Consider the following 56237-nt stretch of genomic DNA (forward strand, 5'->3'; position numbering starts at 1 on the left):
ACCGGGTGATCTTCAGCTCCGACTCGCCGTACTCCTCGATCGTGATCGAGCTCCGCCGGATCCTCGAGTGGGACCTTGCCGAAGATCGCCGAGCCCGGGTGCTCGGCGGCAACCTGGCCAAGCTGCTCGGATCGTCCGTGCCGGCTTGATCATCGCCCCCGTTCCCGTACCGAAAGGTCAACCATGCCCCGTGTGCACGGAGTCCGCGCCAGCCAGGCCGGCGGCAACACCGTCGGCGTCCGCTTCCTCGAGCCGACGCCGCGAGGGGACGGCCACCTGCACCTCGACGTGCCGCTGACCGTCGAGCGGCTGGCCGCCCTCGGCCTGAACACCTATATCTACAACGCCGGTCGCGGCGGCCCGGAGATGGAGGACCTGGAGGAGTTCGCCCCCGCGGCGGCCGACGCCGGCCTGAACATCTGGCTCTACTTCATCCCGCCGACGGAGATCAGCACCGAGAACCTGTCCGGCAAGCCGATCCTCACCGACTATGCCCACTGGGCCCGGACGGCCGCCGAGCTGTCCCTTCGGCACCCCAACATCACCGGCTGGGCGATCGACGACTTCGAGTTCAACACCGATCTGTTCACGCCGGCGTACGTGGCCGAGATCAGGGCGGCGGCCGACGCGGTCAACCCCGACCTCAACTTCTATCTGTGCACCTACTGGGGATCGTCGAACAGCACCGAATTCCTCGCCACCTACGGCCAGTACCTCGACGGGCTGATCTATCCCTATCTCGACGGTCCGCACCAGAACACGCAGAACGCGAGCACCGTCGGCCGCGACCTGGACCAGATCTTGGCCAACACCGACCCGCTCGGCCTGGACCTGATCCTGCTCCTCTACACCGGCCGCTTCCTCGACGGCGGCCGAGAACCGACCGAGCACTACGTCGACGAGGCGCTGCGGACCGGCCTGGACTATCTCGCCGACGGCCGGATCGCCGGGATCAGCGTCTACGGCGCGCAGCTCGACCACGCCCCGACCATCGCCTCCAGCAACCAGGCCATGTACGGCACCGGCCGGCTCAGCTTCGTCACCTCCACCGGCCGCACCGAGACCGGCTCGTGGGCCGAGGCCGCGCAGCTGATCGAGCCCGATCCCGGCACGTCCCGGTACGAGTTGTCGTTCTGGCACCGGACGACGTTCGCGGGCAAGGTCGGCGACCTCGGCCGGCGGTTCAAGCAGATCCTGATCGACGACGACATCGTCTGGTCCCAGGACCTGCGCGAGTTCGGCTGGCAGTGGTGGGCGCAGGCGACCCTCTCCGGCGGCCCGACCATCGACCTCACCCCGTACCTCGCCGGCAAGGCGACGGCGAAGCTGGCGATCCGGGTGTACGAGGCCGTCGGCGGCCGCGCCTACCAGACCGACGTCTCCTTCGATCACCTCGAGCCGGTCGGCTTCAGCTTGCAGAATCCCGGCTTCGAGGACGACTCGGGCTGGCAGCTGACCCAGTCCGGCGGGCAGCCGCTGGTCGCGATCGATCACTGGGTGCCGGACCGCCCGCGCCGGATCTTCGAGACCATCGCTGCCCACTTCGGCCAGGCGAACGACGACCGGCGCTGATCCTTCATCGACTGCGACGCCTTCCGGCTCGATCGCCCCCGTCGCCGAGCCGGTTTTCGTCACACTCGATGAGCAGCCTCCGCTCCCGATCCGGCTCGGTGAGCGTGCGTTTCTCGACCGGGGGCGACTTCCGTACCCAATACGGTCCAGAACCGTGCCTTGAGCCTTCAATTCCCGCCGCCGTCACTCTCCGACTGCCGCCTGCTCTACCCACGACCGGCTCCCGACGGTCGCGCCCTTCGGACGCCGAGTCGCTCCCGGCCCTGGCCGGACGCCGCCAGATGGCAGCGTCCCGGACGGTGGGCCAACTCCGCCCGGTGACGGGTCGGATGGCAGCATGTGGCCATGACTGATCCCGCGCCAGGAGTCGTGGCTGGCAGGCCGGTACGGGTGGACGCGGCCGGTGAACCGCTGCGGCTGCTCCACGTCCATGCCCACCCCGACGACGAATCCAGCAAGGGGGCTGCTTCCACGGCCCGCTATGTCGCCGAGGGTGTCGAGGTGATCGTCGCGACCTGCACCGGCGGCGAGCGGGGATCGATCCTCAATCCGGCGATGGACCGGCCCGATGTGCTGGCCAATCTGGCGGAGATCCGGCGTCAGGAGATGGACCAGGCCCGGGACATCCTCGGCATCCGCCAGGTCTGGCTCGGTTTCGTCGACTCCGGGCTGCCGGAGGGTGATCCGCTGCCGCCGCTGCCGGAAGGCTGCTTCGCACTGGTCGACCTGGCCGACGCGGCCGAGCCGCTGGTCCGGCTGATCCGGGAGTTCCGGCCGCACGTGATCACCACGTACGACGAGAACGGCGGCTATCCGCATCCGGACCACATCAAGTGCCACGAGATCAGCGTCGCCGCGTACGAGGCGGCCGGCGATCCGGACGCGTACCCTGGGGCAGGCGAGCCGTGGGCGCCGCTCAAGCTGTACTACCAGTTCACGTTCCACCGGGAGCGGATCGTCGCCCTGGACCGGGTGATGCGGGAGCGCGGCCTGGAGTCGCCGTACGCGGAGCGGCTGGCGGAGTGGAAGCCGGACCCGGAGCACCAGCGCCGCGTGACCACCCGGGTGCCGTGCGCCGACTACTTCGCGGTCCGGGACAAGGCGCTGCTCGCCCACGCGACGCAGATCGACCCGCAGGGCCACTGGTTCAGCGTGCCGTTGGACCTGCACCAGGCGGCCTGGCCGACCGAGGACTTCGAGCTGGCCCGCAGCCGGATCGCGACCTCGATCCCGGAGGACGATCTGTTTGCCGGAGTCGCGGTCGAATCCGCGGCCGGCAACGGCACCACCGAGCCGAGCAGTAGAGTTCCGGCATGATCACCCTCGAGCTGGATCCGAACCTGGTCAAGCCGGGCTGGACGGCTCTGATCATCGTGATCGTGCTGGCCCTGATCTTGGTCGGCCTGTTTCTCAGCATGATGCGGCAGATGCGCAAGATCAAGGTGCCGCGGGCCGGCGCGGAAGCGGGCGACGAGGGCGCCGGCACGCCGGCGGATGCCCAGCAGGACGAGGCGACCGAAGATCCGGAAGAACCGGGGTCGGAGCAGGATCGGTCGCGGCGGCAGGACAGCACCACTTGACGGGTGGGGACACGCAGTTACTTCGCCGGGCCACCGTCGCCGAACGGTAACTGACCATGGGGAGAGATTGATCATGAGCGCGACAGATTCGCCTAGCTCCGACCCACGAGCACGCGGCATCTCCAATCCTCCGCACCAGCAGGCGCTGACCTGATGTCGTCGACTGTGGACGCCGACGAGGCGCTGTATCTGTTGCGGCAAGAGGTTTCCGAGCTGCACGCCGAGCTGCCGAAGAACGAGTTGGTGGTCTGGACCGCCGGCAACATCTCCGCCCGCGTGCCGGGCCGGGACCTGTTGGTGATCAAGCCCTCCGGCGTCCGGTACGAGGAGCTCAGCGCCTCGGCCATGGTGGTCTGTGATCTTGACGGCAACCTGGTCGAAGGTGATCACGCGCCGTCGTCGGACACCGCCGCGCATGCGTACGTCTATCGGCACCTGCCGGAGGTCAACGGCGTGGTGCACACCCACTCGACCTACGCCACCGCCTGGGCGGCGCGCGGCGAGGCGATCCCGTGTGTGCTGACCATGATGGGCGACGAGTTCGGCGGCGAGGTGCCGATCGGGCCGTTCGCGCTGATCGGCGACGACTCGATCGGGCAGGGGATCGTCGAGACGCTGCGTGATCACCGGTCCAAGGCCGTGCTGATGCAGAACCACGGGGTGTTCACCATCGGCGGGTCGGCCAAGTCCGCGGTCAAGGCGGCGGTGCTGTGCGAGGAGGTGGCCCGGACGGTGCACATCGCCCGGCAACTCGGCGAGCCGATCCCCATCCCGCAGGACGACATCGATCGGCTGTATGAGCGCTATCAGAACGTTTACGGGCAACGGTGAGGAAGATCATGACGGAACGGGACGGTCAGGGTTCGGCGCGGCGGCAGGTGTGGTTCCTCACCGGGAGCCAAGGCCTCTACGGCCCGGAGACTCTTGATCAGGTGGCTGACCAGTCGCGGGCGATCGTTGATCAACTGAACGACTCGGGCCAGCTGCCGCTGCCGGTCGTCTGGCAGCCGGTGCTGACCGATTCGGTCTCGATCCACCGGCAGATCCTGGCCGCCAACTCCGATCCCGACTGCCTCGGCGTGATCACCTGGATGCACACGTTCTCACCGGCGAAGATGTGGATCACCGGGCTGGACGCGCTGCAGGTTCCGCTGCTGCACCTGCACACCCAGGCCAATGTCGACCTGCCGTGGGCGGAGATCGACATGGACTTCATGAACCTCAATCAGGCCGCGCACGGTGATCGCGAGTTCGGCTACATCCAGACCCGGCTCGACGTACCGCGGAAGACGGTCGCCGGGCACGTCAGCGATCCGCGGGTGCAGTCCCGGATCGGCGCCTGGCAGCGTGCCGCCCGCGGTGCCGCGGCCCTGCGCGAGCTCAAGCTGGCCCGGTTCGGCGACAACATGCGCGACGTCGCGGTGACCGAGGGCGACAAGGTGGAGGCGCAGCTCCGGTTCGGTGTCTCGGTCAACACGTACGGCGTCAATGATCTTGTGGCGGTCGTCGATCAGGTCGACGACACCGAGATCGATTTTTTGATCACCGAGTACGTCGACCTGTACGACCTCGCGCCGGAGCTGACCCCGGGCGGCGACCGGCACGACGCGCTACGCTACGGCGCCCGGGTCGAGGCCGGCCTGCGGACGTTCCTGACCGAGGGCGGGTTCGGCGCGTTCACGACCAACTTCGAGGATCTCGGTGGCCTGCAGCAGTTGCCCGGCCTGGCCGTGCAGCGGCTGATGGCCGACGGGTACGGGTTCGGCGGCGAGGGCGACTGGAAGACCTCGATGCTGCTGCACACGGTCAAGGCGATCGGCGCGGGGCAACCCGGCGGCACCTCGTTCATGGAGGACTACACGTATCACCTGGCGCCTGGGGCGGAAAAGATCCTCGGTGCGCACATGCTCGAGGTCTGCCCGACCATCGCCGCCAGCCGGCCGCGGATCGAGATCCATCCGCTGGGCATCGGCGGCCGCTCCGACCCGGTCCGGCTCGTCTTCGACGCCGCCCCGGGCCCGGCCACGGTGGTCGGCATCTGCGATCTCGGCGACCGCTTCCGGCTGGTCGCCAACGAGGTCGACGTGGTGTCGCCGGACCAGCCGCTGCCGAAGCTGCCGGTGGCCCGCGCCGTCTGGCAGCCGAAGCCCGACTTCGCCACCTCCACCGAGTGCTGGCTGACCGCCGGCGGCCCGCACCACACGGTCCTGTCCACCGCGGCCGGCACCGAGGAGCTGGAGGACTTCGCCCGGATCGCCGGCGTCGAGCTCGCCCTGATCGACGCCGACACCACCCGCCGCGGCTTCACCAAGGAGCTCCGCTGGAACCAGGTCTCCCACCGCCTCGGCTTCACCCTCTGATCCCCGAGTTGTCAGAACTGAGTTGTGTCATAGGGCTTCTCAGTTCTGACAAGTCGGCGGAAATGGGGTGATTGCTGTGGATAAGCGGGCGGCCGGGCTGTTGCGGAGTCGTGGTTGGGAGCCCGGCGCAGTGCTCGGTGCGGGGATGGAGGGCACGGTCGTCGACGTCTCGACCGACGAGGTCGCGAAGATCTGGCACGGTCGCTCCCGCGAGGATGTCGAGGCCCTCGTGGAATTCGGTACGGCGCTGTGGGCGGCGTCACTTCCGTTCGCGACGCCGCGGGTCCTCGAGCTGTTGATCGACGATGAGTTGATCATCACCATCGAGCGCAAGGTGCACGGCCGTCCGCTGCGGCCCGACCGGCTGGCCGAACCGCCGGTGGTGGATGAGGACGCGGTCCGGCTGATGGGCGATGTGCTCGAAGGTCTGGCGCGCGCCGTCCTGTCGCCGGGGCTCGCCGCGTTGCCGATCCTGCCGGGGGACCGACCACTAGACCCGCGGGTCCTGTTTCCCACGGCTCTGGCCGCGCTGGTCGAACGGCGCTTCCGGGATCGCCCCGAGCTCCTGCGGCGCGAGGTCCCGGACGTCGACGACCTGGTGCCGGCCGTGATCACCGGCCTGCAGACGTTGCCGGAATCCGATCCGGCGGGCTTCCTCCACGGCGATCTGATCCCGGGGAACGTGCTCGTCCGGGACGGCCGGGTGAGCGGTGTGCTGGACTTCGGATTCCTCACCACGGTTGGCGATCCGCAGTTCGACGCCGCGATCACCGCCAGCATCTTCGACATGTACGGACCGAACGCGCGGGTCTCGGAGGAGCGCCTGGATCAGGCCTTCCTGGCCCGCTTCGGCCACGACCCCCAGCGGTACGGCCTATATCGAGCCGCCTACGCGGTGATCACCCACGCCCACTTCTCCCCGGACGGCTCCGACGGCCACTTCGCCTGGTGCGCCCGGATGCTCCGCCGCCCGGACGCCCGAGCCGCCCTTCTCCCAAGTTGTCAGAACTGAGTTGTGCCCTGGGGCTCCTCAGTTCTGACAAGTCGGCGGTTTAGGGTCGGCGAATGGTGGTTATCGGGCAGGCGATCATGTTGGAGTCGGTCGCTCCGGGGCGGGCGGTCGAGTTGGCGCGGACGGCGCAGCAGTACGGGTTCGGCTCGGTCATGTTCTCGGATCGGTTCGCGCCCTGGACGAGCTCGCAGGGGCAGGCGTCGTTCGTTTGGAACGTGGCCTCGGCCGCGTCGGCCCGGACGACCATCCCGATCAATCCCGGGGTGATCAGCCCGTCCTACCGGATGCATCCGGCCGTGGTCGCGCAGGCGTCGGCGACGCTGGCGTCGATCTTCCCGGACCGGCACTGGCTCGGCATCGGCGCCGGGGAGTTGATCAACGAACACGTCACCGGGCAGTACTGGCCGGAGCCACCGAGGAGGATCAACCGGATGTTCTCCGCGATCGAGATCATCCGCAAGCTGTTCACCGGAAGGGAGGCGCGGCACTCCGACCCGGAGTTGATCATGGAGCAGGCCCGGCTGTGGACGCTGCCGGACCGGCCGCCGCGGATCCTGGTCGCCACCGCGGGGCCGGTCACCGCACGGCGGGCCGGGGCGGTCGCCGACGGGATGATCACCGAGGGCGGTCGGCTGGAGCAGCTGGCCACCTTGTTCGAGCAGTTGCGGACCGGGGCGGCGCGGGCGGGCCGCGATCCGGAGCGGCTCTACCGGGTGGTCCGACTGCATCACGCCTGGGCCGAGACCGAGCCGGAGGCGGAGCAGGCGGCGATCGAGCACTGGCCCGGGCCGGGGGTGCGCTATCCCGTCTCCGAGGTGCGCAACACCCGCGACTTCGAGCAGTTGGCCCGGCGGCTGCGGCGGGAGGACTTCACCGATCGCATGATCATCTCCAGCGATCTCGACGCGCACCGCCGGCGGATCCAGCAGTTCCTCGACCTCGGTGTCGACGAGGTGCAGCTGCACCTCGCCGGGCCCGATCCGGAGCGGGCTCAGGCGGTCTTCGGCACCGAGGTGCTGCCCGGGCTCAGCCCGTCCTGAGCCCGGTCGAAGACCAGCACCGGGTGGCCGTCCTCCGGATGCCGCAGCACCCGGGCGGTGACTCCGTACGTGCGGGCGATCAGTTCCGGCGTCAGTACGGTCTCCGGGGTGCCGCTGGCTACCACCCGGCCGTGATCGAGCAGCACCAGCCAATCGCAGAACGTCGCGGCGAGGTTGAGATCGTGCACCGCGGCGATGCCGGTCCGGCCGAGCCCGGCGACCCGTGCCATGATCATCAGCTGGGCCGCGACGTCGAGATGGTTGGTCGGCTCGTCCAAGATCAACACCTCGGGCTGCTGGGCCAGCGCCCGGGCCAGCTGGACCCGCTGCTGTTCGCCCCCGGACAGGGTGTCCCAGCGCCGGTCCGCGTAGTCGCTCATGCCGACCGAGTCCAGCGCCTCCGCGACGGCCGCGCGGTCCCCGGGGCCGTAGGACTGCCACCGGCCGAGGTGCGGGATCCGGCCCAGCTCGACCACTTGGCGGACCAGCAGCGGTTGTTCGGTCGCCGACTGCTGCTCGAGGAACGCGACCCGCCGCGCCCGGGCCCGCCGGGGCAGCCGATGCAACGCGTCGCCGCCGACCAGCACCCGCCCCGCCGCCGGCCGGGTCAGGCCGGCCACGATCCGGAGCAGGGTCGACTTGCCGGCACCGTTCGGGCCGAGGATCCCGGTCAGCCGGCCGGCCGGTGCGGTCAGCGAGATCCCCTGCAGCAAAGGGGTTCCGTCGATCGCGTACCGGACGTCTTCGACCCGGACCGCCGACTCGTCGACCGGCTCGGGGAACGGGATCGTGGTCATGCAGCCCTCCGCTGCCGCCAGAGCAGGAAGCAGAACACCGGCGCCCCGATCAGCGCGGTCAGAATGCCGACCGGCACCTCCTCCGGCGCCAGCACGGTGCGCGCCGCGGTGTCGGTCCAGATCAGGAAGATCGCGCCGGCCGGGGCGAGCACCGGCAGCAGTCGCGCGTGCCCGGGCCCGGTCAGGAACCGTACTGCGTGCGGCAGGGTCAGGCCGAGAAACCCGATCGCGCCGCTGACCGCGACGGCGGAGCCGGTCAGCAGCGCGACCAGGCCGAGCAGGATCAGCCGGGTCGGGCCGGTCGCAACGCCGAGCGAGGCGGCGAGTCCGTCGCCGAACGCGAACGCGTCCAGGGTGCGGGCGTACCCGATCAAGATCAGCCCGGCGGCGACGATGATCGGTCCGGCGACGGCCAGCGAGGCCCAGTCGGCGCCGCCGAGCGAGCCCATCAGCCAGGCCAGCACCTCCCGGTACGAGTCGCCCTGAGCCGCCGAGAAGATCACGAACGAGGTGGCCGCCGAACAGATCTGCGCGACGGCGATGCCGGCCAGCACGATCCGGGTCGAGCCGCGGGCGGCCGCTCGCCCGGTCAGCGCCAGCGCGCCGGCCAACGCCAGCATCGCCCCCAGGAACGCGGCCACCGGCAGCACCAGGCCGACACCGAGCAGCAGCACCGAGACCGCCCCGAGCGCCGCGCCGGACGACGATCCGAGCAGGTAGGGGTCGGCGAGCGGATTTCCGGTCAACGTCTGCATCACCGCGCCGGACAGGGCGAGCGCCGCGCCGACCAGGGCGGCGGTGATCACCCGGGGCAGCCGGATGTCCCAGATGATCGCGTCGTCCAGCCGGGGCAGACCGACCGGATCGATCCCGAGATGGTGGCTGATCGACTGCAGCACGTGGGCCGGCCCGAGCCCGCTGGCGCCGACCGCCGACGCGGCCAGGATCGACCCGGCGAGCAAGATCAACAACGCGGCCCCGGCGAGCCACACCAGCAGGCTCCTCGGCTGCCGGACCCGCGGCTCCGGCGAGGGTGGCGCCGACACCGGCCGCGGCATCACGGCGGTCACGCCGTCACCCCGATCACGATCGGGCTTTCAGCTGGTCGGCCAGGCCGGTGATCGCCTCGGCCGTGGCCACGCCGCCCTCGCCGGCCGGAAACCGTACCGTCAGAAAGCGTTGCTCGCGGACTGCGTCCAGGGCCGAGGCGGGCGAGGAGGCCAGCACCTTCTTCTTCGACTCGGCACTGTTCCAGGAGGCGTCGACCAGCACGATCAGGTCCGGATCGGCCTTGATCACGCTCTCCCAGGAGACGGCGCTCCAGGTGTCCGGGATGTCGGCGAAGATGTTCTTCAGCCCGACCGAGTCCATGATCAGCTGCGGGGTGCCGATGCCGGCGCCGACGTACGGGCTGTCGGAGCCGGAGCTGTACCAGAGCACGGTGCGCTGCTCGGGATCCTTCGCCACGCCGGCCAGCGCGGCCCGCTGATCGTTGATCAACTTCTCCGCCCGGTCCGGCACGCCGAAGATCGCGCCGACCTCCCGCATCTCCCGCTCCAGCACGTCCCTGGTCAGCGGCTTCGGCTGGTAGGCGGGCTCCTTGCATGCGGCCGGCGCCACATAGGTCGGGATGCCCAGCTCGGCCAGCCCGGCCCGGTCGCCGGCACCCTGGGCGGTCAGATTGCTCTCCCAGCCGGCGTAGACGAAGTCCGGCCGGGCGCCGAGCAACGCCTCCCGGCCCGGCACCTTCTCAGCCAGCACCGGGGGAGCGGCGTCCGCGTAGGCCGGCGGCAACGGTCCGTCGCTGAACGCCGTGCCGACGATCCGGTCACCCAGCCCGAGCGCCAGCAGCAGCTCGATCGCGGTCGACTTGATCGCCACCACCCGCTCCGGCGGGTGGTCGACGGTGACCTTGGTGCCGCAGTTGTCCAGGGACACCGCGGTGAAGCCGGCCGGTTTCGGCTCGGCGGCCGGCGCCGGGGCGGAGCAGGCGGCCAGCGGGACGGCGAGCAGGGACACGACGGCGAGCAGGGACAGCACAGCGGAACGGGCGCGCACGGGCGGAGTCCTTCGACGGAGACGGGCAGGCGGGACCGCAGAAGTTTGCGGCAAGACCATCACCCACCGGCCACAGCCCGACCGGCCTGACGCGCACCGAATCCTGGCGCGCGGGCGAGACCACCATGCTATGCGACGCCGCCGACGTCGCGGTGAGACGTCTCTCGATCCGGCCGCCTCGACCGATCCGGCCGTGCCACGATGGCCGACGACCAGATCACCGACGCAGCGCGAGGGCGGATTCATGGAACGTGTGATGCTCGATGTCGATCTGGCCATGGGCGCTCCGGGCAGCGATGTCGACGACGGTTTCGCGCTGGCCCTGGCACTGGCCGATCCGGAGATCTCGGTGGAGCTGGTGACCACGGTCAACGGCAACACCGACGTCGCCTCGGCCACCACGCTCACCCTGGAGCTGCTGCACCGGCTCGGCCGGCCGGAGGTCCCGGTGCACCGCGGCGCCGAGGTGCCGCTGCTGCGGCCGCGGAAGCGGGTCGGCACGGTGCCAGACGAGGTCGTTGTCCGGGAACCGCGGCCGACGCCGGCGGCGGTCGCGATGGTGGAGTTGGTCCGAGCCCACCCCGGCGAGCTCACCCTGGTCGCGGTCGGTCCGCTGACCAACGTCGCCCTGGCGATGCGGCTCGCCCCCGACTTCGCCTCGTCGCTGAAGCGGCTGGTGATCATGGGCGGGGTCTTCGACCGGCCGGGCAACGCCGAGCAGCCGGGGGAGTACAACGTCTGGTGCGATCCCGAGGCCGCCGCGATCGTGCTCGATTCCGGGATCGTGGCCCAGTGGGTCGGGCTGGACGTCACGCTGCAGGTGCGGGTGACCAAAGATCAGGCTCGCGCGATGGAGTCCAGTGCTCGCGAGTTCGCCTCCTTCGCCGGTCGCTACACCGTCGCCTGGATCGATCACCTCGACCGCAACAAGGATCAACCGGGCGAGTCCTGCGCCATGCACGACCCGCTGGCCGTCGCCGCCGTCACCCATCCGGAGTTGATCACCTGGCGCGACGCGCAGGTCCGGGTGGAGACCGGTGACGAGGTCCGCGGCGCCATGATCGTCGATCCCGGCTCTCGTACCGTCAATGCCTCGATCGCGGTCGCCGTCGACGCCGCCGGGTTCACCGAATTCTTCCTGGGCCGGTTGTCGGAGCTCTGACCGGGACGCCCGTACGATCGTCGGGTGTTTGCCAAGACCCCGATCCGGGACTCCGGACTGCTCGACGTCGGCGAAGGTCAACAGGTCTACTGGGAGGAGTCCGGGCGACCGGACGGGATCCCGGCCCTCTATCTGCACGGCGGACCGGGCGGCACCCTCGGCCCGGGCGGCTACGTCACCAAATTCGATCCGGAGCGATTCCGGATCATCGGGATCGATCAGCGCGGCTGTGGCCGGTCCGCTCCGCTCGCGATCGAACCCGATCATGATCTCGAGGCCAACACCACGGCCGCGTTGATCAAGGACTGCGAACAGCTGCGCGATCACCTCGGCATCGACCGGTGGGTGATCAACGGGGTCTCCTGGGGATCGACGCTGGCGCTGGCGTACGCGCAGGCTCACCCGGACCGGATCCTCGGCGTGGTGCTGATGGCCGTTACTTCCACCCGGCGCTGGGAAGTGGACTGGATCACCGAACAGATCGGCGTCGTGTTCCCCGAGGCGTGGGACCGGTTCGCCGCGCATGCCGAGCGGGCCGGGATCGGCTATCGCCGGCACGAGTCCCGGATCGTCGAGGCGTACGCGATCTTGATCCGCGATCCCGATCCGGCGGTTCGCGACTCCGCCGCCCTGGCCTGGGCCGAGTGGGAAGATCACCACGTGTCCCTGGTCGAGGGCCTGCACCGCGACCCACGCTGGGATGATCAACTCTTCCGGCAGGTCTTCGTCACGCTGGCCACGCACTACTGGTCCCACGACGGGTTCTGCGATCCGCCGATCCTGGACCGGATGGAGCGGCTCGCCGGGATCCCCGGCTACCTGATCCACGGCCGGGCCGACGTCAGCGGCCCGTTGATCACCGCTTGGGAGCTGCAGCGTCGCTGGCCGGGATCGGAATTGATCATCGACGAGGGCGAGGGTCACGGCGGCGCCCGGATGGTCGACGCCTGGGCCGATGCCAACACCCGGCTGGCCGACCGGATCGAAACTTTCTGAGACGAAGACTGATTGCAATATGCAAGTAGTGGCGCTAGAGTCGGTGACGCGGGAGCGAGTTGATCAACGGCGATGGAGGCTCAGATGCGTGACACGGATCCACAGGTCGGCGAGGGAAAGGTGCTCTGCCACTTCACGATGTCGCTGGACGGCTTCGTCGCCGGCCCGGACCACGACATGTCCTGGATGACCGGGTTCACCGGTCGGCCCGGCGTGGAGGAGGAATACACCCGGACCACCGGCGCGGTGCTCGGTGGCCGCGACGGCTGGGATCTCGACCCGGACGCTCGACCGTACGGTGGCGACTGGCAGGGCCCGATCTTCGTGCTCACCCATCATCCCGAGGACGCCGTCCAGCGGGACGGGATCACCTTCCTGACCTGTGATGTGGCCGAAGCGGTCCGGATCGCGCTGGCGGCGGCCGGCGGTAAGAATCTCGAGATCCTGTCGCCGTCGATCGGCCGGCAGGCGTTGCAGCGCGGACTGGTGGACGAGGTCGACCTGCACATCGCGCCGTTGCTGCTGGGCGACGGGATCCGGCTGTACGACAGCCCGGGGGCCCACCCGATCCGGCTCAACTTGATCAACTCCGACGACCCGATCGCCGAGGTGAACCTCCGCTATCGCCCCGTCGCGGTGGCCGTTGCCGATGCGCCATGATGCCTCCATGGTGAGACTCCGATGGGAATGACCTGGGACGGGCGAGCCCTGACGGCCGCCGAGACCGAGGCGCTGCGGGCGGACCCGGACAGGATCTGGGGTCTGGTGGACGGCCCGCCGCCCGGCTCGGTCGATCTCGACAAGGCCTGGCACGGCATCCACTGGCTGCTCACCGGCGATCCGTGGGGCGGCCCGGGTCCGTTGGGTCAGGTGATCTTCGGCGGCGAGGGGTTCGGGCCGGACGAGGGCTACGGCCCGCCGCGACTGCTCGACCCGGCCGGGGTCGCCGCGGTGGCCGCAGCGCTGACCGGCATCCGGCGGGAGGACCTCCGCTCCCGATTCGACCCGGCCGCCATGTCCGCGGCCGAGCTCTACCCGGACATCTGGGCCGACCCGGAGGTCTTCGACGAGTATCTCGGGCCCAACTTCGACAAGCTCAAGGCCATGTACCACCATGCCGCGGCCCGTGATCAATGGGTGTTGCAGTGGCTCCACTAGCTCCGTGGCCCCGACCGCGGCACTAGCTGTCCGCCATTCGGCTGATTCCCCAACGTGTTGCATATTTGCAACGCTCCCTTAGACTGGACGTATGGACCTCGCGGAGCGCATCTCGACCCTGCGCCGCGTGAACGGGCTGAGTGCCCGGCAGCTCGCGGCGCTGGTCGACGTCGCTCCGACGACGGTGACGCGGATCGAGGCCGGGGCGGTCAGTCCGTCGTTCGATCTCGCCCAAGAAATCCTGGCGGTCTTGGGGGAGCCCATCGGTTTCACCGGGACAGCGGACCCCACCGTGATCGCCGCCGCGCGATTGGCGCTCGATCCGAAGCTTGGCCTCGCGGTGACCCCGGGCATCGAGGCGTGGCGGCAGCGGTGGGCTCGGATTGGGCTCGTCGACGTCAAGGGCCGCGCGATCAACGGCAAGGAAGCCGACGTGCAACTCCGGGCTGGGAGGGCCGCCCGTCTCACCCGTCGTCCGGGCGCCGTCGACTTCAAGGCAGGTCCGACGGCACGCGACATCGCGGTGGCGCTCGGCGTGGCCAGCATCGAGTACGCCGTGACCGGTGACGCCGGCGCGAACTACTACCACTCCAGTGCAGGGGAGGCGTGGCCGGTCCTTTACGTCGAGGATGTCGAGCTAGCGGCTGAAGCCGCCGGCCTGATCCGCAAGGAGCCTGGCTCGTTCGGGATGCGGGTCACGCTGATCCCGTTCGATCGTGTCACTGAGCTCGGGCGGACCAAGATCGACGGCATCACTGTCGTTGCGCGCGACCAGGTCGTCATCGACGCCTACGGCGGCATCGACCGCATGACGGAGCAGGCCGACATCCTCGTGGGGCGGCGCGTGGCATGACGGAGCTCAAGGCACCTCGCACCGAGATCGAGTGGAGCCGTCGCGCGATCATCAACGTGGTCGACGTTTTGGCTGCGCATGCCGAGTCGCTGACGTTGGTCGGCGCGCACGCCGTCCTGCTTCGGACGATGGATCTCGATGTGCCGAGGATGCCCACCGGCGACGGCGACCTCGGTGTCACGCCCGGCTTGGTCGGTGACCTGCCGAGCATCGAGACGCCTCTCGTCGAGGCGAGTTATGAGCACCGCACCGCGGCACGGCCGGGGTTGTGGGGCCGGGAGGCGTACGAAGAGCCAGATGGCACGCGGTCGTATCGGGAGAAGGTCGACCTGCTCGCTCCACACGGGCTGTCAGGCACGGCGAGCCGGACCAGACGGGGTGTGCCGGCGTTGCAGCCCGCGCACGGCAAGCTTGCGGTTGGAAACGCCCTCGGTCTGGAACTCGCCGCCTTCAACCGCTCGCGGCTGACGATCCTGGACTTCGCCGACTCGCGCCTGTCGGTTGAGATCTTCGTTGCCGGGATCCCTGCGTTGATCTTGGCGAAGGGGTCCAAGGTCGGAGAGCGACTACGTGAGCCTGGCAAAGGGCCGGTCCGCGATAAGGGCCTCGGCGATCTGTGGCGGCTCATGGCTGTTGCCGACCCCGTCGATACGGCCCGCGTCATCGAGAAGTTTACGGAACACCCCGAAGTTGGCCTCGACGTTCGGCAGAGCGTCGAGTGGACGGCCGGCGTCCTGCGGGATCCGATGAACGTCCTCGCACTTCGTCCGCATTGATACACGTGCCACAAGTCAGGAGTCAGCGAATGGTCAACCGCCTCACCAGCGCGACAAGCCCGTACCTGCTCCAGCATGCCGAGAATCCAGTGGACTGGTGGGAGTGGGGACCCGAAGCATTCGCCGAGGCGAGGCGCCGTGATACCCCGATCCTGCTGAGCGTGGGGTACGCCGCCTGCCACTGGTGTCACGTGATGGCGCACGAGTCGTTCGAGGACGACGAGATCGCGGCCATGATCAACTCCGGGTTCGTGGCGATCAAGGTCGACCGGGAGGAGCGGCCCGACGTCGACGCGGTCTACATGCAGGCAACTCAGGCGATGACCGGGCAGGGCGGCTGGCCGATGACGGTCTTCCTGACGCCGGATCGTCGTCCGTTCTATGCCGGCACCTACTTCCCGGCGACTCCGCGCTCAGGGCTGCCGTCGTTTCCGCAGGTGCTGCAGGCGGTCGGTGAGGCCTGGGGGGACCGGCGGGAGCAGATCGTCGAGTCGGCCGGATCGATCACCGATCAACTCGCCGCGGCGCGGCGAGATCTGAGCGGCCGGATCGGGCCGGCCGAGATCGCGGCCGCGATCGGCACCCTGGGCGGCGACTTCGACCAGGCCCATCCCGGCTTCGGCACGGCGCCGAAGTTTCCGCCGTCGCTGGTGCTGGAGGCCCTGCTGCGGACCGACGACCCGACGGCGATGATCATGGCCGAGCAGACGCTGGAGGCGATGGCCCGCGGCGGCATCTACGACCAGCTGGCCGGCGGCTTCGCCCGCTACAGCGTCGATTCCGGCTGGGTCGTGCCGCACTTCGAGAAGATGCTGTACGACAACGCGCTGCTGCTCGGCTGCTACGTCCGCTGGTGGCAGCGGACGGGCTCGCCGATCGCCGAGCGCGTCGCCACCGAGACGGTGGACTGGCTGCTCAGCGAGCTGCGCACCGCGGAGGGCGGTTTCGCCTCCAGCCTCGATGCCGACTCGCCGGATGCCGACGGCGTGTCCCGCGAGGGCGCCTACTACGCCTGGACCGTTGATCAACTTCGGGCAGCGCTCGGCCCGGAGGACGCCGACTGGGCGGCTGAGGCCTTCGGGGTCACCGAGTCCGGCACCTTCGAGCACGGTGCCTCTACCCTGCAGTTGCCGCATGATCAGGATCCGGTCCGGCTGGCCGGAGTCCGTCGGCGACTCGCCGACCACCGGGCCGGGCGTCCGCGGCCGGGTCGGGACGACAAGATCATCACCGCCTGGAACGGCTGGCTGATCGACGCCCTGGTCCAGGCGGCGATGATCATGGATCGGCCGGACTGGCTCGAGCTCGCCGCACACTCCGCCGAGCTGATCTGGCGGGTGCACCGGGTCGACGACGGCCTGCGCCGCGGCTCGCGCGACGGCCGGGCCGGTGACGCGGCAGCGGTGCTCGAGGACTACGCCGCGCTGTGCCAGGCGGCGACCCGGCTGGCCGCCGCCACGGCCGACGCTGAATGGCTGACCCGGGCCGAATGGCTGGCCAACCGGATGATCACCGCCTTCGACGACGGCAACGGCGGCTTCTACGACACCGCCGCCGACTCCGAGCAGCTCTATCTGCGACCGCAGGACCCGACCGACAACGCAACCCCGTCCGGCCTCAGCGCCGCCGTGCACGCCCTGACCCTGCTCGGTGAACTGACCGGCGAGCCGCGCTACGCCGAGCGCGCCGAGCAGGCCGCCGGCGCGGCCGCGGCCCTGGTCGAGGCCGCGCCCCGGTTCGCCGGCTGGCTGCTCGCCGACGCGATCACCCGGACCGAGCGGCCACCGCTCCAGGTCGCGATCGCCGGCCCGCCCGACGACCCCGCCACCGTCGCCCTGCGGCTGGCGGCCTGGAGGCTCGCCCCGGCCGGATCGGTGATCATCGCCGCGGAACCGGACCGTCCCGGCTTCGCGCTGCTGGCCGATCGGACCATGGTCAACGACCGTCCGACCGCGTACGTCTGCCGCCACTTCGTCTGCCGGCTGCCGGTCACCACCGTCGACGACCTCGCTGCCGCCATCGCCAATTCCTGAACTCCGCCCGACTCCGCCCCACTTACTCGGGCTCCGCGCCCTCTCTTGGTGGTGCGAAGGTCGAGGAACTGGGGCGAAGGGAGTCAAGTCGGGACGGCATGGTGTCGGCGGCGAGCCTGTCACGGTCGCACGCCGTCTTCGCTCCCGTTACTCGATCCGCGCGGCGGCTATCGGCGGGGCGAAGCCGGAGGAGAGGGCGCGGAGCGCCTCCGGCCGTCGCCTCCCGGACCTGCCCGACTGTCCGGGCGTCGGCTCACGCGCACATCAGCGGCTTGTTGGTGCGGGGCCAGAGGTCGACCTGGGTCGGGGTTCCGACGTAGGCCCGGCGCCGGTCGGGGGAGAGCCAGAGATGGTCGGCGCCCAGGTTGTAGCCGGTGTCGACGGCGTCCTTAGGGAGCGGAAGGTTCTCGCGGTACGGCTCGTCGAAGTAGTCGTCGAGGTCGGGACGGTCCCCGGCCACCCAGGACGGCTCCTCGGGTCCGCCACCGCCGAGGCTGAGGAAGGTCAAGTGCTGCCAGTCGCAGTGTCGTGGGCCGTGGTACGCGACGATCTCGCTGGTCGAAACCCGGCGACCGGCGGAGTCGGTCCAGATCAGCACCCCGGCGGCCCGGGTGACCGAGTCCGGGAATTCGGCGTCATCGCACCGGGCCCAGGACTCGGCGTACCAGCCTGAGCTTCCGTCGATCGAGGAGCCGAGGTGCGCGACCATGGCGGCCACGGTCACACCCTCCGGCTGGTAGGTGTACAGCATCCGCTCACCGGTTTCGGCCGCCTCCCGGTAGTCCTCGGCGGGCCCGCTGAGCCCGGTGTTGCCCAGGGCATCGTCGGGGGCATCCCGCGGTGTGGCGAAGACCCCTCCCTCGTGTTTGGCCGTGAAGCTGTTATAGCCCATCGGTTCGGTACGACAGCGCACGGCAAGTCCCGCCGCGCCACCCCGATCCGGATCGTTCTCGCTCGGCGGCTCGGTCTGCTCGACCCGGAGCGGACCCGGCGAGACCGGATCGCAATTCTGTGGTGACGGGCTCAGCCGGCGTAGGTGACCAGGGAGATGGCGATGTAGTGGACGATGAAGCCGGCGATGGTGAAGGAGTGGAAGATCTCGTGGAAGCCGAACCAGCGCGGTGACGGGTCGGGGCGCTTGCGCCCGTAGACGACGGCACCGAGGGTGTAGAACAGGCCACCGACGATGATCAGGGTCACCACGGCCGGGCCACCTGCGGCGTAGAACTGGCCGAGCCAGCCGACGGCCGCCCAGCCCATCGCGACGTAGAGCGCGGTGTAGAGCCAGCGCGGCGCGGACAGCCAGAACAGCCGGAAGAGCAGCCCGCCGAGCGCGGCGCACCAGATCAGGACCAGTAGGCCGACCCGCGAGCCACCACTGAGCATGGTCAGCGCCAGCGGCGTGTAGGTCGCGGCGATGAAGACGTAGATGTTGGCGTGGTCCATCCGCCGCAGCACGGCGTCGCCGGCCGGGCCCCAGTGGAAGCGGTGATAGATCCCGCTGGTGCCGAACAGCAGCAGGGAGGCCGCCAGGAAGACCGCGCCGCCGATCTTGCCGGCCGCGGTCGGCGCCAGGCAGATCAGCACGATCCCGGCGGCCAGCGCCAGCGGCGTCATCCCGGCGTGCAGCCAGCCGCGCAACTTGGGTTTGACCTGGCGGATCACCTCGTCGACCGGGTTGTCGGCCCCGGCCTTGCCCGTCCGTTCGGGTCCGAGGTCGTGATCCATCCGGGTCATGCTCATGCGCGTCCTCCGAGTCGCGTCCGGCCGGCAGTCTGCGCAGCCTAAGTTACGGTTCCGTAGGTTACAGCGTAGGCGAGATGGCCCAGAAGCAAAAAACCGTCCCGTTGCCGGGGCCATCGCCGTCGCGACGGGCGCAGCCCGGATACGCTGCCCGATATGGCGCGTTTCGACCGGCTGCGCGAGTTGGTGGACCGGTTGCACCCATCGGGGCTGCTCTATTCCACCTATGAGCATCGGCTGGTGGCCGAGCTCGACCGCAACCGGCTGCCGCGGCACGTCGCCGTGCTGGCCGACGGCAACCGGCGCTGGGCCCGGGCCAACGCCCCGGACGAATCCCTGGTCACCGGCTACCGGGCCGGCGCCGACAAGCTGATGCACTTCGTCGAGTGGTGTGACGAGATCGGCATCCCGGTGGTCACCCTCTGGGTGCTGTCCACCGACAACTTCTCCCGCAACAGCGCCGAGGAGTTGCGCCCGCTGCTCGCGGTGATCGAGAAGATGGTTTCCGACATGGCCGCGACCAGGCGCTGGCGGGTGCACCCGGTCGGCGCCCTGGACCTGCTGCCGGCCGAGTCGGCCCAGCGGATCAAGGCCGCGGCCCGGACCACCGACGACCTGTCCGGCATGATGATCAACGTCGCCGTCTCCTACGGCGGCCGGCACGAGTTGCGCGATGCCGTCCGGTCATTGCTGGCCGAGCACGCCCAGTCCGGTACGTCGATCGAGGAGCTGGCCGAGACGCTGGAGATCGAGCACATCGCCGAGCATCTCTACACTCGCGGCCAGCCCGATCCGGACCTGATCATCCGCACCTCGGGCGAACAGCGGCTGTCCGGCTTCCTGATGTGGCAGTCGGCGCACAGCGAGTTCTACTTCTGCGAGGCGCTGTGGCCCGACTTCCGCAAGGTCGACTTCATCCGCGCCCTGCGCTCGTACGGTCAGCGCGAACGCCGCTTCGGCCGCTGAGCGCGCGAGTTCCCGGCCCACGGCGACGAGTCGGCGTGATCATGTGTCGGCGAGGTAAACGGCGTCTCACCGATCGCACCGGAACCGGCGTGGCAGTAGAGGGAGTGGGGGTCGGGGACGTACATTTCTGAGTACGGGACATGCGCCTGTGGCCCGTACGGGAGGCGAGCGATGCGCCGTTCGGTAGACCGACAACCCGGGTCGTTCATCGCGGCCAGGAGAGCCGCGGGAGCAGATCCGGGAGTTGATCACTTCCGGCCAACCACCTAGCCAGTGGGGCCGGAGCGGTGATCGTGTTCGGCCCCCGAGGAGCGACCGTGTCAGTTAACGACTCACACCAGCAGCTGGCCACCGCATCAGACGGGTCTGAGGGCACCCGCCGTACCTTCGTCATCGACACATCTGTCCTGCTCAGCGATCCCCAGGCCATGCGCCGGTTCGACGAGCACGACGTGGTCTTACCGGTGGTCGTGATCACCGAACTGGAGGCCAAACGACAGCACGCCGAGTTGGGCTATTTCGCTCGGGCGGCCTTGCGATATCTGGATGATCTGCGGATCCGGCACGGTCAGCTCGACCGGCCGGTGCCCGCCAATGATCATGGCGGCACGATCCACGTCGAGCTGAACCATTCCGACCCCAGCGTCCTGCCGGCCGGCTTCCGGCTCGGTGACAACGACACCCGGATCCTCTCGGTCGCGCTGAACCTGGCCGCCGAGGGTCATCGGGTGACGTTGATCTCCAAGGATCTGCCGATGCGGATCAAGGCCTCGGCGGTCGGATTGCCGGCCGAGGAGTACGAGGCCGAGCTGGCGGTCGAGTCCGGCTGGACCGGGATGGCCGAGGTCGAGGTGGGTGCGGCGGTCGTCGACCGGCTCTACACCGAGGGCACGATCGACTGTGATCAGGTCCGCGACCTGCCCTGCCACACCGGGGTGGTCCTGGTCGGCGGATCCGGTACGGCGCTCGGCCGGGTCACCCCGGGCAAGCAGCTGACCTTGATCAAACCCGACCTGGAGGCGTTCGGGATCCGCGGTCGTTCGGCCGAGCAACGGGTCGCGCTGGACCTGCTGCTCGATCCGGAGATCGGCATCGTCTCGCTCGGTGGCCGGGCCGGCACCGGCAAGTCGGCGCTGGCGCTCTGCGCGGGCCTCGAGGCCGCGCTGGAACGCCGGCAGCACTCCAAGGTGGTCGTCTTCCGGCCGCTCTACGCGGTCGGCGGTCAGGACCTCGGCTATCTGCCCGGGACCGAGGGGGAGAAGATGGCTCCCTGGGCCCAGGCCACCTTCGACACGCTGGGCGCGATGACCTCGCGGAACGTGATCGACGAGGTGCTGGCGTCCAACCTGCTCGAGGTGCTGCCGCTGACCCACATCCGTGGCCGCTCGCTGCACGACGCGTTCGTGATCGTCGACGAGGCCCAGTCGCTGGAGCGCAACGTCCTGCTCACGGTGCTCAGCCGGATCGGTCAGAACTCCAAGGTGGTGCTCACCCACGACGTGGCGCAACGGGACAACCTCCGGGTCGGCCGGCACGACGGGGTGGTCGCGGTGGTGGAGAAGCTCAAGGGACACCCGCTCTTCGCGCACGTGACCCTGCACCGGTCGGAACGCTCGCCGATCGCCGCTCTGGTGACCGAGATGCTTGAGGACGTTCAGCTTTGAGGAACGGCCTGATCTGAGACTCGCCCCTCCAGTGAAGCACCGCCGGGATCCGTGTGGTGGTGGAAAAAACTTCACTCGGAGGGGCGAGTTTTTGATCATGGACGCGGGATCGATTGGGCTCGATGATCATGGTTGTGATAAGGCGCAGCACGATTCCTGAGAAATTTTGATAACGAATTGGTAACGGCGGCGAGACGTCCTTGCTGCCCCGGGTGGGTACCGATACGTTCATCCCCGGAGGCTCGCCAGTGGGTTCAAATGCCTGGGGGGGCGGCGGCAAAACTGTGGGCCTTCGAAATCACTGTCTTGGGGGAAATGGCGGAGCCATGTCCCCGACATGCTCCCGTCCTGAGACAGTCCGTTCGGAGTTCCCGTCGTGGGGCACTCCTGGTCAACAGGTAGGGAGAAGTATGTCGCGAAATTGGCGCGTGAAAACGCGTCTCGCAGCCGCGGCTCTGGCAGTCGGGTCCGTTGTGGCCCTCTGGACTGCGGCACCGGCCGCGGCGCTGCCGACGGACACATCAGAGGCCGAAGGCCGTGTCCTGAGCGGTGGCGGTTCCATCAATCTGAACGACATCGCCGAACTGGAGCCCGCGTACTCCGCGGATCCGAGCTCTCCGGACGCCGTCCAGAATCCTCTGGACGCGACGGTGTTGAAGAGCCTGAACCTGGACCTCGGCAAGGGGCTCCAGCTCGGCGGCGAGAGCCCGACCATCGGTGTCGGTGCGGTCGGCCAGTACGCCGCGTCGGACAAGGACGGCGTGCCGTTCGCGTCCGCCGGCTACATCAACGACGACGGTTCGATCGCCGTTGCGCCGAACGACGAGGAGAAGCCGGCCGGCGAGGAGAACGCCTACGTCGACCTCACCTCGGTGCTCGGTGACGCGGGTGTGCAGGACCTGATCTCGGAGCTGCGGGTTGAGCTGGGCGCGCTGTCCGCCTCGGCCACGTACGACGAGAACGGTGAGATCTCCAGCGACTACCAGGTCGCCGACGGCAAGCTCTGGCTGTCCAGCCCGAAGGTCGCCGAGATCTCGAAGAAGCTCTCGGAGGCGGCTGACAAGCTGTCGGTCCAGGTCAACGACCTGACCGATTCGCTGGCCCCGGTGATCGAAGAGGCTCTGGCTGCGGCCAGCGGTCTCGGCGTCGCCGAGGTCGAGGCCACGGTGAACATCGACGTCGACCTCAAGGCTGCTCTGCAGTCCGCTCTTGAGGAAGAGATCACCGACGAGAACAGCGCGGCCCGGATCAACCTGGCCGACGGCTCGGTCACGATCGACCTGGCCAAGCTGGTCAAGGATTCGCAGCCGGACGACAAGTTCTACGGCACCCTGAACGGGCTCGACCCGAACACGGAGATCGTGGACGCTCAGCTGGTGCAGGCCGCGCTCGATGGCGCTGTCGGCACGCTGCTGGATCAGGTCCCGGCCGCGATCTCCGAGGCTGTCGTTGACGCTGTCAACAACGCCGAGATCGAGATCACGATCGAGGGCACCTCTGACCTGCCGCTGGTCGGCGGGGACTTCAAGGCCAGCCTGAAGGGCACGGTCGGCCAGCTGGTCGGCACCGACGAGCCGGCGCTGAAGTTCGAGGTCACGGGTGAGGGCACCGCTGGTGCGCTCATCGAGCTGCTGGAGCCGGTGCTGAACGAGACCGTGCTGCCGCTGGTTCAGAAGACGGTCAAGACGGTCACGGACAAGGTCGCCGATCCGGGCGCCCTGGACACCGTGTTCCGCCCGATCGTCGAGGGCATCAAGGAGCTCGTGAAGCCGATCGTTGACGCGGTCGCGGAGAACCTGCTGTCGATCAAGGTCAACGTGCAGGAGACCCCGGGCGAGTTCACGCACCCGGGCGCCGAGGGCTCGGCCGAGGAGGCCAAGCTGGCTCCTGCTGCCGTGAACCCGGAGGGTTCGTTCACGCAGCGCGCGGTGAAGATCACCGTGCTGCCGGGTGACGAGCCGCTGGCCACGGTGGCCCTGGCTTCGGCCACGGTCCGTCAGGCTGATGGCACCGGTGAGGTTGACGCCGCTGCTGATGACGATGCCGCTGCTGATGATGACGCTGCTGCTGACGACGATGCCGCTGCTGATGATGACGCTGCTGCTGATGACGATGCCGCTGCTGATGATGACGCTGCTGCTGACGACGATGCCGCTGCTGATGATGACGCTGCTGCTGACGACGATGCCGCTGCTGATGATGACGCTGCTGCTGACGACGATGCCGCTGCTGATGATGACGCTGCTGCTGACGACGATGCCGCTGCTGATGATGACGCTGCTGCTGACGACGATGCCGCTGCTGATGATGACGCCGCTGCTGACGACGACGCTGCTGCTGATGATGACGCTGCTGCCGACTACGCGGCCGCTGCTGATGGTGGCGATGGTGAGCTGCCGAACACCGGTTCGAACCTGTCTCTCGGCCTTCTGGTCGGAGCTGGCGCTCTGGTGCTCGCCGGTGGTACGACCGTTGTGGTCGGCCGTCTCCGTCGCAACGCAGGGTCCGCCCTGTGAGGTTTGACCTGGCAATGATCATCTTCGGGTGATCACCGGATTCGGCCCCTCGCACCCCGGTGCGGGGGGCCGAGTCTTTTGTTCAAGATCGCCGGTCTCGACTTGGCGCCGGCACTTCTTGGGGAGTAGAACACAACAATGACCGATCGGCCCCCCGCCACTAAGCGCCCGAAGGTACGGCGCGTGGTGTTGATCCTGCTGGCCGCCTTCACCGCCTGGCACATCTTCGCCACCTTCCTCTGGATCGCGCCGGCCTCCGGCCTGCGGCAACTCCTGCCCGGCGACCTGTTGCGCAGCTACATGGTGCCGATGTTCGGCCAGAGCTGGAGCGTCTTCGCCCCCGAGCCGATCAACGGTGACTACCGGCTCCGCGTCCGCGCCGTGGTGATCCAGGACGGGCAGCAGAAGACCAGCAAGTGGGTGGATGCGACCGCCGCCGAGCTGGCGATGTCGACGCACCACCTGTTCCCGCCGCGGGCCGCGGTGCTCGGCACCGAGCTCGCCTCGCGCTACAAGGGCGCCTACGACGACCTCGGCAACGCCCAGCACCGGATCTCGGCCCTGAGCTACTTCAAGGGCGACTGGTCCGAGCGGCTGCAGGGCGATCTGCGCAAGCAGGGCAGCGATCCCGACCTCGACGACTACCTGGCGGTCGAGCGGCAGATCACCGCGTACGCCACCCAGGTCGCGTACGCGGTCTGGCCCGGTGAACTCACCCGGGTGCAGTTCGAGGTCAGCCGGCAGAACGTGATCCCGTTCTCCCGCCGCAACGAGCCCGACGCGAAACGGCCCCAACCCAAGATCGTCAAGACCGGCTGGCGCGGCGTCGTGGAGGAGCCCGGGCAGTCCCGGGAGGCCTTCGCCGACACGTTCCGCCAGGGCCTGCGGGAGTCCGGCCAATGAGCGACGAAACCACCACCCGCAACGATTCCCGGCCCGACCTCGGCGATCTCGTCAGCCGCGCCGGCCGGTTCATCCGTAACCTGATCATCGGCCTGGTCCGGGTGATCCGCCGGCTGGCGTACCGGGCCGGCGGCTTCGCCGAGCACTGGCTGATGGACGCCAAACGTGCCCGCTACGGCATCGCGGTCACCCGGATGCTGCTCGGCGCCACCGGCATCGGCCTGCTGCTGGCCAACTTCAGCACCCGGCTCTACACCTTCGGCAGCGGCTACGCCTGGTCCGGCGAGACGGCCGAACCGGCGAGTGCCCTGCCCCGGGTGTGGTTGTTCAGTCTGTTCCACCAGATCCAGCTCAACGACGTGATCTTCACCCTCGGCTATCTGATCTTGTTCCTGCTCGCGGTCGCGGTGCTGCTCGGCTGGCGGACCAAGCTCACCCTGCCGATCTTCTTCGTTGCCTGGGTCAGCTTCATCGAGCTCAACGACTCGGCCAGTGATCAGGGCGACAACATGTTCCGGATCGCCCTGCTGTCGTTGATCTTCGCCGACTCGGCCAGCCGTTGGTCACTGGACTCCCGCCGCCGGTCCCGGGTCGAGGTCGATCCGCAGGCCAACTGGCTGGTCCGGGTCTGGCAGGGTGAACGGCTGCTGCCCGAGTGGCTGACCAACGTGATGCACAACCTGGTGCTGGTCTCGATGACCTTCCACGTCTGCATCGTCTACGCCTCCGGGGCCTTGTACAAGGCGGGTGGCGAGCCCTGGCAGGAGGGCTACGCGATCTACAACCCGCTGCATGTCGCGCGGTTCGGGCCGTGGCCGGAGCTGAGTGACCTGCTCACCACCTGGGCACCGATGGTGACGGTGATCTCGTGGAGTTCGATCATCATCCAGCTGTGCTTCCCGATGATGCTGCTGAACCGGATCAGCCGAGTGATCGGGCTCTTCGGCATCCTCAGCTTCCACATCGGGATCGCTGTCCTGATGGGCCTGCCGTGGTTCTCGCTGGCCATGATCGCGATCGATTCGATCTTCATCCGGGACGTCACCTGGCGCCGGATGGCCGCCTTCGTCCGCCGGGCCTGGCGCCGCGCCGGGGCGAGACCGGCCGAAGCCCGACCGGCCGAGCGGGAGGAGCCCGCGGTCAGCGTCGCGGTCGTCCCGGCAGAAGAGCCACGACAGCTCGCCGACGCCGGAGTGCGGAACTCGCCTGGCCTCGGTGGTGCCGTCCAGCAGCCGCATCCCGGCGGCGGTTGATCACTTGGCATCGGTGTCGATCATCGGCGCGGGCCCGAACGGGCTCGCCGCCGCCGTCACGCTGGCCCGGGCCGGGCTCGACGTCACCGTCTACGAGGCCGCCGACCAGCCGGGCGGCGGCACCCGGACCGCGGAGCTGATCGAGCCGGGGACCTGGCACGACGTCTGCTCCGCGGTGCATCCCGGCGCCCTCGCCTCACCGTTCTTCCGCCGCTTCGGGTTGGCCGAACGGATCGCGTTCGTGACGCCGGAGGTCGCGTTCGGACAGCCGCGGGCCGGTCGGCCGGCGGTCGTCGCGGCCCGGGATCTCGAGCACACGGTCGACGGCCTCGGCACCGACGGGCCCGGCTGGCGCCGGGTGTTCCGGCCGCTGATCGACCGGTCGGCGGCGGTCGCCGAGCTGACCTCCGATCACCCGCTGTATGCGCCGAAGCACCTGCCGGCGGCGGTGCCGATCGGCCTGCGCGCGGCCAGCCTGTGGCAGCCGGTGCAGGCGGCGCGGCTGCTCACCGGGGCCGCCGCCGACCTGTTCTCCGGCGCCGCCGGGCACGCCAGCCAGCCGTTGTCCGCGCTCAGCACCACGCTGACCGGGCTCACCCTGGCGACCCAGGCGCACACCGTGGGCTGGCCGATGCCGGTCGGCGGCTCGTACCGGATCGCCGAGGAGCTGGTCCGCGACCTGACCGAGCACGGCGGCAAGGTCGTGACCGGGCACCGGGTCCGGACGATCACCGAGCTGCCGGCGACCGACGCGATGATCTTCGACACCTCGGTCTGGGAGTTGATCACGATCGCCGGGTCACGGCTGCCGGGGAGCTATCGGCGGCGGGCGGCGCGGTTCCGGGCCGGGCCCGGGATCGGCAAGGTCGACTTCGTGCTGTCCGAGCCGGTGCCCTGGCGGGATCCGGACCTGCACCGGGCGGCGACCGTACACCTGTCCGGCTCGCGGGAAGAGCTGGCCGCCGCCGAGCTGGCCGTGCACCGGGGCCGGATCCCGGAGCACCCGATGATCTTGGCCAGTGAGCCGACCCGCTTCGACCCGAGCCGGTCCGAGCCCGGCCGGCACGTGCTCTGGGCCTACGCCCATCTGCCCGCCGGCTGCACCGTCGACCCGACCGCGATGATCATCGCCGAGCTGGAGCGGCACGCCCCCGGCTTCACCGAAACGATCATCGCCTCGGTCGCCAAGACCTCCGCCGACGCCGAACACGACAACCCGAACTATCGCGGCGGCGACATCTACGCCGGCGCCCTGACCACCCGCCAGACCCTCTTCCGCCCGATGCTCACCCTCAACCCCTGGCGGATCGGCAAAACTGACCTCTACCTCTGCTCCTCCGCCACCGCCCCGGGCCCCGGCGTCCACGGCATGGGCGGCTACCGCGCCGCTGTCTCGGCGCTCCGGCACACCTTCAACCACCGCGCCACGGTGAACCTGTCCCCCTGAGCGTCTGTTTCGTTCCCTGAGCCTGTCGAAGCATGTCCTGAGCCTGTCGAAGGGGGCAGGCCCGATTCTCTACTTCGTGGCATCACCTGGCCTTGCCCCCTTCGACAGGCTCAGGACATGCTTCGACAAGCTCAGGGAACGAACAAGCGGGAGTCAGTTGGCGGCCAGGCGGGCTTCCTCCTCGGCCTTCAGCTTGGCCTGGCGACGGACCCGCTCCGGTACGACCGCCTCGCGCTCGGCCGTCCGGACGAAGTCGTAGCGATCAACACCGAGACCGCGCAGCACCGCTCGTTCGATCAGGGAGAAGTCGGCCGGATCCTCGCGATCGAACCGCATCGGCTCGGTCAGGTGGACCGGCGGATTGGTGATGTAGCGGGGGAGGCGGAGCACGTTCTGGGCCTTGGCGTGCAGCAGGTACGGATGCAGCAGGTAGACGTCGCCGACCTGGCCGGTGGCCTCGACGAAGTCGGTGCACTGCCCGACCAGGTCCATGATCGGGAACTCGGTCGGCAGCACGCCCTCGGGATGATCAGCGAGGTGCCGGGCGATGGGGCCGACCGAGTCCGCGGCGACGAAGGTGGCGCCGCCCTGGTGCCGTACGTCGGACCACAGCACCAGGGTGAGCAGGCCCTGCTCGGGCGAGTCGAGGAAGTGCCGGAAGAAGTCGCCGTCCTTGTGCCAGCCGCCGACCTCGGCCGACGCGTCCTGCCACGGCCGGTCCGCGCCCTCGCCGAGATTGACGATGAACGCGTCGCTCCACTGGTACGGCTTCTCGATCCGGTCCTCGCCGACCAGGTCGCAGACCGCGTCCCAGGCCTTCGGCGCGAACTCCTGGACCGGGAACCGGCGGTGGCTCGGCATGTGGATCGACGGTGCCGCCCAGGTGGACTTGTCGTCCGGGTCGTATCCCAGCCGGGTCCAGACGGAGTCGGTCAGCTCCGCTGCCGCCTCGGCCGTGAAGCACTCCCGGATCACCACGAATCCATGATCAAGAAAGTGCTCGACCTGCTCGTCACTGAGAACCCGGTATCCGCTCATACCCCGACCGTAAGCAGATCCACCGAGCGATCGCACCCACAATTCCGCCCACCGGACCCCAAACCCCAACCCCGAGTTGTCAGAACTAGGGGACGCCATGGCGTCCCCTAGTTCTGACAAGTCGGGGTTGTTACTGGGGTGGGCGGGTCATCGAGAGGACGTCGAGGGCGGTGTCCAGTTGGGCTTCGGTGAGGTTGCCGTTGGCTACGAAGCCGTTGTCGATCACGACCTCGCGGATGGTACGGCCCTCCTTCAGGGCCTGCTTGGCGACGGCGGCGGCGTTCTCGTAGCCGATGTAGCGGTTCAGCGGGGTGACGATGGACGGCGAGGACTCGGCCAGGGTGCGGCAGTGGTCGGTGTTGGCCACGATGCCGGAGACGCAGCGGTCGGCGAGCAGGCGGCTGACGTTGCTGAGCAACCGGACCGACTCGAGCACGTTGCGGGCGATCACCGGCAGCATCACGTTGAGCTCGAAGTTGCCGGCGGCGCCGGACACCGTGACCGCGGCGTCGTTGCCGATCACCTGGGCGCACACCATCAGGGTGGCCTCGCAGAGCACCGGGTTGACCTTGCCCGGCATGATCGACGAGCCGGGCTGCAGGTCCGGCAGGGCGATCTCGCCCAGGCCGGCTCGCGGGCCGGAGCCCATCCAGCGCAGGTCGTTGGCGATCTTGGTCAGCCCGACCGCGATCGTCTTGAGCGCCCCGGACAGCTCGACCAGGCCGTCCCGGGCGCCCTGCGCCTCGAAATGATCACGGGCCTCGGTCAGCGGCAGACCGGTCTGGTCGGCGATGATCGAGATCACCGACTGGGCGAAGCCGGCCGGCGTGTTGATGCCGGTGCCGACGGCTGTGCCACCCAGCGGCAGCTCGGCCACCCGGGGCAGCGCGGCCTCGAGCCGGTCGACGCCGTAGCGGACCTGCGCGGCATACCCGCCGAACTCCTGGCCCAGCGTCACCGGGGTCGCGTCCATCAGGTGCGTGCGGCCGCTCTTCACCACCTCGGCGAACTCGGAGGCCTTGCCGGCCAGGCTTTCCTCGAGATGGCGCAGCGCCGGGACCAGCTGGTTGATCACGCCGTCGGTCGCGGCGATGTGGATCGCGCTGGGGAACACGTCGTTGCTGGACTGGGACGCGTTCACATGATCATTCGGATGTACGGGAGCGGCCTCGGTGCTGGCCAGGCTGGCGATCACCTCGTTCGTGTTCATGTTGCTCGAGGTGCCGGAACCGGTCTGGAACACGTCGATCGGGAACTCGTGATCATGCTTCCCGGCGGCGACCTCGGCCGCCGCGGCGGCGATCGCCTCGGCCAGGCCGGCATCGAGCACGCCGAGCTTGGCGTTGGTCTGGGCGGCGGCGCCCTTGATCCGGGCCAGGGCAGCGATCAGGGCCGGCTCGATCGGCGTTCCGGAGATCGGGAAGTTCTCCACGGCCCGCTGGGTCTGGGCCCGCCACAGCGCCGCAGCCGGGACCTTGACCTCTCCCATCGTGTCGTGCTCGATCCGGAAATCCTGTTCGCTGGCAGTCGTCATGACCACATTCTGGCCTAGTGCCGTGGGCGCGTGTCGAGCAGCCGGGCCCGATCACGCCGGCCGAATTCGCCGAGTGGGTCGTCCGTTCCGGGATCCGGCTGACCGCTCGCTCCTGGCATCCGGTCAGCGATCGGCTGACAGTGGTCGAGCAGGACGCCGTCTGGACCGTGACCCGGCCCCGACCCGGGTCGCCACCGTGTTCCGGACCACCGGCGACCGCGTCTCCGCCGCCCTCCGACTGCCCGACCTGCGCTCGGCGTTCGACCTGGCCTTCATCTGCCGCGAACTGGCGGCGACCGAGTGACCGGCGACCCCGTGACCGGCGACCCGGTGGCGCCGGGGCAGACCCTGTTCGCGTTCGTCCGGCACTGGTACCGGCGGGCGGCGAGCCGGTCGACGAGCCGGGTGATCACAGTGACCGACGCCGGAGCTGATCTGGCAGGAGCAGATCTTCGGTGAGCTCTCGTTCCCTGAGCCTGTCGAAGGGCCGGCCAGATTCCGTCCCGTGCCGTGTTCCGCCGGCTCCCGGGCCTCGCCAGTCGTCGGGGGTTCGATTTGTTCATCGACTGTGACTTTTCCCGGCTGTTTGGCGTCGATCGAGCCGGGAAACGTCACAGTGGATGAACCCGGCACGAATCCAGCGACGGAAATCGGCTCCGGCTGCCGGAAACACCAACGAAACCGCCAGGTCGGCCCGTGGCGATCATGATCCGAAGTCCAGGCACAGACACGACTCGACCCGGCCCTCACGCCGACCGGCACCCGGCCGCGATTCCCTACCGACCGCAACCCCGCCCGTCCCTTGGGGCGTCTTTCCGGCCGTCAGGCCTCAACCGGCGTAAGGGCGCGTCCTGGCTCGCCCTTCGACAGGCTCAGGGAGCGAACGCCCTCTCGTCCCCATGCCTGGCTGTAGCGGCCCGCGGTTAGGGTGTGCGGCGTGGATGATCTTGTGACCCGGATGGAACGCGTGCTGGGACCGGTGCCGGGGGAGGACCGCCGCGGGGCGTTGGACGTCGAGGTGATCGAGGAGACCGACTGCGGCGACTACCGGCGGCAGTTGATCAGCTACTCGGCCGAGCCGGGAGGGCGTACGCCGGCGTTCCTGCTGTTGCCGAAGAGTGATCATCCCGCCCCGGCGATGCTGGCGCTGCACCCGACCGAGCACCAGGTCGGTCACCGGGTCGTGGTCGAGCCGGTCGGCGCCCGGAACCGGGACTACGCCCACCGGCTGGCCCAGGCCGGATTCGTCGTGCTGGCACCCGCGTACCCACTGATGGCTGATCATCAGCCCGACCTGGCCGCCCTCGGCTACGCCAGCGGCACGATGAAGGCGATCTGGGACAACGTGCGCGGTCTCGATCTGCTCGAGCAGTTGCCCGAGGCCGCCGGTGATCGGTTCGGTGCGATGGGGCACTCGCTCGGCGGTCACAACGCGATCTTCACGGCCGTGTTCGAGCCGCGGATCTCGGCTCTGGTGTCCAGCTGCGGCTTCGACTCCTTCGCCGACTACATGGGCGGCGACCTCGCCGGCTGGCGGCAGGACCGCTACCTGCCGCGGTTGGCCGACTACGAGCGACCGCCGTTCGACTTCGACGAAATGCTGGCCGAGCTCGCGCCCCGCGACGTCCTGATCAGCGCCCCGCTCGGCGACGACAACTTCGGCTGGCAGAGCGTGGACCGGATGGTCGCCAATGCCCGCCCGGCCTACCAGGAACACGACGCGGAGGAGCGGGTGATCGTGCTGCACCCCGATTGCGCGCACGACCTGCCGGACGACGTGTTGGCCCGATCCATCGAGTTCCTCGGCGACGGGCTCGGCTTGCACGAGTCGCCGTAGCACCTTCACCGGCCGCCGATGACGGCTCGGTTGGCCGGGTCTGTGAGGATGGGGGCGTGGCAGAACGGGAGAAGAAGCGACCGGCGTCGGCGGGCGACATGGTGCGCTCGCTGCTGTTGATCATCGTGCCGCTGCTGATCATCTCGTTCCTGTTCACCCGGACCATCGGCGATCACCCGGTGCAGTCGGTCGAGGTGGCGCCGGTCCTCACCCAGGCCCGCGCCGAGGCGCCGTACCCCGTGTCGGTTCCGGTCAATCTGCCCGAAGCCTGGGTCCCGACCCGGGTCGCTTGGGAGCCGGACGGCTTCGAGGGCGCCCCGCCGCGCCGGCTCTGGCAGGTCGGTTACCTGTCGCCGGACCAGATCTATTTCGCGGTCAACCAGAGCCCGGACGCCGACGTCCTGGTCCCGGCCCAGACCCGGGACGGGGTCGCGGACGGCTCCAGTGTCATTGCCGGCAGCACTTGGGAGCGCCGGGTCAGCGCCGACGGCCGGACCCGATCGCTGGTCCGGGCCACGGGGCCGGTGACCACCGTGGTCGTCGCCGACGCGGACTACGCGGCCTTGGAGGCGTTCACCGGCGCGCTCCGGACGGAGTGAAGCCGGGTCACCGGTCGGAATTGGGGGCTGCGTGAACCCGGTCGGGGTCCCGCGGGATCCCGAAACCTGAGGTCGGCCCGGTTCCGCTGAAAGTCACGGTCGGTCCGCAGATCGGCCTCGGGCCTCGGCTGCCCGGTACGGAGGCGGTGGGTCAACTCCAGAACGCCGATGATCGCCAACACCAGGACTACGAATGCCACTAAACTGATCATGGCAGTAAGTCTTCTATCAAAGGTTTACTGCCACAATTGGCAGAACTGACACCGTACGAAGGAATTCTGCCACTATGCTGGGGGCATGACCCTACAGACGGTGAGCGTCGTGCTGATCGAGCCCGTCTCGGTGTTCGAGTTCGCCCTGGCGACCGAGGTCTTCGGGCTGGACCGGCGGGACAACGGCATCGAACCCCTGGATTTCCGGGTCTGCTCCGAGCATCCGGGCCGGCCGCTGAAGACCAAGACCCTGTCGCCGTTCACGATCACCGCGCCGGACGGTCTGGACCGCGTCGCCGGCAGCGATCTGGTGGTCATGTCGGCGACCCTGCCGCGGACGCCGGCCGGCTACTCACCGGCGCTGTTACAGACGCTGCGGGACGCCTATGACGAGGGCGCGACCATCCTCAGTCTGTGTTCCGGTTCGTTCGTGCTCGGGGCCGCGGGACTGCTCGACGACCGGGTCTGCACCACGCACTGGATGTACTTCGACGCGATGGAGCGAGCTTTCCCCAAGATCAAACTCGACCGGACCTCGCTCTATGTCCAGGACGGCCGGGTGGTCACCAGTGCCGGCACGGCGGCCGGGATCGACGCGTCGCTGCATCTGGTCCGGTCCGAGCTGGGCACCAAGGTGGCCAACACGATCGCCCGCCGGATGGTGGTGCCGCCGATCCGGGACGGCGGGCAGCAGCAGTTCGTCGAGCTGCCGATCCCGGAGGTCGCCGCCGACAGTCTCGCCCCGACCCTGTCCTGGGTCGCGGCCCATCTTGATCAACAACACACGGCGGAATCCCTGGCGCAGCGGGCCATGATGAGCGAACGGACCTTCGCCCGGCGATTCGCGGCCGAGGTCGGGACCACGCCGCACAAGTGGCTGATCCAGCAGCGGGTGCTGGCCGCGCGCAGCCTGCTGGAGGAGTCCGACCTCGGGATCGAGCAGATCGCCGAACGGGTCGGCTTCAACTCCGCGGTCGTGCTCCGTGATCATTTCCGGCGGCAGACCGGGCTGGCTCCGGTCGACTACCGGCGGCGGTTCGTGGCCTGATCATCCGGCCAGTGCGCCGATCAGGTCGGCGGCTCCGTAGACGAAGCCGAAGTGCAGGGCGACCCGCCACAGCGCCAGGGCCTTGGCCGTCTCGGTGCGCGCCGTCTCCTTGTTCTCGATCGCGGTGGTCGCCTCGCGCACAGTGGAGCAGAGCAGGCCGGCCCGGCTGAGGTCCACCATGCCGCCGGGGGAGGTGAGCAGGCAGCCGTCGAGGGCGAACCCGGTGTAGATCAGATGGTTGATGCCGTACGTCCGGCAGTGCGCCAGCAACTGCGCCGAGGTCGCCGCGACCGGCTCGTCGCCCTGCGGCACGGCCGAGGGGAGGAAGTCCAGCGTCGTCCGGCCGCGGGCGATGTCGGGCAGGTTGTGGGTGCCGGGAAAGACCTGATCATCGCGGAACCGCCGCAGGGTGTGCAGCACCAGGTCTTCCTGATCGGGCGGGTCGATCGCAGGCGGTTCGTCGGTCGTCGCGAAGCCGGGCAGGCGGGAGTAGTAGTCCCGCCCGGCCACCACGTGGAAGACCCGCAGGCCCGACCCCCGCACGGCGCTCAGCAGCGGCGGGAGGACCTCGGTCGCGATCCGGTACGAACGCGGCAGATATTCCACCGCCCGGAACCAACCCGGGTGCTCCTCGGCGGTGCCGCAATCCCAGGCGTGCATCACGACCAGTGCGGTGCGGTCGGTGTTCAGCGGCAGGTGGGCCACCCGCCAACCGCCGTACCCCTCGGCCGGGATCTCGGCCGCCAGGTCGGCATCGAACTGCTGGTAGTAGCTGGTCGGCAGGGTGACGATCGGCATTGATGCTCCTCGAATCGGGGCCGACCCGTGACCTTCGGCCCCTAGCGACGACTCCATGATCACTTATAAGCTACATCCCGAATTCGTGTTATGGCAGTCCGAAACTACTCACGCAGAGTCGAGTGATGATGACCCCACACCTGAACTCCACCAGCCGTCGCCGCTTCCTGGCCGGCAGCACCGGGATCGCCGCGGCCGTGATCACCGGCGGCGGCCTGGCCGGCTGCACCACCGCCGCCCCACCCCGCAACACCCAGGAAGGCAACGCCAAGGTCGTGCTGCCGTCCTTCATCGAGTACGAGGGCGCCAAGCCCGATCTGGCGGGCACCAAGGACGGCGTGATGGCGGCCTACCTCAACTTCCCGGCCGCGCCGCCGCGGCTCTTCGACCGGGCGCCCGGCTCCGGCGGTGAGGTGTCCGCGGTGACCCAGGTGCTGGCCGCGCAGTTGGAGCGGCCGGACAGCAACGAGCACTGGAAGGCGCTGAATGCCGGCCTCGGGTCGACGCTGAAGGTCAGTGGTGCCAACGGCCCCGAGTTCGACGCCAAGGTGCAGACGATGTTGGCCGGAGATGATCTTCCGGACCTGCTGCAGATCACCTCGATGCCGCGACTGCCCGACGTGCTGGCCGCCAAGTTCACCGATCTGTCGGAGCATCTGGGCGGGGACAAGATCAAGGACTATCCGGCCCTGGCGGCCATCGGAACCGCTTCCTGGAAGACGACCGTCTTCAACGGCGGCATCTTCGGCGTGCCGGCCGCCCGCGGCGGCGTGCCGAACAACTTGATCATCCGCAAGGACCTGTTCGACGAGAACAAGATCAATCCCGAGTTCGAGTCGGCCGAGGACCTGCTCGCCGCCGCCCGGGCGCTGACCAACCCGAACGAGAACCGCTGGGCCTTCGGCACCGAGCCGTCATCCTTCCTGGTGCCGATGGTGAGCCAGATGCTCGGCGTACCGAACGGGTGGTCGGAGACCGACGGGGTCTTCGCCAGCTCGATCGAACACCCGGGCACGAAGCAGGCGCTCGAATTCGTCACCCAGCTGTGGCAGGAGGGCCTGATCCACCCCGACTCCATCGCCGACACCACCCAGAACTCGACCTGGTTCCGCGGCCGGCGGACGGCCATGATCCCGGCCGGACTGTCCAGCTGGCTGGTCTATGTGCAGAGCGTCACCGCCGAGGGCCTGTCACCGAGCGTGATCGACGCGGTGGTGCTGCCGAAGTTCGACGGCGGCGGGGTCGCCTCGTACTGGCGTGGTCGTAACAGCTACAGCTTCACCGCGCTGAAGCAGGCCGAGCCGGAGCGGATCACCGAACTGCTCAAGGTGCTCGACTGGCTGGCCAGCCCGTTCGGCACCCAGGAGTATTTGATCAAGAACTACGGGGTCGAGGGCAGCAACTACCGGTTGGAGAACAACAACCCGGTCGCGATCACCGGGAACGAGGAATACATGTACTTCCTCAACTACATCGTCACCGCCAACGAGGTGCTCTATCAGCCCGGCCGGCCCGACGTGGTCAAGCGGCAGCACGAGCTGCAGACCGCGATCCTGCCCGGAGCCCTGCCGATGCCGACCGAGGGCCTCTACTCCGAGTCCAACCTGACCAAGGGCGCGACGCTCGGCAAGGACCTGAAGTTCGCGCAGAACGACATCGTCGCCGGCCGCAAGCCGCTGTCCAGCTGGGACGACGCGGTGGCGTCGTGGAAGAAGAACGGCGGCGACGAGATCCGCAAGGAGTACGAGGCGGCCTTCGCCGCGGCCTCCTGATGGTCCGGACTCGTCAGCGGTCGACGATAGGTTGAGATATGGCAACTGATGAGCGGGTGCGGCAAGCTGCGGGTCTTGCCGATAAGGCGGCTGAGGTCATTGATCGGATGAAGGTGGGGAGCTGGGACTCCGCGGAGGCGCTGGCTCTGGCCTCGATCGCCAAGAGCCTGGTGGTGATCGCGGACCATGTCTCGCGAGATGCGGGCGGTGATCCTGGGGCCCGGTGACTCAAATGCCGGCGCACCCGGCCGAGGGACGTACTTGGTGAGCCGGGCCGGACGGTGTCACTCGCGGGGGAAAGCCCGAATACGCCTCGGGCCCGCGAGCACCTGGAGCTGAGCATCTAGGGAGCCAGTGCGCGCGCCGTCAAGGGGGTCCACGACCTCAGGACGTACCGTCTGGAGGTCAGTCGATGCTGACCAACCGGACTCGTGCCGGCGCGTGGCTTTCCAGAGCTCGGGCGAGCCTGTTGTGATCGAGGTTCCATCCGGTCACAGGCCGGCTGGCGGCGACGATCTCGGGCGGCACCGCTCCGATGAACCACGCTCCGATCGGGCCGTGGCCCCATGGGATCGGCATAACGACCGGCCGACCTCCTCGGCCTTTGAGGCCGACATAGCGCTGCCGGACGATCCCGCGATATCGCTGCTGAAACACCACGATGGCACCGATCTGCTCCCACGGGACCGTTGCAGCCTTTCCTCCCTTGCCATGGAGCAGGAGACGTCCGAAGGTCACCCCGTCCTGGTCGACGCGCAGGGCTGTGCGGCCCCACTGACCAACGACGGTCACGATCAGCCAGAGCGCGCAACAGCCGAAGAAGGCCACCACGATCAGGGCCGGAACCGGATCATGATCGAAAAGTCGGAGCCCGAGAACGACCGCGAGGATCGACACCACGAGGCTCAGCGCGTCCCGCACCTTTAGTCCGTGGCGCACCTCGTACCCGGCTTCGTCCACGGTCGGCAGGATAGGGGATGCCGGTGTTGATCAGCCGTTCTCGCCCCAGGGGCGTGCTGCGCCGGCGGCACGTACGCGGCGTGTGATCGGCGGATTCGGTCCGGGTCAGGATTGGCCGCCGTTCCTCAACGGTCTGCATGGTCCGGTCTCGACTGCCAGACGGACCGCCGCCTGACGAGGAAGTCAGTTCTGGCGAGTTGGCAGGACTGCTCGGAGTTGGAAGCCGCCGCCGTAGACGGCGCGGGCCAACATACTGCCGCCAGCCGCTTCGGCCCGCTCACGCACCCCGGTCAGACCGTGCCCGGGTGTGTTGGGCGGATCGCGTCGGACTGATGCGGGCTTGTTGATCACGTCGATCACCAGATCATGCGGTCGGATCTCGACCGTGACTGTCGTCTTCGCACCCGGGGCGTGTTTGATCACGTTGCTCAGCGCCTCCTGGATGATCCGGTAGGCCGTGTATTGCAGGTCGGCGGTCGGCGTCGCCGCGGCTCCGTTCATGATCATCCGGGCCGGGACGCCGGCCAGGCGGGTGGACTCGATCAATTTCGGCAGGTCGTTCAGATCCGGTCTGGCGGCGATTTCGGGGCCGCGCAGCACGCCGAGCACCTGACGCAGCTCTTGTAGGGATCTCTGGGCGGAGGTGCCGATCGACTGAAACTCCTCCGCGATCTCGGCGGTCAGCCCGGAATCGATCCGGTACTGAGCTGTCGAGGCCTGGACCGCGATCACCGACATATGATGGGCGACGACATCGTGCAGTTCACGGGCTATGCGAGTCCGCTCCTCCAGCGCTTGGCGTTGCTCGACCTCCTCTGCCATCCGGACCTTGGTCCGCCGGTGATGAACCCGGAACCGAGCGAGGACCACAGCGAGAGCTACGGCCGGGATCCAGAATGCGGCCGCCGAGGTCGCCGGGCCGTAGCCGAACTCGGAGCCGTACGGGGCGATGAACCCGGCAGTCAAGGTAATCGCCGCAAGGGGAAAGGCCACCTGGCGTCGGGGCGACAAGGCGACCGCGTAGATCACCGGAAGTTGGGACGCGAGCTGGAAGGCGAGCCAGGCGAATGGGACCAACGGATGCTGGGGGAACGGCATGTCGATGGGCACTAGGAAGATCAACGGCAGCAAGGACAGTGCCCAGCCAATGATCGGCCGGAACCCTACAACCGTGAGCGGTGCGACGAGGAACCCGCTGAACAGGACTGCGCTCGTGCCGTACCCGATGCCGTAGTCGAAAACTGGCAGGGCAATCAGGAACAGGATCGCGGCGATGGTGAGGTACGGCCAGGGCGGGTGACGCGGGCTCGCTCTCGACAAGATCCTCAGTCGACGTCTCCAGGCTTCATCGCCTCGGTGGGTCAGTCCACCGACGTCCCACAACGTCTCGGCCACAGGCGTAGTTTAGGTTCGCGCCGGCGGCGGGGAGAGCCCGAACGTTGGCTCGACGCGATTTCCGAGTCAGCCAGGTCAAGATCAGGCAATCGGCTGACATCGCCTTTGGCCACTGAGCCGTGGACAAGGGGCCGCCCGTACCCGGGTTCGCCGGGCGTACGGCCAAGAGCCGCGGTGAGGATGTCGACAATCGCGTTGCTACCGGAGTCGAAGTGCGCCTGGCCGATCGGGTGTGGTGGTCTACGCGGGGCGGGATCTGCTCGGTCCGGTTGTTGACACGCGCCAATGCCGACGTTACGTTGAAATCGATTTCGACTCGGTCGGGCAATGCGGATCACACAGGGGTGGGTCTTGACTCAGGCGAACGGTTTCGGCGACGCCGATCCGGAACCCTCCGGCGGGGGCGCCGCTTCGGAGAGGTCGGCGCAGCCGTTGGTGGAGCTGCGTGGCATCGGCAAGCGGTTCGGTGGTGTTGTCGCCTGCCGGGAGATCGATCTCGAGGTCCGGGCCGGTGAGGTGCTGGCGCTGCTGGGCGAGAACGGCGCCGGCAAGTCCACCTGCATGAGCATCCTGTCCGGAGCGATCGCCGACTACGAGGGAACGCTGCTGGTCCGCGGTGCGCCGGCCCGGTTCAACGGGCCGGCGGATGCCCAGGGAGCCGGGATCGCGATCATCCACCAGGAACTCGATCTTGTGCTCGACCTGACCGTCGCCGAGAACATGTTCCTCGGCCGGGAGCTGCGGACCCCGCTGCGCACCGTCGACATGCGGGCGATGCGGGCCGCGGCGACCGAGCAGCTGAGCCGGCTGGGGATCCGGATCGACGTCCGCCGGCCGGTCCGATCGCTCCGGGTCGGCGAGCGACAGCTGGTGGAGATCGCCCGCGCGCTGCTGCTCAACGCCGCCGTGTTGATCATGGACGAGCCGACCGCCTCACTGGCCGACGCCGAAGTACGCCAGCTGTTCGGAGTGATCGAGAACCTGCGCCGGTCCGGTGTCGGCATCGTCTACATCTCGCACCGGATGGAGGAGATCGAGCAGATCGCCGACCGGGCCGTCGTGCTGCGCAACGGCAGCGTGGCCGGAGCGGTGGACGATCCGCGCTCCAGCCGGGACATGATCATCACGCTGATGGTCGGCACCCGGCCGGCGGCGCTGTTCGGTGATCAGTCCGACCCCGCGGAAGAGGCGCCGTCCGCCGAACCCGACGAACCGAGGTCCGCCGATCCGCCGCCGACGGAGCCGGCGTTGGGAGAGCCGGCGCAGGCTGAGCCGGTGCTGCCGGGCGAGCCGGTGCTGACCGTGACCGGGCTGCGCTACCGGCGGCGGTGGCCGGTGCCGGGCCGGACCGACCCGGACGGGATCGAGCTCGAGGTGCGGGCCGGGGAGATCGTCGGGCTGGCCGGATTGATGGGCGCCGGCCGGACCGAACTGCTGGAGACCCTGTACGGCGCCGCGGCGGGCGGTCGGGTCGACGGCATGATCATGCTCGGTGGCCGGCCGTATCGGCCGAAGAATCCCAGCCGCGCGTTGCGCAGCCGGATCGCCTTCGTGCCGGAGGATCGCCGCGGCTCCGGCCTGGTGCTCGAACACTCGGTCCAGCACAATCTGATCTTGGCCGCGCTGGCCCAGGTGACCCGCTTCGGGGTGGTGCTCGGCCGGCGCGAACGGGGCACGGTGCGGGAGCAGATGACGGCGATGGCGATCCGCGCCGCCGGGCCGGGAGTGCCGGTCGGCACCCTGTCCGGTGGCAACCAGCAGAAGGTCGTCTTCGGCCGGCAACTGCTCACCGGACCGCGGTTGCTGATGCTGGACGAGCCGACCCGCGGGGTCGACATCGGGGCCAAGGCTGAGATCTACCGGCTGCTGCACCGACTGGCCCGGGCCGGGACCGCGGTGCTGCTCGCGTCCTCCGAGCTGCCCGAGCTGACCGGCGTCTGCGACCGGATCCTGGTGTTGCGCCGCGGCCGGGTGGTGACCGAGCTGCCCAGCTCGGCCGACCATGATCAGATCCTGGCGTACGCGATGGGCGGCGCCTCGACGGACGAGCGAGAGGTGGGGTGACTTGATCACCGGTAACGCTGGTTCCAACGAACTCCGCGGGATGCCCGGCAATGATGTGGTCCGTTCCCGGGGAGCGGCAGTGGTCGACGGGATCTTCCGGTTCCAGAGCCTGTTCGGCCTGGTCGCGGTCTTCATCGTCGCCATCGTGGCCTCGCCCCGACGCAACGGGGAGTTGGTCTTCCTCAGCGCGGGCAACCTGGGCAATATCGTCCGGGCGATGTCGGAGATCGGCATCATCGCCATCGGGATGACCTTCGTCATCCTGATCGGTGGGATCGACCTGTCGGTCGGCGCGATCCTCGGTCTGTCCGCCGTCGGCACCGCGGCTCTGTTGATCAACAACGGCCTGGGCATCGCCGAGACGGTGGTGATCGTGTTGCTGCTCGGCACCGCGATCGGCGTGCTGCAGGGGCTGGCGGTGGCCCGATTAGGCATCCAGGCGTTCATCGTGACGTTGGCCGGGTTACAAGTCGCGCGCGGCCTGGCCCGGATCTGGTCCGGCGGCGTCGGCATCCCGATCGCCTACGGTGACGGGCCGATGGAGGCGCCGCGGGCGTTCTCGGTGCTGTCCGGCTCCTTGAACGGCATCCTGCCGGTGCCGGCGGTGATCTTCGCCGCGCTGGGCGTTGCGGCGATCCTGGTGCTGCGCTACACCGCCTTCGCCCGGCACGTGTACGCCATCGGCGGCAACGAGAAGGCGGCCCGGCTGGCGGGCGTACCGGTCCGCCGGGTCAAGATCATCGTCTTCGCGATCTGCGGCTTCACCGCGGCGGTCGCGGGCGTGATCCACGCCGGGCAGCTCAACCAGGGCAGCCCGAACGACGGCTTCGGCTACGAGCTGGACGCGATCGCCGCGGTGGTGATCGGCGGCACCAACCTGGCCGGCGGCTCGGGCACCATGATCGGCACCTTGGCCGGGGCCCTGCTGCTCGGCATCCTGAACAACATCCTCGGTCTGAACAACATCGACGCCAACATCCAGTTGTTGATCAAAGGCCTGGTGATCATCGCCGCGGCCGCACTGCAGCGGTTCCGGCCGTCGGTCAGTTGACCCCGGCTGTCCCATCCCAAGGAGGTAAGTCCGTCATGATCAACCCCGTACGTTCACTGCGGTCCCGGCGAATCCGCGCCCTGCTCGCAGTCGGCCTCGCCGCCGGCTGCCTGGCGCTGGCCTCGGCCTGCACGGTGACCGCCGACCCCGGCGCCGGCGAACAGCAGCAGGCCGACTGCGGCCCGGGCAAGGAATACGCGATCGGCATGTCCCAGGCCAACAACGCCGAGCCGTACCGCGAGGTGATGAACGCCGACATCACCACCGCCGCCGGCGCCGTGCCCGGCTTCAAGGTCACCGTCGCCGACGCGGCCCAGGACAACAGCAAGCAGGTCTCCCAGGTGGAGAACTTCATCACCCAGCAGGTCAACCTGCTGATCATCTCGCCGAACGAGGCGAAGCCGCTGACCGCGGTCGTGAAGAAGGCGTTCGACGCCGGCATCCCGGTGATCGTGCTCGACCGCAAGGTCGAGGGCGACGCCTACACCGCGTTCATCGGCGGCGACAACGTCGCGATCGGCAAGGCCGCCGGCGAGTACTACGCCAAGACCTTGCTGCCCGGCGGCGGCAAGATCGTGGAGATCAGCGGACTGGCCGGGTCGACCCCGGCGGCCGAGCGGGCCGAGGGCTTCAAGCAGGGGATCGAGGGCTCCAAGATCGAGATCGTCGCCAGCCAGTCCGGCGAATGGCTGCGGGAGAAGGGGCAGACGGTGATGGACGCCCTGCTCAAGGCCAACCCGGACATCGATGCGGTCTACGCCCACAACGATCCGATGGCCGAGGGCGCCTACCTGGCCGCCGAGCAGGCCAAGCTGGCCGACAAGATCAAGTTCACCGGCATCGACGCCCTGCCGATCCCGTCCGGTGGGATCAAGGCGGTCGAGCAGGGCCGGCTGCAGGCGACCTTCGTCTACGCCACCGGCGGCCGCGAGGCGATCGACCTGGCCAAGCAGATCCTGATCGACTGCAAGAAGGACGTCCCCAAGTCCACCACCCTCGGCACCGACCAGATCACCAAGGAGAACGCCGCCGAGATGTACGCCAAACTCGGCGGCCAGTAACCCCCCAACCCCGAGTTGTCAGACTCTAGGCACGCTATAGCGTGCCTAGAGTCTGACAAGTCGGGGGGTTCAGGCCTGTTCGGCGGCGGCCCAGGCATCGAAGGCGGCGTCGTCGAGGTGGGTGAGTTCGGCGGCGAGTTGATCACGGAGTGAGGCGAGCAGGTCGGCGTTGGCCGGGTCGGCGGCGAGGTTGGTGAGTTCGTCGGGGTCCGCTTCGAGGTCGTACAGCTCCTCGTGGTCGCGGGGGAGCCGGTAGTCGGCGTCCATCCCGGCGCGGGTCGGGCTCAGGTCGAGGTCGGTGGGCAGGATCAGGCGGGGGCCGGGGTGCAGGTTGCGGATGTATTTGTGCCGCTCGGTCCGCAGGGTCCGCATCGGGTCGTAGATCTCGTGCTGATCCTTCATCGACAGCACTCCTGCCCGCCGCTCGACCGGCTCGCCGCGGAGCAGACCGGCCACGCTGACCCCGTCGACGTCGGCCTCGCCGCCGGCCAGGTCGACCAGGGTCGGGGTGATGTCGACGTGGCTGACCAGCTGATCGACAACGGCCGGCGACGTCTGCCACGCGGGCGGCGGGACCATGATCAGCGAGATCCGGATGCCGGAGTCGTAGAGCGTCGACTTGGCCCGGGGGAACGGGATGCCGTGGTCGGTGGTGAAGATGATCACGGTGTTGTCGGCGTCGGGCCGGGCCCGGACGGCGTCGATCACCCGGCCGGTGGCGGCGTCGGCCCGCGCGATCGACCGGTTCATCGCGGCCAGGTCGACCCGGGTGTGATCATTGTCCGGCAGGTAGCCGGGCACGACAACGCGATCCAGCTCGGACCGGTCGGGCTCGGGTTCGGTCTCGTCGCGGCTGATCACCTCGAAGTCGCGGTGGGTCTCGGTGAAGCCGACGGTGAGGAAGAACGGCGCGTCGGCCGGCTGCTGGGCGAGCCAGGCCTCGGCCAGCCCGGCGACCGGTCCGCAGAACTGCCCGCCGCCGTCGAGCTGGAACACCTCGTCGAAGCCGATGGTCTTCGGGTCCACGGCCTCGTGCTGCATCCCGGTCAGCGCGGTCCGGTAGCCCTGATCGGCCAGCAGCATCGGCAGCGTCCGGATCCCTTCCCGGTAACGAGATCCGCGGTGCGCCAGCCCGTGATGCCCGTGCCGCGGCGGATACAGGCCGGTGAACAGCGAGGCCCGGGCCGGGGTGCACAGCGGCGTGGTGCAGAACGCCGCGTCGAACCGCAGTCCCTGCTCGGCCAGCGCGTCGACGCGCGGACTCTGCACGTCGGCCCGGCCGTAACAGCCGAGCCGGGTGCCGAGATCGTGCCAGTGGATCAGGACGATGTTGGGTTGGGTCATCGCTTGCCTCCCGTGAGCTCCCGGGTCACTTCGCGTCCGTACCCGGTGATGGTCATTCGGTCCGCGTACACCCGAACGATCGCGTACGCGTTCAGTTCGGTGTCCACCATGCCGACGAAGGTGACGGCCGGGGCGGCCCCGATCCACCCGAGTCCGCCGGCATGATCATGGCCGCAGAGATAGCCGGCGAGCCCGGAGCCGGCCCGGGCCAGCACCGCCAGCAGTTCGTTGGCGTTCAGCACAGTGTGGTCGGTGGCCGGGACGACCGGCTGGTGGGCAAAGATCAACACGCGCTCCGCCGCCGCGCTCGCCCGATCGAGTTCCCGGCCGAGCCAGCTCAGCTGGACCGGGTCGAGGCCGCCGTTCCAGGGCTGGGCGTTGAGCTCTCCGGCCGTGAACCGCCGCTCCAACTCCTCGACGCCGCGGTGCCAGGCCACGGACCCGGCCGGCAGGTCGAGCACGCCGATCCGGTTGGTGTCCAGGACGACGAAGCGGTGACCGGCAGCGGTCCAGGAGTAGTACGGGCCGGGCATCGTCAGCGCCCGCACGGCGGCGGGGCGGTCGCCGTCGAAGCCGGCCAGGTCGTGATTGCCGAGGCTGTGCCGGACCGGAGCGCGGCTGGTCCGGAACACCTCCAGCACCGGTCCGAGATCATCGGCCGAGCTGTCGATCAGGTCGCCCAGGTTGATCACGAACGCCAGTTCATGATCATTGAACGTCGCCACCGCCTCGGCCAGCTTGCTCCGGCTCAGGTCGTAGCGACGGACGGGGTGCGGAGCGCTGTTGCCGTTCGCCGCATACTGGCAGTCCGCCACGACGCCGAAGGACAGCAGCGGAAGGTCGTCGCCGGAAGCATCGTCGCCACCGTCGCCGTCCATACCGAAAGCCTAGTGCAGGGCACTAGTCAACCCCGCGGGCGAGAATCGGCCGGGTCGCGATCATGAAGGGCGGGGCGATCGGCGGATCGACCGGTTGAGCCGGCTGACGCCGACGCCGGCCAGGCAGAGCGCGCCGCCGACGAGGGCGAGCGGCGCCGGCAGTTCGGCGAGCAGCAGCCAGGCGAGCAGGACGGCCACGGCGGGCACCAGATAGCTGCTGACGCTGAGTCGGCTGGCGGGCATCCGGGTCAGCGCGTACGCCCACAGGGTGAAGCCGAGAGCGGTGGGGAAGATCCCCAGATAGACCGTCCCGATGATCGCCGCCGGCGGCGCCGCGGCGAGCTCGGTGATCAAGGTCGGCGCGAACGGCAGGCACACCGCGGTGCCGATCAGGCAGCCGAGCCAGGTCGCCGAGACCGGGTCGGTGCGGCGCAGCGCCGCCTTCTGGGTCAGGGTCCCGACCGCGTACAGCACGGCCGCCAGCAGGGCCAGCCCGACCCCGACCAGGCTGCGGGGCTGGCCCGGCTGCCCGGTCGCGAACTGCTGTCCGGCCGCGATCATGGCGGTGCCGGTGAAGGCGATGATCAAGCCGATCACCAGCGGAGCCGAGATCCGCTCACCCATCCGCAGTGCCGCGAAGCCGATCACGATCACCGGGGCGACGTTGACCAACAGCGCGGTGGTGCCGGCGTCGAGCTGCAACTCGGCCGCGTTGACGCTGGTGGTGTAGGCCGCGAACCAGAGCACGCCGTACGCGGCGACCAGCCACCAGTCCCGGCCGCGAGGCAGCCGCCGGCCGGACACCCGGCGGAGCGCGAACGGCGTGATCACGGCCACCGCGGCGAGCAGCCGGCCGAGCGTCAGCGCGCCGGGGGACAGATGCGGCCCGGTCATCCTGATCACGACGAAGGCCGAGGCCCAGAGCACGACGGCGCCGACGGCGGCCAGCATGGCGAGGGGAGAGTCGGTGCGGGTCTGGTCAGGGCTGGCGATCGTCGCGGTCACGGCCCCAGCCTGGGGGTGCCCACTGTTCAGGACAAGCGACTATTTCTGACGCACTGTTCAGTTCTACTGAATGATCGCGTACGGTTTCGTCATGATCGACGTCCACCGGCTCCGGATCCTCCGCTCGGTCGTCACGACCGGGTCCGTGCATCGTGCTGCCCAGCTGCTCGGGTATACGCCGTCGGCGCTGAGTCAGCACCTGACCGCGTTGTCCCGGGAGACCGGGCTGACCCTGGTCGAGCGGGCCGGTCGGGGCATCCAGCCGACCGACGCGGGCCGGCGGCTGGCCGCGGAGGCGGCCGAGGTGCTCGGCGCGATCAACCGGATCGACGGCGTCGTGGAGGATCTCAAGTCCGGGCGCTCCGGGCGGCTCACGATGCGCTATTTCGCGTCGGTCGGCGCCCGCTGGGTGCCAGCGGTGACCGCGACGCTGCTGCGTGAGTTTCCCGACCTGGCGATCGAATTGCGGCACGCCGAGCTGCGCGAGGTGGCGCGGACGCTGCTGCCGGACCTCGACATCACGGTCGAGGCGCTGCATCCGCGACCGCCGGTGGGGTACGCGGCGCTGCGACTGCTGGAGGATCCGTACCTGGCCGTGATGGTGCGGTCGCACCGGCTGGCCGGCGCGGATTCGGTCCGGATGGCCGAACTGGCCGACGAACCGTGGGTCGACAACGACCTCCCGGCCGCACCGTGCCGGCAGATCCCGATCGACGCCTGCGCCGCCGTCGGTTACGCGCCACGCTTCGCGGTCGAGACGCACGACTTCGCGACCGCGCTCGCCTTCGTCCGGCAGGGCATCGGCATCTCCGTGCTGCCGCGGCTGGCCTGCCGCGAGCTCCCGGACGAGTTGGTGGCGGTGCCATTGGTCGACCCGACTCCGGTTCGCGCGATCCAGGTGTTGATCAAGGAAGGCACGGCCGGCTCGCCGCCGATGCGACGGGCGGTCGAGCTGCTCCACGGCTGCGCCGACGAGGAACGGGCGCGGTCGCTGCTACCCTCGATGATCGGCGTCGGAGCATGATCAATCTCGGGCGCCGGGGCGGCCTGTCGATGATCAACCCGACCGGCCGAATCCAGTCGGTCCGCGCCGCCTAGAATCCACCGCATGCGGGTTCTCGTCGCGACAACGGCCGGTGCCGGGCACTTCGGGCCGATGGTCCCGTTCGCCGAGGCCCTTCGCCGGGCCGGGCACGAGTTGCTGGTGGCGGCTCCCGCCTCCTTCGGTGCGGCGGTCGAGCGGGCCGGGTTGCCGCACCGGCCCTGCCCCGACATCGATCCGGATGAGCTGGCCGCGGTGCACCGGCGCATGTTCGCCGCGCCGCCGGAGCAGCGGAACGAGGTCTTCGTGTCGCTCGGCGCCGAGCTGGCCGCCCGAACGATCATGCCGGGTCTGCTCGGCGCGGTGGACGAGTGGCGACCCGAGGCGATCCTGCGCGAGGTCGGCGAGCTGGGTTCGGCGATCGCCGGCGAACTGCGTGGGGTACGGACGACGCAGCTGCTGATCGGGCTGGACAAGTTCGTCGGCTTCACCCTCCCGTTGGCGGCGCGGGCCCTGACCGGCTTCCGCGAGTCACTCGGCCTGCCGCCGGACCCCGAGGGGTCCTACCTGCACCGGCAGTCCTCGCTTTCGTTGCTGCCGCTGTCGTTCGAGGAGCCCGGCGGCCCCGCGGTGCACCGGTTCCGGGCTCCCGCCGCCGAGCCGGCGCCGCTGGACTGGGCCGGCGACGCCCCGCTCGTCTACGCGACGTTCGGGACTGTCGCGGGCAGCGTGCCCTTCGCGGCGGCGACGTTCCGCACGGTCGTCGAGGCGGTGGCCGACCTGCCGGTACGGCTGCTGGTGACGGTGGGCGACGGCGGCCGGCCGGAGGAGTGGACCGTGCCGGAGAACGTCCGGGTGCTGACCTGGCTGCCGCAACCGGACGCCCTGGCCGGGGCGGCGGCGATGATCTGTCACGGCGGCACCGGGACCGTGCTCGGCGGGCTGGCGGCCGGCGTGCCGATGGTGGTGGTGCCGCAGTTCGCCGATCAGCCGGACAACGCGGCCCGGGTCGCCGCGACCGGTGCCGGGCTGGCGATCGGTTCCGGTGAGGAGGTGCCGGCGACCGCCGAGGAGGTACGCGCCGCGGTGACCCGGCTGCTGGCGGAGCCGTCGTTCGCGACGGCGGCCCGGTCGTTCGCGGCCGAGATCGCGGCACTGCCGAGCGTCGACGAGGCGGTCGAGTTGATCACCGGGACCTGATCAGCCCCGACCTGAATGTTGATCATGGCAGTCACGGGTGGCACCACACCTCCGCGTCGGCGATCGCGGCCGACGAATAGAGCGGGTCATCGGTGATCTTCAGCGTGCCGTCCACCGCCGCGCCGGCCAGCTCGATCAGGCCGGTCCGGCAGGGCATCCAGACGGTCGACAAGACGTTCGGCTCCCCGCCCAGGTCGTAGCGATCGTTGCGGGTGAGCCGTCGATCGATCGGATCGGCGACGGTGATGCTGAGGTCGCCGGCCGTCGCCCGGAGCCCGCGAGCCAGGTCCAGGTCCCACTCCACCGGCGCGGTGACGGTCTCCGGTTCGCGCCAGGGAAGACCGGCCACGACGTCGGCGAAATACCGGTTGAACGTCCCGGCCAGCCAGGGGCCGAGCCCGGGGTCGGGCCCGATCACACGGACCCGATCGGCGTCCCCGTGGACGAGGGCGTGCCCGGGGCCGCGCTCGGACCAGTCGACCCGCCAGGCCGAGGCCCAGGCGACCGGGGCGCCGTCGCGGTAGAGCGTCAGGAACGGATTCGCACCGATCAGTCTCACCTGCATCGTCACACCGTACGGCCTCTCGCGATCAGCCGGCCGATGGCGATCGGTGATCAACGGAGGTCGTGAAGATCAGGTGATCGGCAACTGGACCTCGGTCCGCCAGTCCTGCTGCGACTCGGGTTCGCTGGACAGATAGACTTCGCGCGCGGTGCCGTCGGTGCTGTGCCCGGCGTCCTCGATCCAGGCCGCGAGCACCTGATAGGCGCCGCCGATCTCGGCCATCACGCCGTGATGCAGGTAGGTCGCCGCAGTCGGATGCCCGGGCAGTTCGGCCAGCTCGAGGCCCGGCCCGGTGAACTCCGGACCGACCGGAGCACAGACCTGGACGGCCAGCTCGCCGTCGCCGATCGGGCGGTAGGTGGCGATCGTCGACCCCGTCAAGGGAGTCGACCCGAGGGCGGCGAACAGGTCGCCGAAGAGCTTCTGCACCACCGGCCCGATGTCCTCGTGATCATTGCTCGCGGCCGTGCCGGAGACCAACGCCACCCGGACCGGGGCGAGCGGCTCGATCGTCACCCGGCCGCCGGGCGATCCGCTCTCGGCCTCGATCAGCGCCAGCCGGGCCCGGACCCGGGCCAGCCGATCCTGGTCGGCCGCGATCTGATCACGCAGCTCGGCCTCCCGGCGGCCGAGCAGGCTGTGCAGGTCGGCGCCGTCGAGCTCCTTGTCCAAGATCGACTTCACCTGGTCGAGGTGCAGGCCGAGGTCCTTGAGCGCGACCAGGCGGTTCAGCCGGCGCAGTTGGTCGGCCCGGTAGAACCGGTAGCCGGAGAACTCGTCCACCCGGGCCGGGCGGAGCAGGCCGAGCGCGTCGTAGTGCCGCAGCATCCGCACCGACACCCGGCCCATCGCGGCGAACGCGCCGATCGAGAACATCGCCGGCGACTCGGTCAGGCCTTGGCGTCCGGTCCGGGCCGGGCCGCCTTGACCCGCGCCTCGGCCCCGTCCAGCCACTGCTGACAGATCTGGGCCAGCTTCTCGCCGCGTTCCCACAGCTCCAGGGATTCCTCGAGCGGAGCCCCGCCGGACTCGAGTCGCTGCACCACCGCGATCAGTTCCTCACGGGCCTTCTCGTAACTGAGCTCGGGTTCACTCATCGACCGATCCCTCCCTTCTCGATGTCGCGGACGGCAAGCGTCAGCTGCCCGTCCGCCACGTACGCCAACAGGTCGTCATCAACGTCGATCTCCGCCACCGACGTCACGGCCACCCCCTCGCCGTCGACCAAGATCGAATAGCCGCGTTCCAGGGTCGCCTTGGGCGACACGGCGCGGACCCGGGCCAGCAGATGCTCGACTGCCGACTGATCTTGACGGACCCGCCCCACCATGGCCCGATGGCCTCGATCGGAGAGCGAGTGTAGTTGCTCCCGGCGGACCGCGAAGCTGGCGGTCGGGTCGGCCAGCACCGGCCGGGACCGCAGTTGATCAAGGAACTCGCGATGCCGCCGGATCAGGCCGACCATGGACTGACCCAACCGGGCCCGGGCCTGGTCGAGTCGATCATGCTCCTCGGCCACGTCGGGCACCACCCGCTTCGCCGCCGCCGTAGGGGTCGACGCCCGGAAGTCGGCGACCAGATCGAGGATCGGGTTGTCGGTCTCGTGCCCGATCGCGCTCACCACCGGCGTACGGCAGGCGAAGACGGCCCTGATCATCGCCTCGTCGGAGAACGGCAGCAGATCTTCCAGCGATCCGCCGCCGCGGGCGATGATGATCACCTCGACCGCCGGGTCGGCGTCCAGCCGGGCCAGCGCGTCGATCACTTGATCGACCGCCTGCGGCCCCTGGACCAGCGCCGGCTCGGTCTTGATCGACACCGCCGGCCAGCGGACCCGGGCGTTCTCGATCACGTCCTTCTCCGCCGCGCTGCCGGCGCTGGTGATCAGCCCGACCGTGCGCGGCAGGAACGGCAGCCTCTTCTTGAGCTCGCGGGCGAACAGCCCTTCGGCCTGCAGCATCCGCTTCCGCTGCTCCAGTTGGGCCAGTAGTTTGCCCTCGCCGATCGGGGTGATCGCGTCGCAGTAGTAGCTCAGCCGGCCGGCGGTCTCGTAGTAGGACGGCTTCAGCCGGGCCACGATCGCCGCTCCCTCGGACAGCGGCCCGGCCGAGTCGATCGTGGTCGCCGAGGCGGTCACGCTGACCGACACGTTGGCCAGCCGATCCCGCAGAGTGAGAAAGATCGTCCTGCTTCCCGACCGCCGGTTGATCTCGATCAGTTGCGCCTCGACCCAGACCGCGCCCAGCCGGTCGATCCAGCCGCGGACCGCACTGGTCACCCGGGACAGCGGGAGCGGCTGCTCCGGCGACGATTCCATCGGCATGGAGGTGAGCGTAACGGGCGTCACTGTCGTTCGTTTCGGTCCCTGAGCCTGTCGAAGGGCAAGTCAGAGCATCACCCCTTGCCCTTCGACAGGCTCAGGGAACGAAGCAAGCGCGCCAACTAGCATGGCTGGCATGACCACTCCGGCCGACCCGACCACCCAAGCCGCCCCGACCGGGACGAAGCGGGTCCTGCTGGCGGCACCTCGCGGCTACTGCGCGGGGGTCGACCGGGCGGTGATCACGGTGGAGAAGGCGCTCGACCTGTACGGCGCGCCGATCTATGTCCGCAAACAGATCGTGCACAACAAGCATGTGGTGGAGACGCTGGAGCAGCGCGGGGCGATCTTCGTCGAGGAACTGGAAGAGGTGCCCGAGGGGGCGACCGTAGTCTTCTCCGCCCACGGGGTCTCGCCGGCGGTGCAGACCGAGGCGAAGGATCGCGGCCTGAAGTCGATCGACGCGACCTGCCCGCTGGTCACCAAGGTGCATCACGAGGCCCGCCGGTTCGCCCGGGACGACCTGCAGGTGCTGCTGATCGGGCACGCCGGGCACGAGGAGGTCGAGGGGACCACCGGCGAGGCGCCGGACCACATCACGCTGGTCCAGTCGCCCGCGGACGTCGACCAGCTCGACATCCCCGACCCGACCAAGGTCGCTTGGCTGAGCCAGACCACGCTGAGCGTGGACGAGACGATGGAGATCGTCGGCAAGCTGCGGACGAAGCTGCCGCTGCTGATGGATCCGCCCAGCGACGACATCTGTTACGCGACCCAGAACCGGCAGCTCGCGGTGAAGCAGATCGCCCGCCAGTCCGACCTGGTGATCGTGGTCGGCTCGGCCAACTCCTCGAATTCGGTCCGGCTGGTCGAGGTGGCGCTGGAGAACGGGGCCAGTGCCTCCTATCGGGTGGACAACGCGACCGAGATCGACCCGGCCTGGCTGGACGGCGTCTCGGTCGTCGGCGTGACCAGCGGCGCTTCCGTACCGGAAGATCTGGTGTCCGGCGTGCTGGACTTCCTGCAGCAGCAGGGCTTCCCGGTCGCCGAGGAGGAACGGCTGACCGAGGAGTCGCTGGTCTTCGCCCTGCCGCCCGAGCTGCGCAAGGATCTGCGTAAGGGCGCCATCAACGACTGAGCGCTCCGTGCAAACCTGATACAACCTTCTGACCGCCTGCGGGCGTTAGTCAGCGGAAGGGTGGTGTCAGATGATCCATACCGAAACCAGCAAGTCGGGCCCGCCGACGTTCGAGGAGTACGCCGGCGGCGCCTGGCCGGCGCTCTACCGCTCGGCGTACCTGCTCACCGGCAATCATGCCGACGCCGAGGACGTCGCCCAGCAGACGCTGGAGAAGGCGTGCCGGTATTGGTCCCGGATCGTCGCCGCGCCCGTGCCGGAGGCCTACCTGCGCCGGATGCTCACCAACACCTTCCTCTCCGGCCGGCGCCCGAAGCGGCACCGGTTGGAACTGTTGACCGACTCCTGGTCCGCGCACGAGCAGCCGCACGCGCAGCCCGGGCCCGAGGACCAGTTGATGCTTTGGCCGCACCTGAAGTCCTTGCCGCCGCGGCAACGCGCGGTCATCGTGCTGCGCTACTACGAAGACCTCAGCGAGGAGCAGATCGCCGACACCCTCGGCTGCTCCCGCGGCAACGTGAAGTCCACCGCCCACCGCGCCCTCAAGGCGCTGCGAGCCGCGCTCGGCTCGGCCGGCACCGGCCAGAGGGGAGAGAACTGAGATGAACGACCACCTGGAAGACACCCTGCGCCGCGAACTCCGCGAGGTGGCCGACGGCCTCCCCGTTCCGCCCCGGCCCGCGCTGCGACAGTCCCCGGCCCGGCCCGGGCGCCACTGGCGTCCGCTCCTGGTCGCGGCGGCGGTGACCTTGATCGTCGGCGTGATCACGGCCCTGGCCGTGTCCGGAGCCGGCCGGTCGCTGCAGCCGGCCCTGCCGCCGACCCCGACCGTCGGCAGCGTCGCCCCCGTGCGGCCGCTGTCCGCGGACGCGCCGACCGTGCCGTACCTGTTCGACGGCCGGTTGTATGCCGGCGGCAGTCAGGTCCCCGGCGCGTGGGCGTCGGTGCAGCAGGCCCGCGGCGTCTGGGTCGCCCAGCGCACCGATGACACCTGGTGGTGGGGCACCGGCAGCGAGCCGCACGCCATTGAAGGAACGGTCACCCTGCTGCCGCACCTCTCTCCGGACGGCACCCGGCTCGCGGTCAGCCGCGGCGATCGACATGCGCTGATCGACACCCGCTCGGGCGAAACGGTCAACGAGCTGCCCATCGATCCGGCCGGGTTCGGCGTCGTCGCGGTCACCGACGACGAGCAGGTCTTCCTCAGCGACGGCACGAATCAGCTGATGTGGCTCGGCTCCGACGGTCGGCAGGTCGTGGATCTGGACGCTGCCTCGCCCGGAAGGTCGGTGCTGGCCAGCACCGCGGCCGGCGTGATCGTGCAGGACGGCGAGACGTTCTACCTCGCCCACGTCTCGACCACCGGCGTGATCACCCGAGGGCAGCCGGTGCCGAGCGAACAGGTCGCGGTCAACTCGGCCGGCACCTGGCTTGCGTTCGGCGGCAGCTGGGGTGGTGAGTCCGAGACCATCCCGTACGTCAGCGCGCAAACCCTCGATCGCAGCCGGGAACTCAAGCTCCAGCCGCCGGACCAGCGGGAACTGCTCACGCTGACCTGGGAGGACGACGACCTGCTGCTGGCCGAGCTGTACACCGACGGGACGCCGACCGGCCTGGCCCGCTGCAGCATCCGCGAGGAACGCTGCCTGAAGCTCGACGTCCCCTGACCCTAGTCCCGCATCGGCGGTATACTCATCGGTATGACCATGACGACGATCAAGGTTTCGAAAGGGACCCGGGACCGCCTGCACCGGCTCGCGGCCGCGGACGGACTGACCCTCGCGCAGGAGATCGAAAAGCTCATGGATCGCGCGGGTGCGCGGCCCAAACCGACGGTCGGTGGCTACCGGAGTGGCAAGCCGCTCAGTGCGGAGGAGATCGACGCGGTTCTTGCCGGCGGCTTCGGGCAGTGAACGCCGCCATCGTTGACACCAGTGCGATCTTGGCGATCTTCGATGCGGACTACGGCGAGCACGCGGCTCTCGGCGCGATCGTTGAGAGTGCTGAGTTCCTGCCGGTGGTCTCGCCGTTCATCGTCGCCGAGACCGACTACCTGCTCTCGACGACGTTCGGCGCGGCGGCGGCCCGGCGGTTTGCCATGGACGTGGTGACGGGTGCGTACGAGCTCGGCGAGTGGAATGCCGACGATCACGCGGCTGCCCTGGCGATCACCGAACGGTTCGGTTCCGGGAAGGACTACCTCGGCATCGCCGATGCCTCGAATGTCGTCCTGGCCGATCGTTTTCGAACCACCACGGTGATCACCCTGGATCAGCGGCACTTCCGAAATCTCGAGCCGCTGTGGGGCGCCGACGCGTTCCGGATCCTTCCCTACGACCTCGATTGACGCCGATCAGGAGCCGGTGTCGCGCTTCTCGTCCGGGGCCGGCAGTTCGGATTCGATCAACTCGAACAGGTCCGGCTCGGACCGGACCAGCTCTTCGGCCTCCGGGACGGTGTCAGTCTTGGCCCGGCGCCGGGTCCGGCCGATGATGGGCTCGACCTGGGCGGCGTCCTCGACCAGCTCGGGCGCCTGGATCTGGCGGACCGGGTCGTCGACGGAAGTGAGGGCAGTCAGTTCCTGGTCGGTCACCTTGAGGTCGGTGAACTGTCGGGCCTTGACGAAGACCCGGCCCTCGACGGTGGCGATGGTGTCGTTGTAGGCGGTGACCGAGGTGCGCAGGGCCCGGCCGAGCTTGTCCAGCCGGTTGCCCATCGTGCCCAGCCGCTCGTGCAGGTCCCGCCCCAGTTGCAGCACCTCGGCCGCGTTCTCGGCCAGCTTCGCCTGCTTCCAGCCGTACGCCACCGCCCGCAACATGGCGATCAGGGTGGTCGGCGTGGCCAGCACGACGTCGCGGCGGGACGCGTACTCGTGCAGATCGGGGGCCAGCCGGAACGCCTCGGCCGCCAGCGCCTCGCTGGCCAGGAACAGCACCACGAACTCGGGCGTCCCGGCGTCGGCCTGCCAGTACTTCTTCGCGCTGAGTTGATCGATGTGGGTCCGCACGTGCTGGGCGAACCGCTGCAGCGCGTGACTGCGCTGGTCCGGGTCGTCGGTCTCGTGCGCATCCAGGAAGGCGCTCAGCGGGACCTTGGCGTCGACGAAGACACACTTGCCCTCGGCCAGGTCGACCCGCATGTCCGGCCGGACGGCGCGGTCGTTGCTGCTGGTCGTGTGCTGGGTGGTGAAGTCGCAGTGCTCGATCATCCCGGCCAGCTCGGCCACCCGTTTCAGCTGCAGCTCGCCCCAGGCGCCGCGAACGTGCGGCTTGCGCAGCGCGGTGGCGAGGGCGTGGGTCTCCCGGCGCAGGTTTTCCCCGGTCAGCTGCACCGACTGGACCTGCTGGCGCAGGTCGGCCGACAGCCGGACCCGCTCCTTCTCCACCTCGGTCAGCCGCAGGTTGAACCGGTCGAGGCTCTCCCGGACCGGCGCCATCAGCTGCTCGGTCGCCTTCAGCCGGGCGTCGGCCGAGGCCTCGGCGTACTT

55 protein-coding genes (2 of these 55 cut by a window edge) are annotated in these 56237 nt (G+C 69.3%); 37 read left to right on the forward strand and 18 right to left on the reverse strand.

Annotated features, from left to right (window positions below; translation table 11 throughout):
- The 8 genes from FNH24_RS01045 to FNH24_RS01080 all read left to right on the forward strand — a co-directional run.
- Positions 1-149, forward strand: the end of a protein-coding gene (locus FNH24_RS01045) for an amidohydrolase family protein (RefSeq protein WP_152360271.1). It extends 598 nt beyond the left edge of the window; 149 of the gene's 747 nt are visible here — the last part of the coding sequence; its start codon lies beyond the left edge, outside the window; the stop codon is at positions 147-149.
- Positions 150-183: 34 nt separating this feature from the next.
- Entirely contained in the window at positions 184-1572 is a 1389-nt protein-coding gene (locus tag FNH24_RS01050) for a hypothetical protein (RefSeq protein ID WP_152360272.1), read from the forward strand.
- Between the two features lie 345 nt (positions 1573-1917).
- Positions 1918-2889, forward strand: a complete 972-nt coding sequence (mca, locus tag FNH24_RS01055) for a mycothiol conjugate amidase Mca (protein WP_152360273.1) — start codon at positions 1918-1920, stop codon at positions 2887-2889.
- Entirely contained in the window at positions 2886-3152 is a 267-nt protein-coding gene (locus tag FNH24_RS01060) for a hypothetical protein (protein WP_152360274.1), read from the forward strand. The genes mca and FNH24_RS01060 overlap by 4 nt, the downstream gene beginning before the upstream one ends.
- A 153-nt stretch (positions 3153-3305) precedes the next feature.
- Positions 3306-3983, forward strand: coding sequence for an L-ribulose-5-phosphate 4-epimerase (locus tag FNH24_RS01065; protein ID WP_152360275.1), 678 nt, complete (start codon positions 3306-3308; stop codon positions 3981-3983).
- 8 nt (positions 3984-3991) lie between these two features.
- Complete coding sequence (gene araA, locus FNH24_RS01070) at positions 3992-5512, forward strand: L-arabinose isomerase (protein ID WP_152360276.1); 1521 nt, start codon at positions 3992-3994, stop codon at positions 5510-5512.
- 67 nt (positions 5513-5579) lie between these two features.
- Entirely contained in the window at positions 5580-6524 is a 945-nt protein-coding gene (locus FNH24_RS01075; protein WP_152360277.1) for an aminoglycoside phosphotransferase family protein, read from the forward strand.
- 53 nt (positions 6525-6577) lie between these two features.
- The gene (locus FNH24_RS01080; protein ID WP_152360278.1) at positions 6578-7564 is read left to right on the forward strand and encodes a TIGR03557 family F420-dependent LLM class oxidoreductase; all 987 of its coding nucleotides are present in this window, start codon (positions 6578-6580) and stop codon (positions 7562-7564) included.
- On the opposite strand, the gene FNH24_RS01085 is transcribed toward FNH24_RS01080, so the two are convergent.
- From FNH24_RS01085 to FNH24_RS01095, 3 genes are read right to left on the reverse strand one after another with little or no spacing between them, the layout of a single operon-like run.
- Positions 7516-8361, reverse strand: coding sequence for an ABC transporter ATP-binding protein (locus FNH24_RS01085; protein ID WP_152360279.1), 846 nt, complete (start codon positions 8359-8361; stop codon positions 7516-7518). The two genes, FNH24_RS01080 and FNH24_RS01085, sit on opposite strands and share 49 nt — an antisense overlap.
- Positions 8358-9431, reverse strand: a complete 1074-nt coding sequence (locus FNH24_RS01090; protein WP_217427984.1) for an iron chelate uptake ABC transporter family permease subunit — start codon at positions 9429-9431, stop codon at positions 8358-8360. Before FNH24_RS01090 ends, FNH24_RS01085 begins: the two co-directional genes overlap by 4 nt.
- Positions 9432-9444: 13 nt before the next feature.
- Positions 9445-10419 (reverse strand): putative F420-0 ABC transporter substrate-binding protein, encoded by a 975-nt coding sequence (locus FNH24_RS01095; RefSeq protein WP_217427985.1) that lies wholly within the window; start codon positions 10417-10419, stop codon positions 9445-9447.
- 244 nt (positions 10420-10663) lie between these two features.
- Here FNH24_RS01095 and FNH24_RS01100 point away from each other — a divergent pair, with 244 nt between their 5' ends.
- From FNH24_RS01100 to FNH24_RS01130, 7 genes are all read left to right on the forward strand, one after another.
- Complete coding sequence (locus FNH24_RS01100) at positions 10664-11581, forward strand: nucleoside hydrolase (protein WP_161605944.1); 918 nt, start codon at positions 10664-10666, stop codon at positions 11579-11581.
- A 24-nt stretch (positions 11582-11605) separates the two neighbouring features.
- Positions 11606-12577 carry an alpha/beta fold hydrolase gene (locus tag FNH24_RS01105; RefSeq protein WP_217427986.1) on the forward strand — a complete coding sequence of 324 codons (972 nt, stop codon included), beginning with the start codon at positions 11606-11608 and terminating at the stop codon, positions 12575-12577.
- 84 nt (positions 12578-12661) lie between these two features.
- Positions 12662-13237 carry a dihydrofolate reductase family protein gene (locus FNH24_RS01110; protein WP_152360282.1) on the forward strand — a complete coding sequence of 192 codons (576 nt, stop codon included), beginning with the start codon at positions 12662-12664 and terminating at the stop codon, positions 13235-13237.
- Positions 13238-13258: 21 nt separating this feature from the next.
- Positions 13259-13735, forward strand: a complete 477-nt coding sequence (locus tag FNH24_RS01115; RefSeq protein ID WP_152360283.1) for a YfbM family protein — start codon at positions 13259-13261, stop codon at positions 13733-13735.
- A 91-nt stretch (positions 13736-13826) separates the two neighbouring features.
- Positions 13827-14588: a helix-turn-helix transcriptional regulator gene (locus FNH24_RS01120; protein ID WP_152360284.1), complete on the forward strand. Its 762-nt coding sequence runs from the start codon at positions 13827-13829 to the stop codon at positions 14586-14588.
- The gene (locus tag FNH24_RS01125; RefSeq protein ID WP_152360285.1) at positions 14585-15364 is read left to right on the forward strand and encodes a hypothetical protein; all 780 of its coding nucleotides are present in this window, start codon (positions 14585-14587) and stop codon (positions 15362-15364) included. Before FNH24_RS01120 ends, FNH24_RS01125 begins: the two co-directional genes overlap by 4 nt.
- Positions 15365-15393: 29 nt before the next feature.
- The gene (locus FNH24_RS01130; RefSeq protein ID WP_152360286.1) at positions 15394-17397 is read left to right on the forward strand and encodes a thioredoxin domain-containing protein; all 2004 of its coding nucleotides are present in this window, start codon (positions 15394-15396) and stop codon (positions 17395-17397) included.
- Between the two features lie 253 nt (positions 17398-17650).
- On the opposite strand, the gene FNH24_RS01135 is transcribed toward FNH24_RS01130, so the two are convergent.
- Both FNH24_RS01135 and trhA read right to left on the reverse strand, forming a co-directional pair.
- Positions 17651-18289 (reverse strand): hypothetical protein, encoded by a 639-nt coding sequence (locus FNH24_RS01135; protein ID WP_152360287.1) that lies wholly within the window; start codon positions 18287-18289, stop codon positions 17651-17653.
- 131 nt (positions 18290-18420) lie between these two features.
- Positions 18421-19140 (reverse strand): PAQR family membrane homeostasis protein TrhA, encoded by a 720-nt coding sequence (gene trhA, locus FNH24_RS01140; protein ID WP_246186691.1) that lies wholly within the window; start codon positions 19138-19140, stop codon positions 18421-18423.
- Positions 19141-19296: 156 nt separating this feature from the next.
- Here trhA and FNH24_RS01145 point away from each other — a divergent pair, with 156 nt between their 5' ends.
- From FNH24_RS01145 to FNH24_RS01170, 6 genes are all read left to right on the forward strand, one after another.
- On the forward strand, positions 19297-20106 hold the full coding sequence (locus FNH24_RS01145; RefSeq protein ID WP_152360288.1) for an isoprenyl transferase: 810 nt from the start codon (positions 19297-19299) through the stop codon (positions 20104-20106).
- A gap of 344 nt (positions 20107-20450) precedes the next feature.
- Complete coding sequence (phoH2, locus tag FNH24_RS01150) at positions 20451-21770, forward strand: RNA 5'-3' helicase PhoH2 (RefSeq protein WP_152360545.1); 1320 nt, start codon at positions 20451-20453, stop codon at positions 21768-21770.
- 212 nt (positions 21771-21982) lie between these two features.
- Complete coding sequence (locus tag FNH24_RS01155) at positions 21983-24286, forward strand: choice-of-anchor G family protein (protein WP_152360289.1); 2304 nt, start codon at positions 21983-21985, stop codon at positions 24284-24286.
- A 183-nt stretch (positions 24287-24469) separates the two neighbouring features.
- Positions 24470-25189, forward strand: a complete 720-nt coding sequence (locus FNH24_RS01160; protein ID WP_217427987.1) for a DUF5819 family protein — start codon at positions 24470-24472, stop codon at positions 25187-25189.
- Positions 25186-26442, forward strand: coding sequence for an HTTM domain-containing protein (locus FNH24_RS32090; RefSeq protein ID WP_152360291.1), 1257 nt, complete (start codon positions 25186-25188; stop codon positions 26440-26442). Before FNH24_RS01160 ends, FNH24_RS32090 begins: the two co-directional genes overlap by 4 nt.
- Positions 26443-26455: 13 nt before the next feature.
- Entirely contained in the window at positions 26456-27889 is a 1434-nt protein-coding gene (locus FNH24_RS01170) for a phytoene desaturase family protein (protein ID WP_281350980.1), read from the forward strand.
- Between the two features lie 153 nt (positions 27890-28042).
- Here the strand turns inward: FNH24_RS01170 and FNH24_RS01175 are convergent, their stop codons facing one another.
- Together FNH24_RS01175 and FNH24_RS01180 are read right to left on the reverse strand one after the other, a co-directional pair.
- Positions 28043-28927, reverse strand: coding sequence for a phytanoyl-CoA dioxygenase family protein (locus tag FNH24_RS01175; RefSeq protein ID WP_152360293.1), 885 nt, complete (start codon positions 28925-28927; stop codon positions 28043-28045).
- Between the two features lie 130 nt (positions 28928-29057).
- A complete protein-coding gene (locus FNH24_RS01180) occupies positions 29058-30461 on the reverse strand; it encodes a class II fumarate hydratase (protein ID WP_152360294.1) in 1404 nt (467 codons plus the stop codon).
- 300 nt (positions 30462-30761) lie between these two features.
- Here FNH24_RS01180 and FNH24_RS31305 point away from each other — a divergent pair, with 300 nt between their 5' ends.
- From FNH24_RS31305 to FNH24_RS01200, 4 genes are all read left to right on the forward strand, one after another.
- Positions 30762-30920: a hypothetical protein gene (locus FNH24_RS31305; RefSeq protein ID WP_161605945.1), complete on the forward strand. Its 159-nt coding sequence runs from the start codon at positions 30762-30764 to the stop codon at positions 30918-30920.
- Between the two features lie 478 nt (positions 30921-31398).
- Positions 31399-32298 carry an alpha/beta hydrolase family protein gene (locus FNH24_RS01190; protein ID WP_152360295.1) on the forward strand — a complete coding sequence of 300 codons (900 nt, stop codon included), beginning with the start codon at positions 31399-31401 and terminating at the stop codon, positions 32296-32298.
- A gap of 56 nt (positions 32299-32354) precedes the next feature.
- Positions 32355-32897 (forward strand): DUF4245 domain-containing protein, encoded by a 543-nt coding sequence (locus tag FNH24_RS01195; RefSeq protein WP_152360296.1) that lies wholly within the window; start codon positions 32355-32357, stop codon positions 32895-32897.
- A 297-nt stretch (positions 32898-33194) separates the two neighbouring features.
- A complete protein-coding gene (locus FNH24_RS01200) occupies positions 33195-34157 on the forward strand; it encodes a GlxA family transcriptional regulator (protein WP_152360297.1) in 963 nt (320 codons plus the stop codon).
- Here the strand turns inward: FNH24_RS01200 and FNH24_RS01205 are convergent, their stop codons facing one another.
- Positions 34158-34955, reverse strand: a complete 798-nt coding sequence (locus FNH24_RS01205) for a cysteine hydrolase family protein (protein ID WP_152360298.1) — start codon at positions 34953-34955, stop codon at positions 34158-34160. It lies immediately after the preceding gene.
- 125 nt (positions 34956-35080) lie between these two features.
- Between FNH24_RS01205 and FNH24_RS01210 the strand changes: the two genes are divergently transcribed.
- Positions 35081-36727, forward strand: coding sequence for an extracellular solute-binding protein (locus FNH24_RS01210; protein WP_152360299.1), 1647 nt, complete (start codon positions 35081-35083; stop codon positions 36725-36727).
- A gap of 38 nt (positions 36728-36765) precedes the next feature.
- The gene (locus tag FNH24_RS01215; RefSeq protein ID WP_152360300.1) at positions 36766-36954 is read left to right on the forward strand and encodes a hypothetical protein; all 189 of its coding nucleotides are present in this window, start codon (positions 36766-36768) and stop codon (positions 36952-36954) included.
- A gap of 178 nt (positions 36955-37132) precedes the next feature.
- Here the strand turns inward: FNH24_RS01215 and FNH24_RS01220 are convergent, their stop codons facing one another.
- The gene (locus tag FNH24_RS01220; RefSeq protein WP_152360301.1) at positions 37133-37687 is read right to left on the reverse strand and encodes a hypothetical protein; all 555 of its coding nucleotides are present in this window, start codon (positions 37685-37687) and stop codon (positions 37133-37135) included.
- Between the two features lie 183 nt (positions 37688-37870).
- Entirely contained in the window at positions 37871-39007 is a 1137-nt protein-coding gene (locus FNH24_RS01225; protein ID WP_152360302.1) for a sensor histidine kinase, read from the reverse strand.
- Positions 39008-39433: 426 nt separating this feature from the next.
- Between FNH24_RS01225 and FNH24_RS32095 the strand changes: the two genes are divergently transcribed.
- Genes FNH24_RS32095 through FNH24_RS01240 form a run of 3 tightly spaced genes read left to right on the forward strand, consistent with a single transcriptional unit; the run spans position 39434 to position 43258 of the window.
- Entirely contained in the window at positions 39434-41146 is a 1713-nt protein-coding gene (locus FNH24_RS32095; RefSeq protein ID WP_246186692.1) for a sugar ABC transporter ATP-binding protein, read from the forward strand.
- A gap of 40 nt (positions 41147-41186) precedes the next feature.
- The gene (locus FNH24_RS01235) at positions 41187-42197 is read left to right on the forward strand and encodes an ABC transporter permease (protein WP_152360304.1); all 1011 of its coding nucleotides are present in this window, start codon (positions 41187-41189) and stop codon (positions 42195-42197) included.
- A gap of 35 nt (positions 42198-42232) precedes the next feature.
- Entirely contained in the window at positions 42233-43258 is a 1026-nt protein-coding gene (locus FNH24_RS01240; protein ID WP_152360305.1) for a substrate-binding domain-containing protein, read from the forward strand.
- 69 nt (positions 43259-43327) lie between these two features.
- Here FNH24_RS01240 and FNH24_RS01245 read toward each other — a convergent pair whose 3' ends face one another.
- From FNH24_RS01245 to FNH24_RS01255, 3 genes are read right to left on the reverse strand one after another with little or no spacing between them, the layout of a single operon-like run.
- Positions 43328-44602 (reverse strand): sulfatase family protein, encoded by a 1275-nt coding sequence (locus FNH24_RS01245; protein ID WP_152360306.1) that lies wholly within the window; start codon positions 44600-44602, stop codon positions 43328-43330.
- Positions 44599-45480, reverse strand: a complete 882-nt coding sequence (locus tag FNH24_RS01250) for a metallophosphoesterase (protein WP_152360307.1) — start codon at positions 45478-45480, stop codon at positions 44599-44601. Before FNH24_RS01250 ends, FNH24_RS01245 begins: the two co-directional genes overlap by 4 nt.
- 60 nt (positions 45481-45540) lie before the next feature.
- Positions 45541-46485, reverse strand: coding sequence for a DMT family transporter (locus FNH24_RS01255; protein WP_246186693.1), 945 nt, complete (start codon positions 46483-46485; stop codon positions 45541-45543).
- Between the two features lie 91 nt (positions 46486-46576).
- Here FNH24_RS01255 and FNH24_RS01260 point away from each other — a divergent pair, with 91 nt between their 5' ends.
- Together FNH24_RS01260 and FNH24_RS01265 are read left to right on the forward strand one after the other, a co-directional pair.
- Positions 46577-47509 carry a LysR family transcriptional regulator gene (locus FNH24_RS01260; RefSeq protein WP_152360308.1) on the forward strand — a complete coding sequence of 311 codons (933 nt, stop codon included), beginning with the start codon at positions 46577-46579 and terminating at the stop codon, positions 47507-47509.
- An 84-nt stretch (positions 47510-47593) separates the two neighbouring features.
- Positions 47594-48727: a glycosyltransferase gene (locus tag FNH24_RS01265; RefSeq protein ID WP_152360309.1), complete on the forward strand. Its 1134-nt coding sequence runs from the start codon at positions 47594-47596 to the stop codon at positions 48725-48727.
- Between the two features lie 31 nt (positions 48728-48758).
- Here FNH24_RS01265 and FNH24_RS01270 read toward each other — a convergent pair whose 3' ends face one another.
- From FNH24_RS01270 to xseA, 4 genes are all read right to left on the reverse strand, one after another.
- Positions 48759-49292, reverse strand: a complete 534-nt coding sequence (locus FNH24_RS01270) for a hypothetical protein (RefSeq protein WP_152360310.1) — start codon at positions 49290-49292, stop codon at positions 48759-48761.
- A 69-nt stretch (positions 49293-49361) separates the two neighbouring features.
- The gene (locus FNH24_RS01275; protein ID WP_152360311.1) at positions 49362-50168 is read right to left on the reverse strand and encodes a MerR family transcriptional regulator; all 807 of its coding nucleotides are present in this window, start codon (positions 50166-50168) and stop codon (positions 49362-49364) included.
- A 14-nt stretch (positions 50169-50182) separates the two neighbouring features.
- Positions 50183-50389 carry an exodeoxyribonuclease VII small subunit gene (locus FNH24_RS01280; protein WP_152360312.1) on the reverse strand — a complete coding sequence of 69 codons (207 nt, stop codon included), beginning with the start codon at positions 50387-50389 and terminating at the stop codon, positions 50183-50185.
- Positions 50386-51615 carry an exodeoxyribonuclease VII large subunit gene (gene xseA, locus FNH24_RS01285; protein ID WP_152360313.1) on the reverse strand — a complete coding sequence of 410 codons (1230 nt, stop codon included), beginning with the start codon at positions 51613-51615 and terminating at the stop codon, positions 50386-50388. Before xseA ends, FNH24_RS01280 begins: the two co-directional genes overlap by 4 nt.
- Before the next feature lie 133 nt (positions 51616-51748).
- On the opposite strand from xseA, the gene FNH24_RS01290 reads away from it, so the two are divergent.
- From FNH24_RS01290 to FNH24_RS31315, 5 genes are all read left to right on the forward strand, one after another.
- Entirely contained in the window at positions 51749-52750 is a 1002-nt protein-coding gene (locus FNH24_RS01290; RefSeq protein WP_152360314.1) for a 4-hydroxy-3-methylbut-2-enyl diphosphate reductase, read from the forward strand.
- 70 nt (positions 52751-52820) lie between these two features.
- Positions 52821-53351: a SigE family RNA polymerase sigma factor gene (locus FNH24_RS01295; RefSeq protein ID WP_152360315.1), complete on the forward strand. Its 531-nt coding sequence runs from the start codon at positions 52821-52823 to the stop codon at positions 53349-53351.
- A 1-nt stretch (position 53352) separates the two neighbouring features.
- On the forward strand, positions 53353-54417 hold the full coding sequence (locus FNH24_RS01300) for a YncE family protein (RefSeq protein WP_152360316.1): 1065 nt from the start codon (positions 53353-53355) through the stop codon (positions 54415-54417).
- 33 nt (positions 54418-54450) lie between these two features.
- Positions 54451-54663 carry a hypothetical protein gene (locus tag FNH24_RS31310; RefSeq protein ID WP_161605946.1) on the forward strand — a complete coding sequence of 71 codons (213 nt, stop codon included), beginning with the start codon at positions 54451-54453 and terminating at the stop codon, positions 54661-54663.
- Entirely contained in the window at positions 54660-55097 is a 438-nt protein-coding gene (locus tag FNH24_RS31315) for a PIN domain-containing protein (protein ID WP_161605947.1), read from the forward strand. Before FNH24_RS31310 ends, FNH24_RS31315 begins: the two co-directional genes overlap by 4 nt.
- A gap of 6 nt (positions 55098-55103) precedes the next feature.
- On the opposite strand, the gene FNH24_RS01310 is transcribed toward FNH24_RS31315, so the two are convergent.
- Positions 55104-56237, reverse strand: the 3' portion of a protein-coding gene (locus FNH24_RS01310) for a DNA recombination protein RmuC (RefSeq protein ID WP_170304464.1). Its footprint extends 408 nt past the window's final position; only the last 1134 of its 1542 coding nucleotides appear in the window; the start codon falls outside the window, past its right edge; its stop codon occupies positions 55104-55106.

This window comes from Microlunatus speluncae (genome assembly GCF_009299835.1).
Lineage (GTDB): Bacteria > Actinomycetota > Actinomycetes > Propionibacteriales > Propionibacteriaceae > Microlunatus > Microlunatus speluncae.

Excerpts from the sequence above, each read along its gene's own strand:
- FNH24_RS01050 (WP_152360272.1), top strand. The coding sequence starts at position 184 with ATGCCCCGTGTGCACGGAGTCCGCGCCAGCCAGGCCGGCGGCAACACC.
- mca (WP_152360273.1), top strand. The coding sequence starts at position 1,918 with ATGACTGATCCCGCGCCAGGAGTCGTGGCTGGCAGGCCGGTACGGGTG.
- FNH24_RS01060 (WP_152360274.1), top strand. The coding sequence starts at position 2,886 with ATGATCACCCTCGAGCTGGATCCGAACCTGGTCAAGCCGGGCTGGACG.
- FNH24_RS01065 (WP_152360275.1), top strand. The coding sequence starts at position 3,306 with ATGTCGTCGACTGTGGACGCCGACGAGGCGCTGTATCTGTTGCGGCAA.
- araA (WP_152360276.1), top strand. The coding sequence starts at position 3,992 with ATGACGGAACGGGACGGTCAGGGTTCGGCGCGGCGGCAGGTGTGGTTC.
- FNH24_RS01080 (WP_152360278.1), top strand. The coding sequence starts at position 6,578 with ATGGTGGTTATCGGGCAGGCGATCATGTTGGAGTCGGTCGCTCCGGGG.
- FNH24_RS01085 (WP_152360279.1), bottom strand. The coding sequence starts at position 8,361 with ATGACCACGATCCCGTTCCCCGAGCCGGTCGACGAGTCGGCGGTCCGG.
- FNH24_RS01100 (WP_161605944.1), top strand. The coding sequence starts at position 10,664 with ATGGAACGTGTGATGCTCGATGTCGATCTGGCCATGGGCGCTCCGGGC.
- FNH24_RS01110 (WP_152360282.1), top strand. The coding sequence starts at position 12,662 with ATGCGTGACACGGATCCACAGGTCGGCGAGGGAAAGGTGCTCTGCCAC.
- FNH24_RS01115 (WP_152360283.1), top strand. The coding sequence starts at position 13,259 with ATGGGAATGACCTGGGACGGGCGAGCCCTGACGGCCGCCGAGACCGAG.
- FNH24_RS01120 (WP_152360284.1), top strand. The coding sequence starts at position 13,827 with ATGGACCTCGCGGAGCGCATCTCGACCCTGCGCCGCGTGAACGGGCTG.
- FNH24_RS01125 (WP_152360285.1), top strand. The coding sequence starts at position 14,585 with ATGACGGAGCTCAAGGCACCTCGCACCGAGATCGAGTGGAGCCGTCGC.
- FNH24_RS01130 (WP_152360286.1), top strand. The coding sequence starts at position 15,394 with ATGGTCAACCGCCTCACCAGCGCGACAAGCCCGTACCTGCTCCAGCAT.
- FNH24_RS01135 (WP_152360287.1), bottom strand. The coding sequence starts at position 18,289 with ATGGGCTATAACAGCTTCACGGCCAAACACGAGGGAGGGGTCTTCGCC.
- trhA (WP_246186691.1), bottom strand. The coding sequence starts at position 19,140 with ATGAGCATGACCCGGATGGATCACGACCTCGGACCCGAACGGACGGGC.
- FNH24_RS01145 (WP_152360288.1), top strand. The coding sequence starts at position 19,297 with ATGGCGCGTTTCGACCGGCTGCGCGAGTTGGTGGACCGGTTGCACCCA.
- FNH24_RS32090 (WP_152360291.1), top strand. The coding sequence starts at position 25,186 with ATGAGCGACGAAACCACCACCCGCAACGATTCCCGGCCCGACCTCGGC.
- FNH24_RS01175 (WP_152360293.1), bottom strand. The coding sequence starts at position 28,927 with ATGAGCGGATACCGGGTTCTCAGTGACGAGCAGGTCGAGCACTTTCTT.
- FNH24_RS01180 (WP_152360294.1), bottom strand. The coding sequence starts at position 30,461 with ATGACGACTGCCAGCGAACAGGATTTCCGGATCGAGCACGACACGATG.
- FNH24_RS01200 (WP_152360297.1), top strand. The coding sequence starts at position 33,195 with ATGACCCTACAGACGGTGAGCGTCGTGCTGATCGAGCCCGTCTCGGTG.
- FNH24_RS01205 (WP_152360298.1), bottom strand. The coding sequence starts at position 34,955 with ATGCCGATCGTCACCCTGCCGACCAGCTACTACCAGCAGTTCGATGCC.
- FNH24_RS01210 (WP_152360299.1), top strand. The coding sequence starts at position 35,081 with ATGATGACCCCACACCTGAACTCCACCAGCCGTCGCCGCTTCCTGGCC.
- FNH24_RS01215 (WP_152360300.1), top strand. The coding sequence starts at position 36,766 with ATGGCAACTGATGAGCGGGTGCGGCAAGCTGCGGGTCTTGCCGATAAG.
- FNH24_RS01235 (WP_152360304.1), top strand. The coding sequence starts at position 41,187 with ATGCCCGGCAATGATGTGGTCCGTTCCCGGGGAGCGGCAGTGGTCGAC.
- FNH24_RS01240 (WP_152360305.1), top strand. The coding sequence starts at position 42,233 with ATGATCAACCCCGTACGTTCACTGCGGTCCCGGCGAATCCGCGCCCTG.
- FNH24_RS01245 (WP_152360306.1), bottom strand. The coding sequence starts at position 44,602 with ATGACCCAACCCAACATCGTCCTGATCCACTGGCACGATCTCGGCACC.
- FNH24_RS01250 (WP_152360307.1), bottom strand. The coding sequence starts at position 45,480 with ATGGACGGCGACGGTGGCGACGATGCTTCCGGCGACGACCTTCCGCTG.
- FNH24_RS01260 (WP_152360308.1), top strand. The coding sequence starts at position 46,577 with ATGATCGACGTCCACCGGCTCCGGATCCTCCGCTCGGTCGTCACGACC.
- FNH24_RS01265 (WP_152360309.1), top strand. The coding sequence starts at position 47,594 with ATGCGGGTTCTCGTCGCGACAACGGCCGGTGCCGGGCACTTCGGGCCG.
- FNH24_RS01270 (WP_152360310.1), bottom strand. The coding sequence starts at position 49,292 with ATGCAGGTGAGACTGATCGGTGCGAATCCGTTCCTGACGCTCTACCGC.
- FNH24_RS01275 (WP_152360311.1), bottom strand. The coding sequence starts at position 50,168 with ATGTTCTCGATCGGCGCGTTCGCCGCGATGGGCCGGGTGTCGGTGCGG.
- FNH24_RS01280 (WP_152360312.1), bottom strand. The coding sequence starts at position 50,389 with ATGAGTGAACCCGAGCTCAGTTACGAGAAGGCCCGTGAGGAACTGATC.
- xseA (WP_152360313.1), bottom strand. The coding sequence starts at position 51,615 with ATGCCGATGGAATCGTCGCCGGAGCAGCCGCTCCCGCTGTCCCGGGTG.
- FNH24_RS01290 (WP_152360314.1), top strand. The coding sequence starts at position 51,749 with ATGACCACTCCGGCCGACCCGACCACCCAAGCCGCCCCGACCGGGACG.
- FNH24_RS01295 (WP_152360315.1), top strand. The coding sequence starts at position 52,821 with ATGATCCATACCGAAACCAGCAAGTCGGGCCCGCCGACGTTCGAGGAG.
- FNH24_RS01300 (WP_152360316.1), top strand. The coding sequence starts at position 53,353 with ATGAACGACCACCTGGAAGACACCCTGCGCCGCGAACTCCGCGAGGTG.
- FNH24_RS31310 (WP_161605946.1), top strand. The coding sequence starts at position 54,451 with ATGACCATGACGACGATCAAGGTTTCGAAAGGGACCCGGGACCGCCTG.